The sequence below is a fragment of the Kitasatospora fiedleri genome, assembly GCF_948472415.1.
Lineage (GTDB): Bacteria > Actinomycetota > Actinomycetes > Streptomycetales > Streptomycetaceae > Kitasatospora > Kitasatospora fiedleri.
Map to the genome: position 1 here is coordinate 4,607,061 of NZ_OX419519.1, position 57,198 is coordinate 4,664,258.

The window sequence follows — 57,198 nt, forward strand, 5'->3', positions numbered from 1 at the left end:
GTGGTCGAGTACACGGCGAACGGGGTCCGGGTCCCCTCCCCGCTGCGCGAGCTGGCCTGCCCGGGCTGCGGCGGCGAACGGGTCCGGATCATGCGGGCCGGACGGGTGGCCGGCATGGCCGCCGTCACCAGGCGCGGCCCCGGCTACGCCCCGACCGCCGAACCGGAGGGCCCGCCCGAGCCCGCCCGGCTGCGGGCGCGCCGCCACTGGCTCGCCTGGCTGCGCCGCAGCACCGGCTGACCCCGGCCCCGCCCGGCCGCCCCGCCCGGTCCCCGCCCCGACCGCCCCGCCCGGGGCGGTCCGGCCCGGGACGGCGCGGCCACTAGGATTCCGAGCCATGGCGGCCTTGGCAGAGCACCCCGGTACCGGCGCGTACTACGTCACCACCCCGATCTACTACGTGAACGACCGGCCCCACCTGGGCCACGCGTACACCACCGTCGCGGGCGACGTGCTGACCCGCTGGCACCGCCAGCGCGGCGAGGACGTCTGGTACCTCACCGGCACCGACGAGCACGGCCAGAAGATCCTGCGCACCGCCGAGGCCCACGGCACCACCCCGCAGGAGTGGTGCGACCGGCTGGTCGAGGAGGAGTGGAAGCCGCTCTGGCAGCACCTGCGGATCGCCAACGACGACTTCATCCGCACCACCCAGGCCCGGCACACCGACCGCGTCCAGGAGTTCGTCCAGGACCTCCACGACAAGGGCGAGATCTACCGGGGCAGCTACACCGGCCCCTACTGCGTCGGCTGCGAGGAGTACAAGCTCCCCGGCGAACTGCTGCCCGGCGCCACCGAGGACGAGAAGCTCTGCCCCGTCCACAAGCGCCCGGTCGAGTGGCTGGAGGAGGAGAACTACTTCTTCCGGCTCTCCGCGTACGGCCCGAAGCTGCTGGAGTTCTACGCCGCCCACCCGGACTTCATCCAGCCCGCCGCCGCCCGCAACGAGGTGCTGCGCTTCGTCGAGCAGGACCTCAAGGACCTGTCGATCTCCCGCTCCACCTTCGACTGGGGCGTCCCGCTGCCCTGGGACGACAAGCACGTCCTGTACGTCTGGGTCGACGCCCTGCAGAACTACATCACCGCGGCCGGCTACGGCGCCGACCCCGAGCGCTTCGCCCGGCTCTGGCCCGCCTCCGTGCACCTGGTCGGCAAGGACATCCTGCGCTTCCACGCCGTCATCTGGCCCGCCATGCTGATGGCCGCCGGACTGCCGCTGCCGCGCCGGGTGGTCGCCAACGGCTGGCTGATGGTCGGCGGCGAGAAGATGTCCAAGTCCAACCTGACCGGCATCGCGCCCACCGACCTGACCTCGCACTTCGGCGTCGACGCCTACCGCTACTACTTCCTGCGGGCGATCCCGTTCGGCACCGACGGGTCCTTCTCCTGGGAGGACTTCACCGCCCGCTACACCTCCGAACTCGCCAACGACTTCGGCAACCTGGCCTCCCGGGTCACCGCGATGACCGTCAGGTACTTCGACGGCGCGCTCCCGGCCGCCACCGCGCACGGCCCCGCCGAACAGGCCGTCGCCGACGCGCTGGCGAAGGCCGCCGCCGAGGCCGACCGGAGGATCGGCGAGGAACTCGACTTCGCCGGCGGCATCGCCGCCGTCTTCGAGTTCGTCAAGCTGGTCAACGGCTACCTCACCGAACAGGAACCCTGGAAGGTCGCCAAGTCCCCCGACGGGCGGGACCGGCTCGCCACGATCCTGTACACCGCCGCCGAGGCGCTGCGGGCCACCGCCGTCCTGCTCAACCCGCTGATGCCGGACTCCGCCGCCAAACTCTGGGACTCGCTCGGCGCCGGGGCCGGGCTCGGCGCGCTCGCCGACCAGCCCATCGCCACCGTCGCCGACTGGGGCCGGCTGCCCGCCGGGGCCGCCGTCACCAAGGGCGAGATCCTGTTCCCCCGACTCGAAGAGAAAGCAGTCTCCTGATGGCCGGCAAGAAGGAACAGGACCGCACCCCGCCGCCGCTCCCCGAGCCGCTCGCGGTCCCCGTCGCCGACTCGCACACCCACCTCGACATGCAGTCCGGCACCCCGGCCGAGGGCCTGGCCCGGGCCGCCTCCGTCGGCGTCACCACCGTCGTCCAGGTCGGCTGCGACGTGCCCGGCTCGCGCTGGGCCGCCGACCTGGCCGCCGAGTACGAGCAGGTGCACGCCGCCGTCGCGCTGCACCCCAACGAGGCCCCGCGGATCTTCCTCGGCGACCCCGACGGCTGGTCCGGGCAGCGTCGCACGCCCGGCGGCCACAAGGCCCTGGAGGAGGCCCTCGCCGAGATCGACCGCCTCGCCGCCCTCCCGCAGGTCCTCGCCGTCGGCGAGACCGGACTCGACTACTTCCGCACCGGCCCCGAGGGCGTCGACCTGCAGAAGGAGTCCTTCCGCCGCCACATCGAGATCGCCAAGCGCCACGGCAAGGCGCTCGTCATCCACGACCGCGACGCCCACGAGGACGTCATCGCCCTCCTCCTCGAAGAGGGCGCCCCCGAACGCACCGTCTTCCACTGCTACTCCGGCGACGCCGCGATGGCCCGCACCTGCGCCGAGCACGGCTGGTACCTCTCCTTCGCCGGCCCCGTCACCTACAAGGCCAACCACCCCCTGCGCGAAGCCCTCGCCGCCACCCCCCTCGACCGCGTCCTGATCGAGACCGACGCCCCCTTCCTCACCCCCCACCCCTACCGCGGCCGCCCCAACGCCCCCTACCTCATCCCGGTCACCCTGCGCGCGATGGCGGCCCACCTGGCGCTGGCGGAGGACGTGTTGGCGACGGCGATCGCCGCCAACACGGCGCGGGCCTTCGGCTACTGAGAGTGCCTGCGGGCTACCCTGGCGGCGTGTGGAGCACATGGATGAACGCGCCCGCGCGCGGGTGGACCGGCGAAGAGATCGGTGACACCGAGTTCCCGTTCAACTGGGAGCTGGTGGACGGGGTGATCACCCCGGTGCCGCTGAACGACTGGTGGCACGACCGGGTGCGGGACTCCCTGGCCACGGCCGTTCGCCCCCGCGCGGTGCGGCCGCTGTCGGTGATCGGCCCCGTCACGCTGGCGCTCGACCCGGGCAACTGGGTCCGGCCCGACATGACGGTGTACGACGCGTCCGGCCTCGATGTCCGCACCGCGGACACCCTGCCGCTGCGGTCGGTGCTGCTCGCCGTCGAGGTGGTGGTTCCGGCCACCCGCTCCACCGACCGCTTCCGCAAACCGGCGCAGTACGCCGGGTCCGGCGTCCCGTCCTACTGGCGCGTCGAGCGCGGTGAGGACGACGTCCCCGTCGTGCACGAGTTCCGGCTCGACCGGGAGCAGGGGGTCTACCTCCCGGTCGCCGTGCACGAAGGGTCGCTCCGCACCGAGCTGCCGTTCCCCGTCGAGATCGATCTCAAGCAGTTGGTCGAGCTCTGACCCGTATCCTTGGCGGGTGAGCACCACCGAACCCACCTCCGACGGCCACCTGCTGGGCGCCGCCGACATCCGTGCGCTGGCCGAGGCGTTCGGCGTGAAGCCGACCAAGCAGCGCGGGCAGAACTTCGTCATCGACGGGAACACCGTGCGGCGGATCGTCCGGGCGGCGGGGGTGACGGACGAGGACGCGGTGGTCGAGGTCGGGCCGGGGCTCGGGTCGCTGACGCTGGCGCTGCTGGAGGTGGCGCGGCACGTCACGGCGGTGGAGATCGACCCGCTGCTGGCGCGGCACCTGCCGGACACCGTGCGGGGCCGGATGCCCGCGAAGGCGGACGCCTTCGACCTGGTGCTCAGCGACGCGATGGAGGTCACCGAGCTGCCCGGCCCGGCACCGACCGCGCTGGTGGCGAACCTGCCGTACAACGTCGCCGTGCCGGTGCTGCTGCACATGCTGGAGACCTTCCCCAGCATCGAGCGCACCCTGGTGATGGTGCAGAGCGAGGTCGCCGACCGGCTCGCCGCCAAGCCCGGCAACAAGGTCTACGGCGTGCCCTCGGTGAAGGCCAACTGGTACGCGGACGTCAAGCGCGCCGGGGCGATCGGCCGGAACGTGTTCTGGCCCGCGCCCAACGTCGACTCCGGCCTGGTCTCGCTGGTCCGGCGCGACCCGCCGGTCACCACCGCCACCCGCCGCGAGGTGTTCGCCGTGGTCGACGCCGCCTTCGCCCAGCGCCGCAAGACCCTGCGGGCCGCGCTCGCGGGCTGGGCGGGCTCGCCTGCCGCCGCCGAGGAGGCGCTGCGCGGCGCCGGGATCGACCACACGCTGCGCGGCGAGATGCTCACGGTGGAGCAGTTCGCCGCGATCGCCGAGCACAAGCCGAAGACCCAGCCCCAGGAGCAGTGATGGTCACGGTCCGCGTCCCCGCGAAGGTCAACGTCCAGCTCGGCGTCGGCGGGGTCCGCCCCGACGGCTACCACGACCTGGCGAACGTCTTCTTCGCCGTCGCCCTCGGCGACCAGGTCACCGCCACCCCCGGCGCGGGCGTCACGCTCAGCTGCGACGGCCCCGACGCGGACGCCGTCCCGCTCGACGAGGGCAACCTGGCCGCCCGCGCCGCCCGGCTGCTCGCCGCCCACCACGGCCTCGCCGACCCCGGCGTCCACCTGCACATCGACAAGGCCATCCCGGTCGCCGGCGGCATGGCCGGCGGCAGCGCGGACGGTGCCGCCGCGCTGCTCGCCTGCGACGCCCTGTGGGGCCTGGACACCCCGTTCGACACCCTGCTGGAGCTGGCCGCCGAACTCGGCTCCGACGTCCCGTTCGCGCTGCTCGGCGGCGTCGCCCTGGGCCGCGGCCGGGGCGAACTGCTGGAGCCGCTGCCGGTCTCCGGCACCTTCCACTGGGTGTTCGCGGTCGCCGACGGCGGCCTGTCCACCCCGGCCGTCTTCCGCGAGTGCGACCGCCTGCGCGAGGAGTCCGGCCGCGGCTCCTCGCTCGCCGACGTCCCCACCCCCGACGCCGACCCCACCCTGCTCGCCGCCCTCGCCGAGGGCGACCCCGTCGCGCTGGCCGCCGCCCTCGGCAACGACCTCCAGGCCGCCGCCGTCTCGCTGCGCCCCGCCCTCGCCGACACCCTGCACGCGGGCACCGAGGCCGGCGCCCTGGCCGCCCTGGTCTCCGGCTCCGGCCCGACCTGCGCCTTCCTCGCCAAGGACGCCGACTCCGCCGCCCACCTCGCCGCCGCCCTCCGCACCTCCGGCACCTGCCGCACCGCCCACGCCACCCACGGCCCGGTGCCGGGCGCGCAGGTGGTCAGCGCACCCAGGCCTTGAACGCCTCGGTGTCCAGGGTGATCCCGACCGGATCGGGCAGGATCGCGGGCTTGCCGAAGGGCCGCCGCACCAGGCTCACGTACCGGCCGTCCTCGGGCTCGCTGTGGACCAGCACCTCGCAGCTGTCCCGGTCGACCAGCAGGTAGACCGGGATGCCGGTCTCGGCATAGGCCCGGGGCTTCTCGTTCCGGTCGCGGCGGTCGGTGTCGCGGTCGTACGAGGTCACCTCGACCACCATGAGGACCAGGCCGGCGTCGGCCCACTCGCCCTGGCCGGCGAAGCTGCCCTTCGGGGCGAGTGCCCCGTCGGGCTTGGCGTTGCCCCTGCGGTAGGTCTCCACCCGCAGTCCGCGTTCGAGGTAGAGCCACAGGTCGGGCCGCTGCTGCATGCACTGTTCCATCACCCAGCGGATGATCTCGTCGTGGTCGCCGTCGGGCACCGCCTTGACTCCGATCCGTCCGTGGATGAACTCCATCCGGACCCCCTCGCGCTCGGCCGCCAGGGCGATGCGCTCGAACTCCTCGGCCAGCATCTGCGGCCGGTCCTCCACTGCCGTCATGACAACCTCCGGCTCACCGTCGTGGTCCTCGCACGGTACCGCGCCGCGGCGACGGCCCGGGAGACGACGGGCGCACGCCGTCCGCCGTGCGCGGGTGGTGGTCCACACCTCTGCTTGACCTGGAGCGCGCTCCGGGTTCCAGACTCTCTCCCGTGGCCCGCACCGGGCGGGCCACGGACAACGAGGGGAACCCGGATGCGCAAGCGCACCATCGGAACCGACCCGCGCACCCGCCGCGAGGTCAGCGTGCTCAGCCTCGGGGCGATGCTGTTCGGCACGCTCACCGACGAGGCCACCTCCTTCGCCGTGCTGGACCGGTACGTCGAGGCGGGCGGCACCTTCATCGACACCTCCAACAACTACGCGTACTGGCAGGACGGCAGCCAGGGCGGCGCCAGCGAGGAGCTGCTCGGCCGCTGGCGGGCCAGCCGCGGCATCACCGACGAGGTGGTCATCGCCACCAAGCTCGGCGCCCGCCCCAAGGCCCCCGGCACCGGGTTCGTCGAGAACGCGGAGGGGCTGTCCGCCGAGGTGGTCCGGGCCTCCGCCGAGGCCAGCCGCAAGCGCCTCGGCGTCGACCGGCTCGACCTGCTGTACGCGCACATCGAGGACACCGAGGTGCCGCTCGCCGAGACCGTGCAGGCGTTCGGCGAGCTGGTGGACGAGGGGACGGTCGGCCTGCTCGGCGTCTCCAACCACTGGTCGTGGCGGGTCGAGCGGGCCCGCAACCTCGCCGAGCGGGCCGGGCTCCCCGGCTACGAGGTGCTCCAGTACGGCCACAGCTACCTGCGCCGCCGCGCCGACGTGCCCGGCTTCCTCTCCGCCGACGGCGACCAGGCCGCCGTGCACGGCGACCTGATCTCCTACCTCAAGGAGAACCCGGAGCTGACCCTGGTCGCCTACTCCCCGCTGCTCGGCGGCGGCTACGTCCGCGCCGACAAGCCGCTCGGTCCGTCCTTCGACCACGCCGGCACCGCGCCCCGCCTGGCCGCGCTCGACGCCGTCGCCCGGGAGACCGGCGCCACCCGCAACCAGGTGGTGCTGGCCTGGCTGCTCGGCGGCGCGCTCCCGGTGATCCCGCTGGTCGGCGCCTCCTCGGTGGCCCAGCTGGACGAGAGCCTGGCGGCGCTCGACCTGGAGCTGACGGACGAGCAGCGCGCCCGGCTGGACTCCGCCCGCTGACGCCACCGGGACCACGTCCGGCGTCCCACTAGGCTGGGGAACGTTCCACCCCCCTTCCTCAGGAGTGCAGCTTCGTGGCCGTCAACCTCGCCACCATCGAGTCCGTCACCAAGGTGTACGGCACCAGGGCCCTGCTGGACGGGGTCAGCCTCGGCGTCAGCGAGGGCGACCGGATCGGTGTGGTGGGCCGCAACGGTGACGGCAAGACGACGCTGGTCCGGATGCTGGCGGGCCTGGAGGAGCCGGACGGCGGGCGGGTGACCTGGTCCGGCGGGCTGCAGATGGCGGTGCTGACGCAGCACGACTCGCTGGACCCGGCGGCCACCATCCGGCAGGAGGTGATCGCCGGCCGGGCCGACCACGAGTGGCTCGGCGACGCCCGCATCCGCGACATCGTCCAGGGCCTGTTCGGCGGCCTGGACCTGCCCGGCTTCGCCGACGGCCTGGACACCGTGATCGGCCCGCTCTCCGGCGGCGAGCGCCGCCGCATCGCGCTCGCCAAGCTGCTGCTCGGCGAACCCGACCTGGTCGTGCTGGACGAGCCCACCAACCACCTCGACGTGGAGGGCATCGCCTGGCTCGCCAAGCACCTCCAGAACCGCCGCTCGGCGCTGGTCTGCGTCACCCACGACCGGTGGTTCCTGGACCAGGTCTGCACCCGGATGTGGGACGTCCAGCGCGGTGAGGTCCGCGAGTACGAGGGCGGCTACTCGGACTACGTGTTCGCCCGCGCCGAGCGCTCCCGGATCGAGGCCACCGAGGAGCAGAAGCGGCAGAACCTGGCCCGCAAGGAGCTGGCCTGGCTGCGCCGCGGCGCCCCGCCCGCACCTCCAAGCCGCGCTACCGGATCGAGGCCGCGAACGCGCTGATCGCGGACGTGCCGGAGCCGCGCGACAAGTCCGAGCTGATGAAGTTCGCCAACGCCCGCCTCGGCCGCACCGTCTTCGAGCTGGAGGACGTCACCGTCAAGGCCGGTGAGAAGCTGCTGCTGGAGCACCTCACCTGGCAGCTCGGCCCCGGTGACCGGATCGGCCTGCTCGGCGTCAACGGCGCGGGCAAGACCTCGCTGCTGCGGGCCATGCAGGCCGCGTACGCCACCCAGGGCGACGTGCAGCCGGCCGGCGGCGTGGTCAAGGTCGGCAAGACCGTCCGGCTGGCGTACCTCTCCCAGGAGGTCGCCGAGCTGGACCCGGCCACCCGCGTCCTGCAGGCCGTCGAGCAGGTCCGCGGCCGGGTCGACCTCGGCAAGGGCCGGGAGATGAGCGCCGGGCAGCTGTGCGAGCAGTTCGGCTTCGGCAAGGACAAGCAGTGGACGCCGGTCGGCGACCTGTCCGGCGGCGAGCGCCGCCGCCTCCAGCTGCTGCGGCTGCTGATGGACGAGCCGAACGTGCTCTTCCTCGACGAGCCCACCAACGACCTCGACATCGAGACGCTCAACCAGCTGGAGGACGTGCTCGACGGCTGGCCCGGCTCGATGGTCGTCATCAGCCACGACCGGTTCTTCATCGAGCGCACCACCGACACCGCGTACGCCCTGCTCGGCGACCGCCGGATGCGGATGCTGCCCGGCGGCGTCGACGAGTACCTGGAGCGCCGCACCGCGATGGCGGAGGCCGCCGCCCAGGCCGCCGCCGCCCGGGTGCCGGCCGCCGCGGAGACCACCGGGCTGTCGGCAGGCGACCTGCGGGCCGCCAAGAAGGAGATGCAGAAGCTGGAGCGGCAGATCGCCAAGCTGGACCAGCAGGAGTCCAAGCTGCACACCCAACTGGCCGAGCACGCCGCCGACTTCTCCAAGGTCGCCGAGCTGGACGCGCAGCTGCGCAAGGTCCGCGAGGAGAAGGAGGAGCTGGAGATGTCCTGGCTGGAACTGGCCGACCAGGTCTGACCCGCCCGGGCCGGGGCCGCGGACGCCCGGGCCGGGGCCGCTGCCGCCCGGCGGGGGCTCGGACGCCTGACGAGGCCGTGGCCGCCCGGCGGGGGCTTCGGCTCGGCCGCTCGGTCGGGCCACGGCTGCCCGGCTCGGCTCGGCCGCTCGGCCTGGCCTCAGTCGCTCGGGCCCCGGCCGCCCGGCTCGGCTCTGGTGGCCCAGCTCGGGCCCTGGCCGGGCGACCAGGGCCCGGACCTCGGCTGTCCGGCGGACCGCAGCCGCTCCGCCCGGGCCTCAGCCGTCCAGCAGCTGGTCGAGTTCGTCGGCGGCCCGGGCCAGTGCGCTGCGGGACGGGTCGTGCGGGCCGGTCGGGCCGGCGATCCGGCCGGTCGGGGGGCGGTGGGTGCGGGCGGCGGCGGTGATCCGGTCCAGCGAGGCCAGCACCCGTTCGATCACCTCCGGCTCCGGCTGCCGGCCGCCGTAGCGCAGCTGGGCGGCGTACGCGGCCACCGCGCCGGACATCCGCTCCAGCGCGGCGGTGGTGGGCAGCCAGCGTTCGGCGAGCCGGCCGGCGGGCGGGGGTTCGGCCAGGCCGAGGTCCACCTGTCGGCGGGCGTCGGCCAGTGATCGGTACGCGGTGCGGCGCAGCCACACCTCGGCGACCGGCTGGGTGCGGCCGGCGACCACCGCGGCCAGGTAGCGGCGCAGGGTGGCGGCGGCGGTGACGACGCTGGGCTCGATCCGGTGCGGCGGCCGGTCGGGCCACAGCAGGTAGCCGAAGACCAGCACGATGCCGCTGGCCAGCGCGGTGTCCAGGACCCGCGGCCAGAACTCGGCGGCTCCGCTCTCGCCGCCGAGCTGCACCAGCAGCAGCGCGACCGGCGTCATCACGATGGTGTTCAGCCCGTAGTGCGCGGCCGTCGAGTACGGCAGCAGCGCCACGCAGAGCGAGATGGCCAGGCTCAGCGCCCAGGGGTCGGTGGTCAGCGCCAGCAGCACCGCGGTGACCGCGATGCCCAGCACGGTGCCCAGCGCCCGGCTCACCGCCCGCTGGAACACCGAGCCCAGGTCCGGCTTGAGGACGAACGCCACCGTCATCGGCACCCAGTAGCTGCGGCTCAGCGCCACCCCGTTGACCAGCGTCTCGGCGACCGCCACGCACAGCGCCACCCGCAGCCCGTAGCGCACCGAGCCCCGGGACAGCAGCCGGGCGCGCAGCCGCCACGGGTCGGGCGGCGGCGGGGCGGCGGTGTCCAGCGGCGCCCAGCGGCCCGCGACGGTGTCGGCGGCGGCCCGCAGCGCGGTGTCGAACGCCGTCCGGGACGGGGTGTCCGGCCGCCACTCGGGGTAGTCGGGCTCGGGGCCGCCGGTGATCCGCCCGGCCAGCCGGGCGGGCAGCTCCGCCACCTCCGGCGGCACCGGGCGCCAGGCCCACAGCAGCCCGGCCGCCGCCTCGGTGGCGCCCAGTGCCGCCTCGTACGAGCGGCGCAGCCAGTGCAGCCGCTCCGACTCGCGCCGGCCCGGGCGGGGCGGCGGCAGCAGGTCCTGCATCTGGTTGAGCCGGCCGGTGAGCAGGCGGCGGGCCGCCGCGCCGTCCGGGGTGCCGAGGGCGGCGAGCAGGCCGCCGAGCGCCAGGTAGACCTCGGCGAGCGCCCGGGTGCGCGGATCGGAGCGGACGTCGGTGCGGTAGCGCACCCCCATCAGCAGCACCAGCGCGGCCCCGCACGGCATCATCGCGGGCGCCGCCCACCACGGGTGCGGCAGCGCCATCCCGCCGCCCAGCGAGGCCGACACCAGCAGCAGCATCCCGGCCGCCGACCCGCGCGGCCCGGTCGCGGACAGCGCCCCGCCCGCGAAGCCCACCGCGGTCAGCGCCGCCCCGATCTCCAGCCCGCCCGCGCCCCGGTACTGCAACTCGGCGCCGATCAGCATCCCGGCCGTCGACGCCGTCAGCGCCAGTGCGATCCGCGGCGCCCGCAGCCGCAGCGGCTCCACCCGGTCGTTCATCGTCGCGTGCATCGCCCCCAGCGCGGCGAACACCCCCAGCGCCATCCGGTCGCACAGCAGCCCGGCCAGCAGCGGCACCGCCATCCCCACCGCGGCCCGCACCACCAGCGCCCGCGCCACCACCGGGCGGCTCGGCCGCAGGGCCAGCGCCCACCACGCGGAGGGGTCGCCGGAAGCACGGCTGCGGCCGGGGGCTGACACAGGATCACGCCTTCGCTGCACGGGAGTTCGCGGCTGCTGGGCGACATTGCACGGCAGATCGGGTCTTCTCGGGCAGTTTAGCCCTCCGACCTGGCCGAAGCGGATTTCCCAACCCGTCCGCGGAGCATGTAGTGTTTTCCTCGTCGCAAGGGGAACCGCGAGGGACCCGGAGCAACAAGCCCCTATAGCTCAGTCGGTAGAGCGTCTCCATGGTAAGGAGAAGGTCTGCGGTTCGATTCCGCATGGGGGCTCAGGACAGCGAGGCCCCGCCGTGAGGCGGGGCCTTTCGCGTTGTCCCGTTCGCGTTGTCCCGTTCCTGCCCCCCGCGCGGGTCGCCCCCGCCGCGTTGCCCGGGGCCGGTTCCGGAGGTGCTCTGGCGGGGCGGGCGATTGTGCGCTGTGATGGTGCGTCTGTCGGGCCCGGAGGGGGAGGCGCGGGATGAGCGCACGGCTCGTGGTGGCGGACGACCACCGGCTGATGGCCGAGGCGCTGGGGGCGGCCCTGCAGCAGCGCGGGCACCGGGTGCTGGGGATCGGGGCGCCGTGCGGGGCGGTGCTGGAACTGGTGGCGGGGCGGCGGCCGGAGGTGTGCCTGCTGGGAACGGCGGGCGGGCCGGACGACCCGTTCGGGCCGCTGCGGCGGCTGCGCCGGGAGCGGCCGGAGATCGCGGTGGTGGTGCTCGGCCCGCTCGGCGCGCCGGGGCGGGTCGCGGCGGCGTTCGCGGCGGGGGCGGCCGGGTACGTCCGCAGCGACGAGCGGATCGAGGTGGTGGACCGGGCGATCCTCCGGGTGCGGTCGGGGGAGGCGGCGGTCGGGGTCGACGTGCTGCGGGCGGCGTTCGAGCACCTGCTGTGGCCGGCGGCCGAGCCGGACGACGAGGCGCTGCGGCTGCTGCGGCTGCTGACCCGGCGGGAGGTGCAGGTGCTGGCCCGGATCGCGGACGGCGAGGACACGGCGGCGATCGCCGCGGCGATGCGGATCGCCCCGTCCACCGCCCGCACGCACGTCCAGCGGGTGCTGACCAAACTGGGTGCGCGGTCCCGGCTGGAGGCGGCCGCGCTGGCGGCCCGGACCGGACTGCTGGACCAACTGGCTTGACCTGCGAGTGAGTTCACCGCCCGGTCCGGCGCGGGGGCGGGGCGCCCGCCCGGCCGGCCCGGACGGGCGGTTCAGGCGGGTGCCCTATGCTCCGGTCGAGGAACACCCGAAATGTCGCGGAGGTCGGAGAACATGGGCAAGTACCTGGTCACGGGCGGAGCCGGTTACGTGGGGAGCGTGGTGGCGGCGCACCTGCTGGAGGCGGGCCACCGGGTGACGGTGCTGGACGACCTGTCGACCGGGTTCGCGGAAGGGGTGCCGGACGGGGCGGAGTTCGTGCGGGGCCGCATCCAGGAGGCGGCCGGGGTGCTGGACTCCTCCTTCGACGGCGTGCTGCACTTCGCGGCCTCCTCCCAGGTCGGCGAGTCGGTGGCGGACCCGGAGAAGTACTGGCGCAACAACGTGGCCGGTTCGCTGGAGCTGGTGGCGGCGATGCGCAAGGCCGGGGTGGGCACGCTGGTGTTCTCCTCCACCGCGGCGGTGTACGGGGAGCCCGAGGAGGTGCCGATCAAGGAGAGCGCGCGGACGGCGCCGACCAACACCTACGGGGCCACCAAGCTGGCGGTGGACCACCTGATCACCTCCGAGGCCACCGCGCACGGCCTGGCCGCGGTGAGCCTGCGCTACTTCAACGTGGCCGGGGCGTACGGGCGTTACGGGGAGCGGCACGAGCCGGAGTCGCACCTGATCCCGCTGGTGTTCCAGGCGGCGCTCGGGCAGCGCCCGGACATCGCGGTGTTCGGCGAGGACTACCCGACCCCGGACGGCACCTGCATCCGGGACTACATCCACATCGCCGACCTGGCCGAGGCGCACCTGCTGGCGCTGGACGCCGCCAAGCCCGGCGAGCACCTGGTGTGCAACCTGGGCAACGGCACCGGCTTCTCGGTGCGCGAGGTGATCGAGTCCGTCCGGCGCGTCACCGGCCGGGAGATCCCGGTCCGGATCGCCGACCGCCGCCCGGGCGACCCGGCCGTCCTGGTCGCCGCCGCCGACCGCGCCCGCGAGGCGCTCGGCTGGACCCCGAAGCGCCCCGACCTCGACCGGATCGTCGCCGACGCCTGGGAGTTCACCCTCGCCCACCGCGCCTGACCAGCCCGCTCCCCGGCCCGGCTCCCGCCCCCGGAGACCCTGTGTACAGGAACTTCACCAAACCCCCACGCCGCGGCGGCGCACGCCCGTAGGCTGAGTGAGGCACCGGTGGGGGTCGGGCCACGAGCAGGGGGCAAGGACGATGGGGCGTATGCGCGTCCTGGTGGTCGACGGCCACCGGATCTTCGCCGAGGCGCTCGCCACGGCACTGGCCGCCGAACCCGACGTGGACGTCGGGGCGGCGGGCAGCGCGGCGGCGGCCGAACGGGCGCTGGAGCGGGCGGTGGCCGAACACCGCCCGTACGACGTGGTGCTGGTCGACGTCGACCTGGGCGCCGTCCCGCCGCCGCCCCGCGCCCCGGCCGGGCCGCCGTCGCCGCACCCGCAGACCGCCCCGCCGCCCCGCGTGCAGGCCGCCGCGGCCGGGCCGCCCGCGCCCCGGCACGCCCCGGCCGGGCCGCAGCAGCCGCACCATCCGCAACAGCGTTCCGCCGCCGTCCGGTTGACGCCGCCGCAGGCCCCCGCCGTCCGGCCCGGCGAGGTCCGGCCGCTGACCGACGGGATCGCGCTGGTCGCCCGCGTCCGGCGGGCCCACCCGGAGGTGCGGGCCGTCCTGCTGGCCGCCGCGGACGACCCGCAGCGGGCCGCCCGGGCCCTCCAGGCCGGGGCCAACGGCTGGGTGGCGCGCGAGAGTTCGCTCAGCGCGCTGATGACCGTGGTGCGCGGCGTGCGCCGTGACGAGACGCACCTGCCGCCCGCGCTGCTCACCGGCGTGGTCCGCGAACTGACCTCGGCCCGCCGCGACCGCTCGGAGAGCGAGCGGCTGGTCGCCGCGCTCACCCCCCGCGAGGAGGAGGTGCTGCGCTGCATGGTCGCCGGGCTCGGCCGGCAGGCCGTCGCCGAGCGGCTGTTCCTCTCCCCGCACACCGTCCGCACCCACATGCAGAACGTCCTGGGCAAGCTGGGGGTGCACTCCACGCTCGCGGCGGTCGCGGTCGCCCGCCGGGCCGGGATCGCGCCCTCCGAACCGCCCGTCCCCGTCCCCCCGCCGACCGTCGCGGCCGCCACAGGCCCCGGCGCGGGCTGAACGAGCCCCCGCCTCCCCCGCACGTTCCGCTCCGTGATTCAGGGAAACCGGAGGTCAGATGTTGCCGCACCGCACTGCCGCACGCCCGCACGGGGCCCGTACCCGCCCACCGGACGGTTCCACCGGCCTGCGCACCCTGGTGGTCGGGGCCGGTTCCGCCGGCACCGCCCTGGTCCGCGACCTGGGCCGGACCCCCGAGTTCGGCCTCGACCCGGTCGGCGTCCTGGACGACGACCCGGCCAAGGCCGGCCGGGACGTCTCCGGCAGCCCCGTCCTGGGCCCGCTCGCCGACCTCACCGACCTGGCGCTGCGCCACCGCGCCCAGGTCGTCGTCCTCGCCATCCCGGGCCTGCCGCACCAGCGGGTGCGGACCCTGGCCACCGCCGCGGCCGCCGCCGGCGCGGCCGTCCGCTACCTGCCGTCCTTCCTGGCCGCGCTGCGCCGCGAGGTGGTCGGCTCCGACATGCGCACCCTGGACGTCAACCGGCTGATCGGGCGGCGCGAGGTGCACGTGGTCTCGCCGGACGTCCGCACCGTGATCGAGGGCCGCCGGGTCCTGGTGACCGGCGCCGGCGGCTCGATCGGCAGCGAACTGTGCCGCCAGGTCCAGGCGTTCGGGCCGGCCGCGCTCTACATGCTCGACCACGACGAGTCCAACCTGCACCGCCTCCAGCTCGACATCTGGGGCGAGGCGCTGCTCACCGACGACTCGCTGGTCATCGCCGACATCCGGGACCGCCCCCGGATCCAGCAGATCTTCCGCGACCTGCGCCCCGACGTGGTCTTCCACGCCGCCGCGCACAAGCACCTGCCGCTGCTGGAGCGCCACCCCAGCGAGGCCGTCAAGTCCAACGTCCTGGGCACCGACCACCTGGTCGAGGCCGCGCTGGCCACCGGCGTCGAACGGTTCGTGCTGGTCTCCACCGACAAGGCCGCCGACCCGACCTCGGTGCTGGGCGCGAGCAAGCGGCTGGCCGAACTCATCGTCCAGGCCAACGCCCGCGACGCCCGCAACCTCGGCACCGGCGTCTTCGCCGCCGTCCGCTTCGGCAACGTGCTCGGCTCGCGCGGCTCGCTGCTGTCCGTCCTGGAGGAACAGCTGCGCAGCGGCGGCCCGGTGACAGTCACCCACCCCGACGTCACCCGCTTCTTCATGACCATCGAGGAGGCGGTCGGCCTGGTCCTGGAGGCCGGGCGGATGGCCGAGGGCGGCGAGGTCTTCGTGCTCGACATGGGCGAGCCGGTCCGGATCGTCGATCTGGTCCACAACTTCGCCGAACAGGTCCAACTCGGCGCGGACGAGGTCGAGATCCGCTACACCGGCCTGCGGGCCGGGGAGAAGCTCAACGAGGCCCTGTTCTCCGACGCCGAGGAGCGCCTGCCCACCGTCCACCCGCGGATCTTCGCCACCGCCGCCGACCACGCCGCCGCCCCCGAGGACCTGGCCGGCGGGCTCACCGGCCTCTACGCGGCGGCCACCACCAACGACGACCCCGAAGTCCGCGACCGCCTGGCGGCCCTGCTCCCCGGCTACCAGACCGCCCCCGCCCGGGCCCCGGCCCTCGCCACCCCGTACCCGGACGGCTTCTGAGCCCGCGACACCGGCCCCGGCGGGGGCCGGGCTCAGCTGCTGCGGTCGAAGGGGGCGACCAGGTCGCGCAGCAGGGCGGCGAGTTCGGTCTGCTGGGCGGGGGCGAGCTGGGAGAGGATCTCGCGCTCGTGGGCGAGGAGGCCGGCCAGGGCCTGGTCGGCCTGGTCGCGGCCGGCCCCGGTGAGGCGGACCAGGACGCCGCGGCGGTCGTCCGGGTCGGGGAGGCGGACGACCAGGCCTTTGGCGGTGAGGCGGTCGATCCGGTTGGTCATGGTGCCGGAGGTGACCAGGGTCTGGGTGAGCAGCTGGCCGGGGGAGAGCTGGTAGGGGGAGCCGGCCCGGCGCAGGGCGGTGAGGACGTCGAACTCCCAGGGTTCGAGGCCGTGCTCGGCGAAGGCGGTGCGGCGGGCGCGGTCCAGGTGGCGGGCGAGGCGGCTCACCCGACTGAGGACCTCAAGCGGTTCCACGTCGAGGTCGGGGCGCTCTCGGCGCCATGCTGCGACCAGGCGGTCGACCTCGTCCTCCATGACGATCAGTGTATCGGGGGGTGTGTCGATGTGAAGTCTCTTGACATCAAGAGATAACAAAGGAAATCTCGGCGTGACAGAGATATCTTGACGTCGAGATACTTTCCGGAGCCGCGCCATGCCCGCCCACTGGGACGCCGACCAGTACCTGCACTACGCCGACCTGCGGGGCCGCCCGTTCGACGACCTGCTCGCCCGGGTCCCCGACCTGCCGCCCCGCCCCACCGTGCTGGACCTCGGCTGCGGCCCCGGCAACTCCACCGCCGCCCTGCGCCGCCGCTGGCCCGACGCCCGCCTGCTCGGCCTCGACACCTCGCCCGACCTGCTGGCCCGGGCCCGCGGCGCCGACGGCGAGCCCACCGCCGAGTACCGCGAGCAGGACGTCACCGCCTACGACCCGGCCCCCGAACGGCCCGACCTGATCGCCTCTAACGCCGCCCTGCACTGGATGGACACCGACACCGCCGACCACCTCGCCCTGCTGCCCCGCTGGGCGGCCGCGCTGCGCCCCGGCGGGGTGATCGCCTTCCAGCTGCCCGGCAACTTCGCCGCCCCCAGCCACACCCTGCTCGCCGAGCTGCGCCGTAGCCCGCGCTGGCGCGACCGCCTGGGCACCGCCCGCCCCGACGCCTCCTGCCACGCACCCGACCGCTACGCCCGGACGCTGCTGGCCGCGGGCTGCGCCGTGGACGTCTGGGAGAGCACGTACACGATGGTGCTCCAGGGCCCCGACCCGGTGCTGGAGTGGGTCAAGGGCTCCGCGCTGCGCCCGGTGCTGGACCGGCTGCCGGAGCCGGCCGAGCGGGCCGAGTTCCTGGCCGGGTACGGCGCGCTGCTGCGCGCGGCGTACCCGGCGACCGAGCACGGCACGCTGTTCCCGTTCCGCCGGGTCTTCGCGGTGGCCGTCAAGCGCTGAGGGGCCTCCGGACGGCCGCCCGGTCACTTCGCGCCGGGGAGCGCCGGGTGCCGGCCCAGCACCACCACGCCGACCACGACCGCGGCCAGCCCGGCGCTCTGCCAGGCCAGCGCCCCGGGGGTGAGCCGGAGCCGGTCGCCGAGGAAGCCGACCGCGCAGGCGATCCCGGCCAGCGGCTGGGCGGCGGTCAGCGCGGGCAGCGACATCCGCAGCGGGGCGGCCTCGAACGCGGACTGCACCAGCAGCAGCCCGACCACACCCAGGCCGAGCACGGTGTACGGCGGCCAGGACATCAGCGCGGCCGCCGCCCCGTCCTGGTCGATCCGGTCGAAGGTGGCCCGGGTGAGCGCGTCCTGGAGGCCGTAGAGCAGCCCGGCGGCCAGCGCCAGCAGGGTGGCCTCCTCGAACAGCGGCAGCCGGCGGGCCACCGCGACCAGCAGCAGGGCCAGGCCGGAGACGATGCCGATCACCAGCCAGTGGCGCAGCGGCCCGGCCGCCGGGCCGCCGCCCCGGGGCTGTCCGGCGGCGATGAACGCGGTGACGCCGAGGGCGATCAGGGCGACGCCGGCCCAGCCGGATCGGCCCAGCCGGGTGCCGGTGATCCGGCGGGCCAGCAGCATCGCCCAGACCAGGTTGGTGGCCAGCAGCGGTTCCACCAGGGTGACTTCGCCCTGGCTGAGGGCGAGCGCGGAGAGCACCTGGCCGCCGATCATGAAGGCGATGCCGAGCAGCCAGTCGGGCATCCGCACCAGGTCGAGCAGCAGCCGCCAGCGCAGCAGGTCCCCGCTGGGCGCGCGCTGGGCGGCGTGCTGCTGTAGGACGAATCCGGCGCCCAGCAGGCAGGCCGCGCCGAGGGCCAGCAGGAAGACCGCCACGGGACCGCCCCTGTCGTGCGTGTCGGCCCGGCGGCCCCGGTGGCGGGGCCGGGCCGGTCAGTTCTTGCGGTCGCCGACCAGCTTGGGGTGCCGCTCCAGGCCCTCCAGGCCGTGCCAGGCGAGGTTGACCAGGTGGGCGGCGACCTCCGCCTTGGCGGGCTTGCGCACTTCCAGCCACCACTGGCCGGTCAGCGCCACCATGCCGACCAGCATCTGCGAGTACATCGGCGCCAGCCTGGCGTCGAAGCCCCGGGACTTGAACTCCAGGCCCAGGATGTCCTCGACCTGGGTGGCGATGTCGCCGATCAGCGAGGCGAAGGAGCCGGTGGACTGGGCCACCGGCGAGTCCCGGACCAGGATCTTGAAACCGTCGGTGGAGGTGTCGATGTAGTCCATCAGCGCGAACGCGGCCTGCTCCAGCAGCTCGCGGGAGTGTCCGCCGGTCAGCGCGCCGGTGACCATGTCGAGCAGCAGCTGCATCTCGCGGTCGACCACCACCGCGTACAGGCCCTCCTTGCCGCCGAAGTGCTCGTACACGACGGGCTTGGAGACCCCGGCGCGCTCGGCGATCTCCTCGACCGAGGTGCCGTCGTAGCCGCGTTCGGCGAAGACCGTCCGGCCGATCTCCAGCAGCTGCTCGCGGCGCTGCTTGCCGGTCATCCGCACTCGGCCGGCGCTCTTGCCCCCGCCGCGGCGCGAGGGCTGCCGATGGCCGGCGCTGTCTCCGTTGGTCCCGTTCACCCCTCCATCATGCTGTAGGCGCTGACTCATGCGGCGCGGCGGGCGGCGATCCGCTCCGCGCCGGGCCAGCGGACGTCGTGCGCCCAGCCCGCCTGTTCGAACCAGCGGATGACCCGGGCCGAGGAGTCGACCTGGCCGCGGAGCACGCCGTGCCGGGCCGAGGTGGGGTCGGCGTGGTGCAGGTTGTGCCAGGACTCGCCGCAGGAGAGCACGGCCAGCCACCACACGTTGCCGGACCGGTCGCGGGACTTGAACGGGCGGGCGCCCACCGCGTGGCAGATCGAGTTGATCGACCAGGTGACGTGGTGCAGCAGCGCGACCCGGACCAGCGAGCCCCAGAAGAAGGCGGTCAGCGCGCCCTGCCAGCTCCAGGTGGCCAGGCCGCCGACCAGCGTGGGCAGGCCGAGCGAGAGCAGCGTCCACAGCCAGAACAGCCGGGAGATGCGCCTTATGGCCGGGTCGCGGACCAGGTCGGGCGCGTAGGTGAGCTGCGAGGTCTGCTCCTCGTCGAACATCCAGCCCATGTGCGCCCACCACAGGCCCTTGAGCAGCGCGGGCACGCTCTCGCCGTAGCGCCACGGCGAGTGCGGGTCGCCGTCCTTGTCGGAGTAGCGGTGGTGCTTGCGGTGGTCAGCTACCCAGCGCACCAGCGGGCCCTCGACGGCCAGCGAGCCGAGCACGGCCAGGCCCAGCCGCAGCGGGCGGTTGGCCTTGAACGCGCCGTGGGTGAAGTAGCGGTGGTAGCCGACGGTGATGCCGTGGCAGGTCAGGAAGTACATGGCGACGGCGATCCCGGCGTCCAGCCAGGACAGCCCCCAGCCCCAGGCCGCCGGGACGGCGGCCAGCAGGGCCAGGAAGGGCACCGCGATGAACAGGACCAGGGTGGCGCGCTCCAGCGCGCCCTGCTTCTCGCCGCCCCTGGTGGCGGACAACGCGGTGGCGGTTCGCTGTGCGTCCTCGGCGGCGCTCGGCGGCGCCTGCCCGGCCTGGATGGTCATGGCGCTTCCCTGGGGGAGAGGGGACCGGCGGAGTACCTACGTGACCGTAACTTACGGCATCGTAGGTACCGGGCCCGGGAAAACGGAAGGGCCCCGCGCGCACGTGTCGCACTGTTCGCCCGCCGGATTCCGGCCCGTCGGCAGCCCGTCGGCAGCGCGTCGGCGGTCCGCCGGCGGACCGCCGACGGGGCGCGACCTGCGCAGTCGGGGGGCGCGGACCGGGGCGCCTTCGGGGAAGGTGGTGGAGCTACGGGCCGTCAACCCGTAGGCTGTGCTGGGCGCGCGTCGCGCCCGTTCCGCCGTGGTGTAATGGCAGCACAGGGCCCTTTGGAGGCCTTTGTCTGGGTTCGAATCCTAGCGGCGGAGCCTCTTCCCGGCCGGGCGCCGTCCCGGTCCGACCGTTTCGGACGGTTTGTCTTCCTTTTCTCTCGGTATTGTTCGGTGCGCCCTCAATCCGCATCGACCGAGGAGTCTCCCCGCGTGAGTGCCAACCAGCCCGCCGCCGTCATCGTGCTCGCCGCCGGGGGCGGTACCCGAATGAAGTCCAGGGCGCTGCCGAAGGTGCTGCACGAGCTCTGCGGGCGCTCCCTGGTGGGCCACGCGGTCAGCGCCGCACAGGAGTTGACGCCCGGTCAGCTGGTCGTGGTGATCGGCCACCTGCGCGAGCTGGTCCAGGCCCACCTGGCCGAGCACCACCCGGCCGCCCGCCCGGTCGTCCAGACCGAGCAGAACGGCACCGGCCACGCGGTGCGCACCGCGCTGGAGGCGCTCGCCGCCGACGGCGTGCAGCTGGACGGCACCGTGCTGGTCACCACCGGCGACGCCCCGCTGCTGACCGGCACCACCCTGGCGGCGCTGGCCGCCGCCCACGCCGAGCAGGGCAACGGCGTCACCGTGCTGACCGCCCGCGTCCCCGACGCCACCGGCTACGGCCGAATCCTGCGCGGCCCGGACGGCGCGGTCGCCGCGATCGTCGAGCACAAGGACGCCACCGCCGAGCAGCTGGCCGTCGACGAGATCAACTCCGGGGTGTTCGCCTTCGACGCCAAGCTGCTGGCGCTCGCCCTGTCGCTGGTCGGCACCGACAACGCGCAGGGCGAGGAGTACCTGACCGACACCCTGGAGATCCTCCGCCGGGAGGGCCACCGGGTGGGCGCGGTGGTCGCCGCCGACCACCGGGAGATCGTCGGCATCAACGACCGGGTGCAGCTCGCCGCGGCCCGCCGGCTGCTCAACGACCGCCTGCTGGAGAACGCCATGCGGGCCGGCGTCACCGTGGTCGACCCGGCCTCCACCTGGTTCGACGTCCAGGTCACCTACGAGCCGGACGCGCTGGTGCACCCGAACACCCAGCTGCACGGCGCCAGCCACCTGGGCGAGGGCTGCGAGGTCGGCCCGAACACCACGCTGACCGACACCGCGGTCGGCGCGGGCGCCCGTGTGAGCAACACCACGGCCGACCGGGCCGAGATCGGCCCGGAGGCCGCGGTGGGCCCGTACGCGTACCTGCGGCCGGGCACCAGGCTGGCCCGGGGGGCGAAGGCCGGCACCTACGTCGAGATCAAGAACTCGGAGCTCGGCGAGGGGGCGAAGGTCCCGCACCTGTCGTACATCGGGGACGCGACGATCGGCGAGGGCACCAACGTCGGTGCGGCGTCCGTCACAGTCAACTACGACGGCGTGAACAAGCACCGGACGGTGATCGGGGCCCACTGCCGCACGGGTTCCGACAACATGTTCATCGCTCCGGTGACGGTCGGCGACGGCGCCTACACGGCCGCCGGATCGGTGATCACCAACGACGTCCCGGCCGGTTCGCTAGGCGTCGCGCGGGCCCAGCAGCGCAACATCGCGGGCTGGGTTGAGCGGAAGCGGCCCGGTTCGGCCTCGGCCCGCGCGGCGGCGGAGGCCGGTGGGGCGGAGTAGTCGGACGGGACGGCCGGGGATCTTGAGGAGTGGTCCCCGGCCGCCGGACCTTCCGCGGGGCGCGTAACCTGATGTACATACGTGCGCCATCGGGCCAGTTCGGCCGTGCCTCGGCGTACTCACCCAGAGTGGCAATACACGAGGAGACGGTGCAGTGAGCGGGATCACGACCTCCGGTGAGAAGAAGCTGAAACTCTTTTCCGGCCGTGCCCACCACGAACTTGCCGAGGAGGTCGCCAGCGAACTGGGCACCGAACTCGTCCCGACCAAGGCCCTGGACTTCGCCAACGGCGAGATCTACGTCCGCTTCCTGGAATCCGCCCGCGGTGCGGACTGCTTCGTGATCCAGAGCCACACGGCTCCGATCAACCAGTGGATCATGGAGCAGCTGATCATGATCGACGCGCTCAAGCGCGCGTCGGCCCGCAGCATCACCGCCATCCTCCCCTTCTACGGCTACGCCCGGCAGGACAAGAAGCACCTCGGCCGCGAGCCCATCTCGGCCCGCCTGGTCGCCGACCTGCTGCGCCAGGCCGGCGCCGACCGGCTGATGGCCGTGGACCTGCACACCGCGCAGATCCAGGGCTTCTTCGACGGCCCGGTGGACCACCTGTTCGCGCTGCCGATGCTCGCCGACTACGTGGGCGACCGCGTCCCGGACCGCTCCAAGCTGACCGTCGTCTCCCCGGACGCCGGCCGGGTGAAGGTCGCCGACCAGTGGTGCGACCGCCTCGGCGCCCCGCTGGCGATCATCCACAAGCGCCGCGACATGTCGCAGGCCAACACCATCCTGTCCGCCGAGGTGGTCGGTGACGTCAGGGACCGGGTCTGCGTCCTGGTCGACGACATGATCGACACCGCCGGCACCATCTGCGCCGCCGCCGACGCGCTGTTCGACGCCGGTGCCGCCGACGTCCTGGTGGCCGCCACCCACGGCGTGCTCTCCGGCCCGGCCGCGGACCGGCTGAAGAACTCCCGGGTCAGCGAGTTCGTGTTCACCAACACCCTGCCGACCCCCGCCCAGCTCCAGCTGGACAAGATCACCACGCTGTCGATCGCCCCGTCGATCGCCGCCGCGGTGCGCGAGGTGTTCGAGGACGGCTCGGTCACCAGCCTCTTCGAGGGCGTGCACTGACCCCTCGTCAGGCCCCCGGTCGGCCCCCGGCTCCGCCACGGAGCCGGGGGCCGATTTCACGTCCGCGCCACCACCCGGTTAGTCTTGGCAGACTGCTCGGCGAGGGATGCCCGGATTCAGGGCTCCGTGATCGACGCGCGTGGTCGATGCGCTTTGATCGAACCGCCGAGCTTCCCCCAAGTACTTGAGGGTGTGGCCCGGCGGTTCTGTCGTTCCTGCACCCCTTTGCCTTCCCGAGGAGCGCAGTCGTGTCCGAGATCCGCCTTGCCGCCGAAGCCCGCACCGAGTTCGGCAAGGGTGCCGCCCGCCGCGCCCGCCGCGCCGGTTTCGTCCCCGGTGTCGTGTACGGCCACGGCCACACCCCGGTGCACCTGAACCTGCCCGGCCACGACCTGATGATGGCCCTCAAGACCCCGAACGCCCTGCTGGTCGTCCCGATCGAGGGCAAGGACGAGTTCGTGCTGCCGAAGGCCATCCAGCGCGAGGCCATCAAGCGCACCATCGAGCACGTCGACCTGCTGCTGGTCAAGCGGGGCGAGAAGGTCACCGTCGAGATCCCGGTCCACACCGAGGGCGAGCTGGCCCCCGGCGGCAACCTGATCGAGAACGTGCTGAACGCCCTCCCGATCGAGGCCGAGGCCACCCACCTGCCCGAGTCGGTCACCGTCTCGATCGAGGGCCTGGAGGCCGGCGCCGCCGTCACCGCCGGTGACATCACCCTGCCCTCCGGCGTGACCCTGGCCGTCGAGGCCGACGCCGTCGTGCTCCAGGTCATCGGCGCCCAGGCCCCCGAGGCCACCGAGGAGGAGGAGGCCGAGACCGAGGCCGCCGCCGCCGACGAGGCCGTCGAGGCCTGATCACCGCGCCCTCGCTGCCCCGGCCGTCCCGCCCCGCGCGCGGACGGCCGGGGCAGCGGCGTGTCCGGGATGATGTGACGGTACGGAGAACACCCGCGTGAGGAGCGGCATGAGCGAGTACGACGGCCCCTGGCTGGTGGTGGGCCTCGGCAACCCGGGCAAGGAGTACGCCCGCAACCGGCACAACATCGGCTTCATGGTGGTCGAGCTGCTGGCCCGGCGGATGGGCGCGAAGTTCAAGGCCCACAAGAGCCGGGCCCAGGTCGCCGAGGGACGGCTGTCCGGCCGGCGGGTCGTGCTGGCCGAGCCGATGAGCTTCATGAACCTCTCGGGCGGGCCGGTCACCGCGCTGCGCGACTTCTACAAGGTCCCGACCTCGGCGATCGTCGCCGTCCACGACGAGCTCGACCTCGACTACGCGGCGCTGCGGCTGAAGACCGGCGGCGGCGACAACGGCCACAACGGCCTCAAGTCGCTCACCAAGTCGCTCGGCCCCGACTACCACCGGGTCCGCTGCGGGATCGGCCGCCCGCCCGGCCGGATGGAGGTGGCCGACTTCGTGCTCAAGGACTTCTCGGCCACCGAGCGCAAGGACCTCGACTGGTTCGTCGACCGGGCCGCCGACGCCGTCGAGGCGCTGCTCGCCGACGGCCTGGAGCGGGCCCAGCAGAACTACAACTCCTGACCCCCGCCGCCGGGTTGGCACTCAGTGCAGGCGCGGACCGGGATTCGACCACCCTCCGTACACAACGTTCATGCAACGCTTCCCCGTTGGAAGCTGACCTGGGGTCAGAAACGGTCGGGGATCGGATACCGTCGAAACCGGTGCCGCAAGGATTGAAGTGCCGTCTATGGGGGTATGGACCGTGATCCGGTCAGAGCGCGTGGGCAAGGTCGTCGGAGGCACCGTCCTGTGCCTGGCCGCCGGAGGATGGGTCGCCGGGCCCGCCGCGGCCGCCGAACCCACCTCCGTCCCGGAGCCCGCCGCGGCTCGGATCGCCCCGCCCACCGGCTCGGTCGGCTCGGCCGGCGGGTACGCGGTCGGCGGCGGCCTGGTGGTGGTGGCCGGCGGCGCGGCGGCCTGGCTGCGCAAGCGCAGGCGGGCCTGAACGCGGGCCTGAACGAAGGACGCGCGAACGGCGGCGGCCCGCCCCCTCGGTGGACGAGGGGGCGGGCCGCCGCGGTGCGCGGTGCGCGGATCAGCCGGTGTTGCGCAGGCCCGCCGCGATGCCGTTCACGGTGAGCAGCAGCGCGCGGGCGCGCAGCGGGTCCTCCGGCCGGCCGGCCGCGGCCTCCTCGCGCTGCCGGCGCAGCAGCGCGACCTGGAGGTAGGAGATCGGGTCGAGGTAGGCGTCGCGCACGGTGAAGGTCTGCTTGAGGACCTCGTTGTGCTCCAGCAGCTCCGACTCGCCGGTCAGCCGCAGCACCTCGCGCAGGGTGAGGTCGTGCTCGGCGACGATCTGGTCGAAGACGTGGTGCAGCTCGGCCGGGACCAGCTGCTCGACGTAGTGGCGGGCGATCCGCAGGTCCGTCTTGGCCAGCGTCATGGCGACGTTGGACAGGAAGTTCCGGAAGAAGTGCCAGTTGCCGTGCATCTCGTCCAGCACGTCCGTCAGCCCGGCCTCGCGGGCCGCCGCCAGGCCGGAGCCCACGCCGTACCAGCCGGGGACGATCTGCCGGGACTGCGTCCAGCCGAACACCCACGGGATGGCCCGCAGGCCGTCCAGGCCCGCGCCGCTGTCGGGGCGGCGGGACGGGCGGGAGCCCAGGTGCAGCGAGGCCAGCTGGTCGACCGGCGTCGCGGCGAAGAAGTACTTCGGCAGGTCCTCCTGCTCGACCAGCGCCCGGTACGCGGTGTGCGCGGCGGCCGAGACCTGGTCCATCGCGGCGTCCCAGCGGGCCAGCTCCTCCGGGGCCTGCCGGGGCGCGGTGTGCAGCGCGGACGCGGCCAGCGTGGCGGAGAGGGTCAGCTCCAGGTTCTCCCGGGCCAGCGAGGGCAGCAGGTACTTGTCGGAGATCACCTCGCCCTGCTCGGTGACCTTGATCTCGCCCTCCAGGGTGCCCCACGGCTGGGCCAGGATCGCCTCGTGCGAGGGGCCGCCGCCGCGGCCGACGGTGCCGCCGCGGCCGTGGAACAGCCGCAGCCGGATGCCGTAGCGGTGCGCGACGTCGCGCAGCCGGCGCTGGGCGCGGTGGATCTCCCACTGCGAGGTGGTGATGCCGCCGAACTTCGAGGAGTCCGAGTAGCCGAGCATGACCTCCTGGACGTCGCCGCGCAGCGACACCAGCAGCCGGTACGACGGGTCGGAGAGCATCTCGTCCAGGATGCGGTCGGCCTCCTGGAGCTCGTCGGTGGTCTCCAGCAGCGGCACGATGCCGATCTTGGCGATGCCCGCGTGCAGGTCGATCAGGCCGGCCTCGCGGGCCAGCACCGCCGCCGCGAACACGTCGTCCGCGCCCTGGCACATCGAGATGATGTACGACTCGACGATCTCGTCGCCGAACCGCTCGAAGCCCTCCCGGATGGTGGTGAACACGCCCAGCGTCTTGGCGCCCGCGGCGTCCAGCGGGGCCGGGGTCGGGGCCAGCGGACGGCGCGAGCGCATCTCCTTGGAGAGCAGGCGCTGGCGGTACTCGCGCGGCATGTCGGTGTAGCGCCACGCCTCCTCGCCGAGCCGGTCGAACAGCTGGCCCAGCGCGTGGTGGTGCGCCTCGGCGTGCTCGCGCACGTCCATGGTGGCCAGCTGGAGGCCGAACGCCTCGATGGTGCGGATCGCCCGGGCCAGGCGGCCGTCGGCGATCAGGCCGCCGCGGTGGGCGCGCAGCGAGTCCTGGATCAGGCGCAGGTCGGCCAGCAGGTCGCGGGTGCCGACGTAGTCCCGGCCCGGGGTGGGCGCGGTGCCCGCGGCCAGGCGGTCGCGGGTGTTCTCCAGCTTGATCCGGATGCAGGTGGCCTTGAGCCGGTACGGCTCCTCGGCGTTCATCCGCTTGTAGCGCGGGCTCAGCTCCGGCAGGTGCGCCAGGTCGGCGTCCAGCGAGGCCAGCAGCTCCTCGGAGGCCCCGGCCAGCCGGACCGAGGTGGAGAGCGAGGCGCGCAGGTCGTCGATGGCCGCCAGGGCGTCCTTGATGCCGTACTCGTGCTGGAGGTTGAGCACGTCCCAGGTGACCCGCGGGGTGACGTTCGGGTTGCCGTCGCGGTCGCCGCCGATCCAGGTGCCGAAGGTCAGCGGGCGCACGCCCTCGGGCAGCGTCAGGCCGACCCGGGCGAGCTCCTCGTGCAGCTCCTCCAGCACCTCCGGGACGGCGTCGCGGTACAGCTCGTCCAGGTAGTAGACGGCGTTGCGGGCCTCGTCGGTGGGCTCCGGGCGGGCGATCCGCAGCTCGTCGGTCTGCCAGAGCAGGTCGATCACCTCGGCCAGGCGGCGGTCGGCCTGGCGGCGGGCCGAGGTCTGCCGGGCGCTGTCGATCCGGCCGGTGGCGTCCTGCTCGCGGTGGATGCGCTCCAGCAGCTCGCCGACCCGGCGCAGCTTGTTCAGCACCGAGCGGCGGGCCGCCTCGGTCGGGTGCGCGGTGAACACCGGGCGCACCGCGAGGTTGGCCAGGGTGTCCGCCAGGTGCTTCGGGTCCGCCTCCTTCAGCTGGTCGGCGGTCTGCGACAGCAGCGAGCCCTCGCGGGCCCGGCGCGAGGCGAACTCCCGGCCGCGGTGCACCTGTTCGGTGACGTTCGCCAGGTGGAAGTAGGTCGAGAAGGCGCGCACCAGCTTCGCGGCGGTGTCCAGGTCGATCTCCGCCAGCAGCTGCGCGGTCGCCTCGCCGTCGGTGCGGCTCAGCAGGCGCACCTGCTCGACCAGGCCCAGGAGTTCGGGGCCCTCCTGGCGCACCAGGGTCTCGCCGAGCAGGTCGCCGAGGCGGCGGATGTCCGCCCGCAGCGCGGCGTTGTCCGCGTCGGCGATCGCGGACGGGCTGTCCGCCTGAGTGGGGACCGGAGCGGTCACGGCTGTCTCCCTGTGGTGGTGGGGTTCGGCAACGGCTCTGACATCACCGCGGTGCGGGTGACGGGTGCGGACCGCGCTGTCCGACGGGCAACAGCATAGGTGGCACGGGGTGCCAGAACGGAGAGGTGGCCGGATGGCGGACAGGTCGGACGGGGTCGGGTGCGCGCCCCCGGCCGGCGACCCCCACTGCGTATCGTGTCGGTCATGAGTGAGAAGCCGGCGGGGGACGGCCTGTGGTGGTGGACGCGCAGACGCGGCGCGGCGCTGGACCTGGCACTGGCCGCGGTGTCGGCGGTGGAGTGCGCCGCGGGGGCGTACGGGCTGGTCCGGGACCGGCTGGGCTGGGGCCCGCCCGCGACGGTGGTCTGCGTGGTGCTGGGGGCGCTCGCCGGGGCGTCGCTGGTGGTGCGGCGCCGGTGGCCGGTGGTGCCGGTGGTGGTGGCGCTGGTGTTCGTGCCGGGGTTCTTCGGGGTGGTGCTGCTGGCGGTGTCGCTGTACACGCTGGCGGCGACCTGGGAGTGGCCCTCGCGGCGGGCCCGGGTGGTGGTGCTGTCGGCGGTCGCGATGGTGGAGACCTTCGGCATGGTGCTGTTCGCCACCACGGCGCCCAGCAAGGCGCCGCCCGCCGAACCGCTGCCGCCGACCTGGGTGTTCGTGGTGATCTCGGCGTTCGTCGCGGTCGGCATGGCGGTGGCCCCGATGGTGACCGGCCTGTACGTGGGGGCGCGGCGGCGGCTGGTGGAGTCGCTCAAGGACCGGGCCCAGGGCCTGGAGACCGAGCTGACCCTGCTGGCCGAGCAGGCCCGGGAGCGGGCCTGGCGGGCCCGGGCCGAGGAGCGCACCCGGATCGCCCGGGAGATGCACGACGTGGTCGCGCACCGGGTCAGCCTGATGGTGGTGCACGCCGCCGCGGTGGAGCGGATCGTCCCCAAGGACCCGGCGAAGGCCCGGCAGTCGGCGAAGCTGATCGGCGAGACCGGCCGGCAGGCGCTGGACGAACTGCGGGAGATCCTGGGCGTGCTGCGGATGACCGAGCCGCAGGAGCAGGTCGAGGCGCCGGTCGGCGGGCTGGGCGAACTGCCGGAGCTGGTCGAGCAGTCCCGGGTGGCGGGCATGGCGGTGGCGCTGGCGGTCAGCGGCGAGCCCCGGGCGTACGTCGCCGAGGCCGAGCAGACCGCGTACCGGGTGGTGCAGGAGGGCCTGACCAACGCGCACAAGTACGCGGGTGGGGCGCGGGTCGCGGTGCTGCTGGCGTACGTGCCGAACGGGGTGCGGGTGTCGGTGGTGAACGACTGCCCGGGCACGGCGGCGCCGGTGGCGCTGCCCAGCGGCGGCAACGGGCTGGTCGGGATGCGCGAGCGGGTGGTGGCGCTCGGCGGCGCCTTCCACGCCGGGCCGGAGGACGGCGGCGGGTTCCGGGTGGAGGCGGTGCTGCCCTCGCGGCTGCGGCGCTCGGCCGGGTCGGCGGGCTGACGGGCTGACGGGCCGCTGCTCGGCGGGGCGTTGCGGGAGGGGCCGCCCGCTGCTCGGCCCGGCGCGGGCAGGCCCGCGCGGTCAGTCCTGGGCGGTGCGCAGCCGGTGCGGGGCGCGGCCGAGGACCAGGGTGCCGATCGCCCGGTCGACGCTGTCGCCGAGGAACCACTCGCCGGTGTGGTCGAGGCTGTAGACCCGGCCCTGCTCGTCGACGGCCAGCAGGGCCTGCCCGTACAGCTCCTCGCCGAGCGGGGCCAGCCGGGTGTCCAGGGCCCGGCCGAGGTCGGCGAGGGTGCGCGGGGCGTGCAGGCCGCAGCGCGGGTCGAGCAGGAACGGGGTGCGGGCCAGGGTGGCGCCCGCCCCCGGGACGTCGAAGGCCAGGCCGCCGAACTCGGCCCACGCCTCGATCGCGGCCGGGAACACCGCGTGCTGCGGCTCCAGCGGACCGCCGTACGCGACCAGGGCGTCGGCCCACAGCTCGGCCTGCCGGATCTCCCAGCGGCCGGGGTGCCAGCCGGCCTGCTTGAGCGCGGCGGCCACGTCGGCCGGGAAGCGGGGCTGGGTGCGGACGGGGCCGGCGTTCAGGGCGTGCTCCGGGAGTTCGGGGACGGGGGGTCGGGGACGGGGGAGTTCGGGACCGGGGGACGGGCGCTCAGCGGCCGGGCGGGCCGACCTCGACGCTGGCCACGTTCAGGTGCTCCAGCAGCGGGGCGCAGGAGCGGCACGGCGGCGCGTGCGTGCCGTGCGCCGGATCGCCCTCCTCGCGGATGCGCAGCGTGGTCATCCGGGCCCCCTTGAGCGCCTTGCGGGCCTCCTGCACCGTCATCGGCTTGCGCGCGGCCCGCTTCGAACGGGACGCGTCGACCTGCCCCAGGTACTGGGACAGCAGCGCCGCCTCCGGGCAGCGGCCGACGAAGCGCTCGCGCTTCTCCGCCGGCAGCGCCGCCAGGAACGCGCCGACCAGCGGGTGCAGTATCGGCGCCGGCTCCGACTTGTCCCCGGCCAGCGTGTGCACCGTGCCGCCGCGCAGCGACAGCGCGGCCGCCACCGCGGGCAGCAGGCTGTCGCGCTGGTGGCGCAACACGGGCGGCGGGCCCGACTGGTCCATGACTGCTCCTCGGCGTTGTGCGGCGCACGGCAGTTCTCCGCTGCCGGGGGTCTGCTGACGGACGGTGGATCACGCACGGTAGCGGGACCCACGGACAGTGAATCCTCACCCCAGAGCATCCAGCCTGCCAAACCGATGCGGCGCGCGCCGCGCCGGGGTGCGGACACGGGGCGCGCGGAGGTGTACGGAGGGCCGAACCGCCGCCCCCCGCGCCCCGGGCGGCCCGCAGCGGTTTTGCCGATTGTGCCCCGGCGGGCCGGGCCGGGCCGGTACGGTTCGAGCGACGCGGCGGCAAGGGGGGTCTTGCGATGGGGTCGAACGTCGTGGCGCACGAGGCGCCTGGGGAACACGTGCCCACACCGGGCAGCACCGAACAGCGCCCCGACCGGCCGATCGGCCTGGCCGTGGTCGGCGCCGGCTACTGGGGCCCGAACCTGGTCCGCAACGCCCAGCAGACCGCCGCTCTGCGGCTGCACTGGCTGTGCGACCTCGACGAACAGCGCTCCCGCAAGGTCCTGGGCGAGTACTCGACGGTCGCCGCCACCACCTCGTACGAGCAGGTGCTCGCCGACGAGCGGGTCCGGGCGGTGGCCATCGCCACCCCGGCCGGCGCCCACCACCGGCTGGCCCGGGCCGCGCTGGAGGCCGGCAAGCACGTCCTGGTGGAGAAGCCGATCACCACCACCGTCGAGGAGGCCGCCGACCTGGTCGCCCTCGCCGAGGAGCGCGGCCTGGTCCTGATGTGCGACCACACCTTCTGCTACACGCCGGTGGTGCGCCGCATCCGCGAACTCGTGCACGGCGGCGAGATCGGCGACGTCCAGTTCTTCGACTCGGTGCGGATCAACCTCGGCCTGGTCCAGCCCGACGTCGACGTGCTGTGGGACCTCGCCCCGCACGACCTGTCCATCCTCGACTTCGTGCTGCCCCCGGGCGTCGAACCCGTCGGCGTCAGCGCCCAGGCCGCCGACCCGATCGGCGCCGGCCGGGCCTGCGTCGCCTACCTGACGCTGCGGCTGTCCAACGGCGCGCTCGCCCACTGCCACGTCAACTGGCTCTCCCCGACCAAGGTCCGCACCACGCTGATCGGCGGCTCCCGCCGCACCCTGGTCTGGGACGACCTCAACCCGCAGGCCAGGCTCGCGATCCACGACCGCGGCGTCGATCTCACCCCGCCCGACGAACTCACCGACGCCATCCGGCACCGCGCCCTGATCTCCTACCGGGTCGGCGACGTGATCGCCCCCGCCCTGGTCGAACAGGAGGCGCTGCGCAACGTGATGGCCGAGTTCGCCGCCGCCATCACCGAGGGCCGTGCCCCGCTCACCGACGGCCGGGCCGGACTGCGCGTGCTGCGCCTGCTGCACGCCGCCTCCCGCAGCCTCGAACTCGGCGGCGCGACCGTCCCGGTGGACGCCTCCGCCGACGGCCCCGCCGCCGTCGACAGCGGGGCCGACGCCGCCGCGCTGCTCACCCGCCAGCTCTCCGCCCAGCAGAAGGCCGCCGCCCGATGAACGCCGCCGTCCCGCTCGAAGGCTCCCGCTGCCTGGTCACCGGCGGCGCCGGCACCATCGGCTCCACCGTCGTCGACCAGCTGGTCGAGGCCGGCGCCCGCGAGGTCGTCGTGCTCGACAACTTCGTCCGCGGCCGGACGGCCAACCTGGCCCGCGCCCGGGAACTCGCCGCCCCCGGCCAGCTGCGGGTCGTCGACGGCGACATCCGCGACCGCGCCCTGCTGCGCGAACTGCTCGCGCCCGGCACCGACGCGCTGTTCCACCTCGCCGCGATCCGGATCACCCAGTGCGCCGCCGAACCCCGGCTCGCCCTGGAGGTGATGGTCGACGGCACCTTCGACGTGGTCGAAGCCGCCGCCGAGACCGGCGTCGGCAAGGTGATCGCCTCCTCCACCGCCTCGGTGTACGGCCTCGCCGACGCCTTCCCGACGCCCGAGACCCAGCACCCGTACCACAACGACACCCTGTACGGCGCCGCCAAGGTCTTCAACGAGGGCCTGCTGCGCAGCTTCCACGCCATGCACGGCCTCGACTACGTCGCGCTGCGGTACTTCAACGTGTACGGCCCCCGGATGGACGTGCACGGCCGCTACACCGAGGTGTTCATCCGCTGGATGGAGCGGATCGCCGCCGGACGGCCCCCGCTGATCTTCGGCGACGGCGCCCAGACCATGGACTTCGTCTACACCGCGGACATCGCCCGGGCCAACCTGCTGGCCGCCGCCGCCCCGGTCACCGACCGGGTCTACAACATCGCCTCCGGCACCGAGGTCTCGCTGCGCGGCCTGGCCGACGCCCTGCTCGTCGCCATGGACTCCGGCCTGGACGTCGAGCACGGCCCCGCCCGGGACACCGCCGGCGGCGTGGTCCGGCGCCTCGCCGACATCTCCGCCGCCGAGCGCGACCTCGGCTGGAAGCCCGAACTCGGCCTCACCGACGGGCTGCGCGAGCTCGTCGCCTGGTGGCGCGAGCAGTAACCGCCCGAGCCCGGACGCGCCCGCGGGGGCGCGGGGAACCGCGCGGACCGGAGGGCTCCCGTCAGCAGGACCGCGCCGGGACGGGCCAGTCGCACCGGGGCGCGACCCGGCTGTGCGTGAACCGAGGAGGAGCACCCGATGACCATCCCCGTCATGATCCCGTGGCTCGGCGAGGAGGAGGCCGAGGCCGCCGCCGAGGCCGTCCGCTCCGGGTGGGTCGCGCAGGGCCCCCGGGTGGCCGCGTTCGAGAAGGCGTTCGCCGAGCACACCGGCGCGCCGCACGCCGTCGCGGTGTCCAACTGCACCACCGCCCTGCACCTGGCGATGATCGGCGCCGGGGTCGGCCCCGGCGACGAGGTCGTCGTCCCCTCGCTGTCGTTCGTCGCCACCGCCAACGCCGTCACCTACGTCGGGGCCGTACCGGTCTTCGCCGACGTCGACCCGGCCACCGCCAACCTCACCCCCGCCACCGTCGCGCCGCTGCTCACCGCGCGCACCCGGGCCGTGATCGCCGTCGACCAGGGCGGCGTCCCCGTCGACCTGGACGCGATCCGCGCCCTGGTCGAACCGCGCGGCATCGCCGTGGTCGAGGACGCCGCGTGCGCCGCCGGCTCCGTCTACCGGGGCCGCCCGGCCGGCGCGGGCGCCGCGATCTCCGCCTACTCCTTCCACCCGCGCAAGCTGCTCACCACCGGCGAGGGCGGCATGCTCACCCTCCAGGACGGCGAACTCGCCGCCCGGCTGCGGCGGCTGCGCGAGCACGGCATGAGCGTCTCGGCCGCCGACCGGCACGCCGGGGCGGGCGGCGCGGGCGTGGTGGAGACCTACGACGAGATCGGCTTCAACCACCGGATGACCGACGTCCAGGCCGCGATCGGCCTGGTCCAGCTCGGCAAGCTCCCCGCGATGGTCGCCCGGCGGCGCGAACTCGCCGACCACTACCGCGAGTTGCTCGGCCCCGAACTGGCCGCCCGGACGGTCGCCGACCCGCCGCACGGCACCGCGAACTTCCAGTCGCTCTGGCTGCTGCTCCCCGAGGACGCCCCCGACCGGGGCGAGGTGCTGACCCGGCTCGCCGCCGACGGCGTCTCGGCGCGGCGCGGCATCATGGCGGCGCACCTGGAGGCCCCGTACAAGGGGACGGCGCGGGTGCCGCTGCCCGCGACGGAGCTGATCACCGCGCGGTCGCTGATCCTGCCGCTCTACCACTCGCTCGGCCACGAGCAGGTCCAGCACGTCGTCTCGGCCCTCAAGGCGGCCCTGGGGCGTTGACGCGGGGGCGCCCGCACGTGCGACGTCCGCTCCCCGCCGCGACCCTTCCGTCGTCCGTCCCCCGCTCCGCGCAGTTCCCCGCGCCCCTGGTCCCGCCCACGAGAGGCTCCCACCGTGACCGACATCCCCCTGGTCGACCTGCACGCCGCGCACGCCGAGATCGCCGACGAGGTCCGCGCGGGCTTCGACGCGGTGCTGGCGAGCGGCGCCTACGTCAAGGGCCCCGACGTGGCCGCGTTCGAGCGGGAGTACGCGGCGTTCTGCGGCACGGCGCACGCGGTGGGGACGGCGAACGGCACCGACGCGATCGAACTGGCGCTGCGCGCACTGGAGCTGGAGCCCGGCGGCGGGGTGGTGCTGCCCGCGAACACCTTCGTGGCCAGCGCCGAGGCGGTGGTCCGGGCCGGGCTGCGGCCGGTCCTGGTGGACGTGGACGAGGAGCACCTGCTGATCGACGTCGAGCAGGCCGCCGCCCGGGCGGCGGACGCCGTCGCGCTGCTGCCCGTCCACCTGAACGGCCAACTCGCCCCGATGGAGGCGCTGCTGGCGGCGGCCGACGGCCTACCGGTGGTCGAGGACGGCGCCCAGTCGCAGGGCGCGACCCGGCACGGGCGGCCCGCCGGCAGCTGGGGGCGGATCTCGGCCACCAGCTTCTACCCCGGCAAGAACCTCGGCGCGTACGGCGACGCGGGCGCGGTGGTCACCGACGACGCCGAACTCGCCCGCGCGGTGCGGCTGCTCGGCGACCACGGCTCGGACCGCAAGTACGTCCACGAGCGGTTCGGCTTCAACTCCCGGATGGACACCCTGCAGGCCGTGGTGCTGCGCGCCAAGCTCCGCCGCCTGCCCGCCTGGAACGAGGCCCGCCGGGCCGCCGCCGAACGCTACGACAAGCTGCTCGGCGACCTGGACGGGATCACCCTGCCGCGCACCCTGCCCGGCAACGCGCACGTCTGGCACCTGTACGCGGTGCGGGTCGAGCGCGACCGGGACGGCGTGCTGGCCGCCCTCCAGGAGGCCGGGATCGGCGCCGGCGTGCACTACCCCGTCCCGGTCCACCTCCAGCCCGCGTTCCGCCACCTCGGCCATCCGGAAGGCGCCTTCCCGGTCACCGAGCGGGCCGCCGGGCACCTGCTCACCCTGCCGCTGTTCCCGCAGCTCACCGAGGTCCAGCAGACCCGGGTCGCCGAGACGCTGGCCGCCGCGCTGCGCCGCCGCTGACCTCCGGCGGGCACCCGGCCGGGCGGTGTCCGGCCGGGTACCACCGCGCCCCCGAACGCGGGCGGCCGTTGCCCTACGCTGGTCCCCGAGGACATCGGCTTCTGCCAGTGGGGGACCACAGATGACGACAGGTCGGCCCGGCACCGCCGCCGTGCCCAACGCGGCGTACGCGGGCCAGGTGGTGCAGTTCCCGGACCCGGTCCGGGCCGAGCGGCACCCCCGGGGCGTGCGCGTCGACGAGAACGGCCACCCGGACTTCTCGCCGTACGCGGCCGCCGCCGCCGAGGTCGCCGACCCGCCCGAGGGCTTCGGCGTCGACGAACTGCGCCTGACCGACTACGTGTCGGCCAACGCCGCGCTCTACACCCGGGGCCACGAGCTCTGGGCCGACCTGGACAGCGCCGTCGCCACCCCGCCCGGCTGGACCTGGCACCACGTCGTCGGCCGCGCCCCCGCGGGCTGGCGCCGGATGGAGCTCGTCCCGGTCGAGGTCAAGGCCCTGCTGCGGCACCACGGCGGCCTGGCCCGCTCCACCGCCGACCACACCCGCCGCGGCACCCGCCCGCTCCAGGACCGCCGCCCCGCGCACTTCTCGCTCGCCAAGGACGGCGGCGACCCGATCGCCGTCACCGAGGACCTGGTCCAGCGCGCCGAGCAGCGCCTCGGCCACCCGCTGCCGCCCGCCTACCGGGACTTCCTCAAGCTCACCGGCGGCCGCGGCCCGGTCGGCGTCGCCCTCGACGTCGACCTCGGCCTGCTGGTCGACCAGCCGTTCCTCACCCTCAGCGAGGAGTACGGCACCCACGACCTGGTGTACGCCAACAAGTGCCTGCGCGACCACCTCACCAAGGACCACCTCGCCGTCGCCTACCTCCAGGGCGGCCTGCTGACCGTCAGGGTCCGCGGCGAGGGCACCGGCTCGGTCGGCTTCCTGCCCTACGACGACGCCCGCGACGACGGCTCCGACGAGCCCGTCGAGCAGCGCGTGCAGCGCCTCCTGCTGCCCTGCGGCGACAGCTTCGACGCGTTCCTGCTGCGCCTCGCCGGCGGGCCCGCGGAGCTGGAGACCGTCGCCGAACTCATGGTGGACGGCGGCTTCGTGCGCGCCGTCCCGGTGAACTGACCGAACGACAGGGGTGGGACGAGACGTGGTGACCACGTACGCGCAGGCGCAGGAGACCGCCGAGGACTGGATCAACGCCGGGGTGCCGCGCTCGCGGCACCGCGAGGTGAAGGTCCGCGAGTTCGACCTCGGCTACGTCTGCTGGGCCGTCGACGGCAGCGAGCACAGCGGCGGCCCCGGCACCTCGCTGCGCCTGGTGATCGCCCGCGACAGCGGCGCCAGCACGCTCTGGCCGCCGCTGCCGGTCAACGAGGTGGTCCGGCAGTACGAGGAGCTGTACGGCACCGGCGCCGAGCCCAACCCGGCCGGGGCCGCCAAGCCGGTGCGCGGCGCGGTCGAGGCCACCTCCTTCCTGCTCAGCCCCCCGCAGTGGCTCCAGGAGGCCGGGGCCGCCGCGATCGCCGCCGAGGCCGACCGACTGGCCGCCCCCGCGCCCGCGCCCGCCCCCGCGCCGGCCCCGCCGATCCCGCCGCAGGCCGCCGCGCCCGCGCCGCAGGCCGTCCCGCAGGCCGCGTCGCTGTCGGAACCCGGCGAGGAGGGCCCCAGCTACTTCACCGGCACGCCCACCCCCGTGCCCGGCACGCCCGTCCCGCCGCCGCCCGGTTCCGAGGCCGCCACCGTGCTCGCCCCCGGCCGGGCCTTCCCGGGCGGTGCACCCGCCGCGCCGGTGCCGCCCGGGGCGACGCCGCCGCCCGGCGCCGAGGGCGCCACCGTGCTCGCCCCCGGCCACGCCTTCCCGGGCGCCGCGCCCGTCCCGCCCGGGGCGACGCCGCCGTACCCCGGCGCGCCCGTCCCGCCCGCCGCCCCGCCGTACCCGGCCGGCGGCCCGGGCACCCCGGCGCCCGGCACGCCCGTGCCGCCGCCGCCCGGTGGTGCCGTCCCGCCGCCGCCCGGTGCGCCCGCGCCCTCCGCGAACCCGATCGACCACGCGGCCACCATGCTCGCCACCGACGGCCCGCCCGGCCTGATGGGCCTGCCCGGCGCCCCCGGCCCGGGCACCCCGCTGCCCGGCCCCGGCGTCCAGCTGGGCCGCGGCGGCCCCGGCGCACCGCCGCCGCCCCCGCCGAACGAGCTGCTGCCGTCCACCGGCGGGCCCGCCCCGCGCCCCGGTGGCCGCGGCGGCCCCGGCGCACCCCCGCCGCCCCCGCCCAGCGACCTGCTGTCCGCCGCCGCCGGCGGCCCCGCCCAGCACCCCGGCGGCCCGGGCACCCCGCCGCCCGCCCACGCCGCGCACGCCGCCCCCGCGCCGGAGGCCGCCGCGGTCGCCTACCAGGCCACCCAGCTGGCCCCGGCGATCGAGCTGCCGCCGGGCGCGACCCCGCCGTTCCCGCTGTCCGGCCAGCCGCCGCAGCAGCCGCCGTTCCCCGGGGCGCCGCAGGGCGCGCCGCCGTTCCAGGCACCCCCGCCGCCGTTCCCGGGCGGCCCGCAGGGCCACGGCCTGCCGCCCGGCGCGCCCGGCCAGGCACCGCCGTCGGCCGGGCCGGTGCCGCCGCCGTCCGGCCTGCCCACGGTCGGCCCCGGCACCACCGCCGTGGTCAACTACCGGGCCCCCGACGGCTCCGAGCTCAGCCTGGTGATGACCTCCGAGCTGGGCACCCCGCACCCGGAGTGGCGGGCCCTCCAGGAGCTGCGCCGCCTCGGCGTGCCCGCCGACCAGGTGCTGGAGGTGCACACCGAGCTGGAGCTGTGCGACCTGCCCGGCGGCTACTGCTCCCGGATGGTGCGGGCGTCCTGGCCGAACGCCCGGATCAGCCACACCGCCCCGTACGGCCGCGACGCCGCCGCCCGGCAGGCCGGGATGAACGTGCTGCAGGAGCACGTCGAGCAGCTGCACCAGCTGGTGTCCGCCCCGCACCGCCCGCGCACCGTCCGGGCGCCGCTGCCCGCGCCCGGGGCCGTCCCGCAGCTGCCGCCCCGCCGCCGCAGCAGCTCGCGGCGGAGTTCGGCGCGATGTTCGGCCCGTCGATGTTCCGGTTCGAGCAGCGCGCGGTGGCCCGCCAGGGGGTGCCGGAGCAGGTCGCCCAGGTCCTGATGTGGGTCGGCCTGCCCCGCGAGTTCGCGCCGTTCTTCTGGGCCCAGGCCCAGGAGGGCCGCCCCATCCCGACGCTGGCCGAGCTCGCCGCCGAGCGCGGTCTGCCGCCCGGCCCGGACTTCGGCGGCTACCTGGTGCTCGGCAACGACTACGGCCGCCAGCTGTGCGTCCAGTACGGCACCGCCGCGGTGGTCGCCGTCGACGTCGAGAACCCGGCCGAGCCGCCGCGCTTCGTCAACTCCGGGGTCCCCGAGTTCGCGGCCTGCCTGGCCGCGCTGGCCCGGATGTGGCACCTGCGCCACGGCCTCAACCCCGAGCAGGCCGGCCGCTGGACCACCGACTTCCAGGCCCAGCTGCTGGCGGTCGACCCGGCCGCCGTGCACACCCCCGAGAGCTGGTGGGCGGTCCTGGTCGAACAGCTCTGGGACGGCCTGCTCTGACGCCTCCCCGCGCGGCCGGTTCGCCCGGCCGCGCGGCGGCCCCTGTTTGGTTTGCGTTCGTATCTGCGCAAAATAGGTCAATGGGACGGTTCGCCCGCCCCACCAGAACCACGCACCCGGCGGGGCCGCGCAGCCCGCGAGCACGAGGAGAACAGCCGAAATGAGCGACGCCGTGTCCCAGTACGGCTTCACCCCGTCCAGGCGCGGCTACGCGCCCGACCAGGTCGACGCGGCGGTCACCGCGCTCAGCCGTGCCCGAGACGAGGCGTGGGAGCGGCTCAGCGTCCTGGGCGGCGGGCTGCGCGAGATGGAGAAGCGCCTGGCCGACATCCAGCAGGACGCCGAGGAGGCCCCCGACCCCGACTTCGGGGAGCTCAGCGACCAGGCCGCGGCCCTGCTCGGCATCGCCCTCAACGAGGCCGACGCCATCCACGCCAAGGCCGAGCGGGCCGGGGAGGACGCCCGGGACGCCGCCCACGAGGCCGGTGAGGCCGCCGCCCGGGCGGCCAAGGAGTACGCCGCCAAGCTGCGCGAGGAGACCGACCAGTTCGTCCGCCGCACCGACGAGCGCAGCCGCGCCGAGGCCGAGCGCATCCGGGCCGAGGCGGACGCCGAGGCCCGCGCCCTGGTGCACGCCGCGACCGGCCACGCCGCCCGGGTCCGGGTCGCCGCCGCGAACGCCTCCGAGCAGTCCGAGGCCACCCTCGCCGAGCGCCGCCGCAAGGCCGACGAGGACTTCACCGCCGCCGAGGCCGCCGCCGACGCCGCCGTGGCCAAGGTCACCGCCGCGGCCGACGCCCGGGTCAAGGAGGCCGAGCAGCACCGCGAGGCGATGCTGGCGGAGGCCCGCCGCCTCGACACCGAGGCCCAGGCCAAGGCGGACGCCGCGCTCGGTGCCGCGCGGGAGAAGGCCGCCCGGATCAAGGCCGCCAGCGAGCGCGAGCAGGCCGACTTCACCAAGCGCCTCGACAAGGTCCAGACCCACCTCGACCACATCAAGGGCACCCTCGCCTCCCTCACCGGCGCCGCCGTCGGCGCGATCGAGGACCCGGAGGACGCGGCGGAGGCCGTCGCGGCCAAGAGGGCCGACCTCACCAAGCCCCCGGTCGCCGACCAGCCCACCACCGTCCTGGGCCCGGTCAGGACCGCGGCCGAGCCCCGGCAGGACGACCCCCGCAAGCCCTACACCCCGACGGTCCCCGCCGAGATCCCGGCCCCGCCGGCCAAGCCCGCGAGCTTCGCCAAGGACCCGGTCCCGCCGAAGCCCGCCACCGCGCCCGAGCAGCCCGCCACCGCGCCCGACAAGCCCGCGCCCGAGGCCGCCGCCGAGCAGCGCATCGTCCCCAAGATCGTCATCGTCGACGACGGCATCGACCACGACACCCGCCCCGACCGCAACCGCATCCAGCGCCGGGGCTGAGCCGGACCCCGGCCCGGGTCCCGGCTACAGCACCTCGACCGCCGCCCCCGTCAGGCGGCGGCGGCAGTCGAGGACGTAGCGGGCGTGGGTGGTGACGGCCGCGTAGTCGAACTCGTCGTGGTCGGCGAGCAGCAGGACGGCGTCGGCGGCGGCCAGCTCCTCGGGGGTGGCCTCGACGCGGTGGACGGCGGCCAGCGGGCCGCCCTCGTGGGCGGGGGTGCGCTGGCCGGGGACGTGCGGCTCGGCGACGTGGACGCCCGCGACGACGTGCGGGTCGGCGGCCCGGACCTCGGCGCCCTGCCGGGTGAGCAGGTCGACGATCCGGGCCGCCGGGGTCTCCCGGGCGTCGCCGGTGTTGGCCTTGTAGGCGAGGCCCAGGATCAGCACCCGCGAGCCGTTCACGCTGCGGCGGCGCTGGTTGAGCGCCTCGGTGAGCCGCCGCACCACGTAGTCGGGCATGTGGCTGTTGACGTCGTTGGCGAGCTCCACGAACCGGAAGGACTGGCCGAGGGCGCGCTCGACCCGCCAGGACAGGTACGAGGGGTCGATCGGCAGGCAGTGCCCGCCGACCCCCGGGCCCGGGGTGAAGCGCAGGAAGCCGAAGGGCTTGGTGGAGGCCGCGTCGATGGCCTCCCAGACGTCGATGCCGAGGTCGTGGGCGAACATCGCCAGCTCGTTGACCAGCGCGATGTTCACGTGCCGGAAGGTGTTCTCCAGCAGCTTGGTGAGCTCGGCCTCCTTGCAGGAGGAGACCGGCACCGTCCGCTCGACCAGCTGCCCGTAGAAGGCGGCGACGGCGGCCAGGCCCTCGGGGGTGGTGCCGGAGACCACCTTGGGGGTGTTCTCCAGCTTCCACACCGGGTTGCCCGGGTCGATCCGCTCCGGGCTGTAGCCGAGGTGGAAGTCGGCCCCGGCCCGCAGCCCGGAGCCGGCCTCCAGCAGCGGGGCGAGCAGCTCCTCCGTGGTGCCGGGGTAGGTGGTGGACTCCAGCACCACCGTCGCCCCGGGCTTCAGGTGCCGCCCCAGCAGCCGCGCCGAGGTCTCGATGTACGACAGGTCGGGGACGCCGTCGCGCAGCGGCGTCGGCACGGTGATCACCGCGACGTCGAAGTCCGCGACGTCGGCGGGCGCGGCGGTGGGCAGGTACGCCCCGGAGTCGAGCAGCGGGCGCAGCCGCTCCCCGGGGATGTCCTCGACGTACGACTCGCCGACCGCGAGCCGCTTGATCCGGCGTTCGTCCACGTCGTACCCGACGACCCGGTGGCCCACCTCGGCGGCGCGCACCGCGAGTGGGAGTCCGACATAGCCCTGACCTGCGATGACCACGCGCATGACGAAGCAAACCCCCTGGAAATGACCGGCGTCCCCACACCTTCTTCACACGAGGGTACGGAGCGCCGCACCTCGCGCGGGCGGCTTCGCCGGAAGTGGTGCGGGCGGGGCGCGCGGGGCCCGGAACGCCAGGACGCCGAGACCCGCGGCGCCGCCCGGGAGCGGGCGCCGCGGTCCTCGGCGTGAGTGGCACGGGCGCCCCCACCCAGGGCCGCCCGGCCTTCGCACTCCCGACCCCCATCGAGGTGCGATCGCGCTTCCACAGCCATCCCCCACGGTTGGATGCGGCCTGCGCTGACATCCATGGTGCGCGGTGACCATGGACGCACAGTGACAGCAGTGTGTCGGCCGCATGATCTCTGGACGAGCCGGACCGGATACCGGTGAGTCGCCCCGCCGCCGCCGTCGGGACGCCGCGCCGCGTGCGCGGCGGCGGCGCGGCGTAGGCTGGACACCCCCCGGGCGCACCGCGTTCCGGGCCTGTCGCGCTGCCCGGCCGTCTCCTGTGCCGGGCCACTCCCCGTCGTGGAGAAACTGACGTATGAGCCTGTCCGGACTGCTGGATGTCGTCGTACGGGACGCCGCCCTCGCCGAGGCGATCGAGGCGGCGGCCACGGGGCACAGGCAGCACCTCGACCTGGTCGGGCCGCCCGCCGCCCGGCCGTTCGCGATCGCGGCGCTGGCCCGGTCGCTGGCCGCCCGCGCCGGCGGGAGCGGCCGGCCGGTGCTGGCCGTGACCGCCACCGGCCGGGAGGCCGAGGACCTCGCGGCCTCGCTGCGCTCGCTGCTGCCGCCCGACGCGGTCGCCGACTTCCCGGCCTGGGAGACGCTGCCGCACGAGCGGCTCTCCCCGCGCTCGGACACCGTCGGCCGCCGCCTCGCCGTGCTGCGCCGGATCGTCCACCCGCGCGCCGACGACCCGGCGGCCGGGCCGGTGCAGGTGGTGGTGGCGCCGGTGCGCAGCGTGCTCCAGCCGCAGGTCAAGGGGCTGGCCGAGCTGGAGCCGGTGGCGCTGCGGCGCGGCGAGCAGCACGACCTGGACGAGGTGGCCCGCGGGCTGGCGGCCGCCGCCTACGCCCGGGTCGAACTGGTCGAGAAGCGCGGCGAGTTCGCGGTGCGCGGCGGCATCCTGGACGTCTTCCCACCGACCGAGGAGCACCCGCTGCGGGTGGAGTTCTGGGGCGACGACGTCGAGGAGATCCGCTACTTCAAGGTCGCCGACCAGCGGTCCCTGGAGGTCGCCGAGCACGGCCTGTGGGCGCCGCCCTGCCGGGAGCTGCTGCTGACCGACCAGGTGCGCGCGCGGGCCGCCGACCTGGCCGCCGCCCACCCCGAGCTGGGCGAGATCCTGGACAAGATCGCGCAGGGCATCGCGGTCGAGGGCATGGAGTCGCTGGCCCCGGTGCTGGTGGACGACATGGAGCTGCTGCTGGACGTGCTGCCGGCCGGCTCGATCGCCGTGGTCTGCGACCCGGAGCGGGTCCGCACCCGGGCCGCCGACCTGGTCGCCACCAGCCAGGAGTTCCTGGCCGCGTCCTGGGTGGCCGCCGCGGCGGGCGCCGACCGCCCGATCGACCTGGAGGCGATCGACGTCTCGGCCGCCTCGCTCCGGTCGCTGGCGGACGTCCGCGAGCACGCCGCCGGGATCGGCCTGCCGTGGTGGTCGGTCAGCCCGTTCGCGACCAGTGACTCCACGGTCTCCGACATGCTCGAATTCGATGCGGACACCCTCACCCTGGGCATGCACGCCGTCGAGGCGTACCGCGGCGACACCGCGCGGGCGATCGCCGACGCCAAGGACCGCCTCGCCGACGACTGGCGGGTGGTGATGGTCACCGAGGGCCACGGCCCGGCCTCCCGGCTGGCCGAGGTGCTCGGCAACGAGGGCATCGCGGCCCGCCTGGTCGCCGACCTCGCCGAGGCCCCGACCCGGGACGTGGTGTACGTCTCCTGCGGCTCGATCGAGCACGGCTTCGTCGACGAGGAGCTGAAGCTCACCGTCATCACCGAGACCGACCTCTCCGGCCAGCGGTCCTCCACCAAGGACATGCGCCGGATGCCGTCCCGCCGCCGCAACGCGATCGACCCGCTGGCGCTGGCGGCCGGCGACTACGTGGTGCACGAGCAGCACGGCGTCGGCCGGTACGTGGAGATGGTGCAGCGCACCGTCCAGGGCGCGACCCGCGAGTACCTGGTGCTGGAGTACGCGCCCGCCAAGCGCGGTCACCCCGGCGACCGGCTGTTCGTGCCGACCGACCAGCTCGACCAGGTCACCAAGTACGTCGGCGGCGAGGCCCCGACGCTGCACCGCCTGGGCGGCGCGGACTGGGCGAAGACCAAGCAGCGGGCCAAGAAGGCGGTCAAGGAGATCGCCGCCGACCTGATCAAGCTGTACTCGGCCCGGATGGCGGCCCCCGGCCACGCCTTCGGCCCGGACACGCCCTGGCAGCGCGAACTGGAGGACGCCTTCCCGTACGCGGAGACGCCCGACCAGCTGACCACCATCGGCGAGGTCAAGGCCGACATGGAGAAGTCCGTCCCGATGGACCGGCTGATCTGCGGCGACGTCGGCTACGGCAAGACCGAGATCGCGGTGCGCGCCGCCTTCAAGGCCGTCCAGGACGGCAAGCAGGTCGCCGTGCTGGTGCCGACCACGCTGCTGGTGCAGCAGCACTTCTCGACCTTCGCGGAGCGGTACGCCAACTTCCCGGTCACCGTGAAGGCGCTGTCCCGGTTCCAGACCGACACCGAGGCGAAGGCCGTGCTGGAGGGCCTGTTCGAGGGCTCGGTGGACGTGGTGATCGGCACCCACCGGCTGTTCTCCTCGGAGACCAGGTTCAAGGACCTGGGCCTGGTCATCGTCGACGAGGAGCAGCGCTTCGGCGTCGAGCACAAGGAGCAGCTGAAGAAGCTGCGGGCCAACGTCGACGTGCTGACCATGTCCGCCACCCCGATCCCGCGCACCCTGGAGATGGCGGTCACCGGCATCCGCGAGATGTCCACCATCACCACCCCGCCGGAGGAGCGGCACCCGGTGCTGACCTTCGTCGGCCCGTACGACGAGAAGCAGATCGCCGCCGCGATCCGGCGCGAACTCCTGCGCGAGGGCCAGGTGTTCTACATCCACAACCGGGTCGAGTCGATCGACAAGGCGGCCGCCCGGCTGAAGGACCTGGTGCCGGAGGCCCGGGTGGCCACCGCGCACGGACAGATGGGGGAGAACCAGCTGGAGAAGGTCGTCGTCGACTTCTGGGAGAAGGAGTTCGACGTCCTGGTCTCCACCACCATCGTGGAGTCCGGCATCGACATCTCCAACGCCAACACCCTGATCGTGGAGCGCGGCGACACCTTCGGCCTCTCCCAGCTGCACCAGCTGCGCGGCCGGGTCGGCCGCGGCCGCGAGCGCGGCTACGCCTACATGCTGTACCCGCCGGAGAAGCCGCTCACCGAGACCGCGCACGAGCGCCTCGCCACCATCGCCCAGCACACCGAGATGGGCGCGGGCATGTACGTCGCGATGAAGGACCTGGAGATCCGCGGCGCGGGCAACCTGCTCGGCGGCGAGCAGTCCGGGCACATCGCGGGCGTCGGCTTCGACCTCTACATGCGGATGGTCGGCGAGGCGGTGGCCGAGTTCCGCGACGCGCTGGAGGCGGGCGGCGGCGAGCCGGAGGAGGAGCCGCTGGAGGTGAAGATCGAACTCCCGGTGGACGCGCACGTCCCGCACGACTACGCGCCGGGGGAGCGGCTGCGCCTCCAGGCGTACCGCTCGATCGCGGCGGTCAACTCGGAGGACGACATCGCGCAGGTCCGCGAGGAGCTGACCGACCGCTACGGCAAGCTGCCCGAACCGGTGGAGAACCTGCTGCTGGTGGCCGGACTGCGGCTGTTCGCCCGGCGCTGCGGCATCGGCGACATCACCCTCCAGGGCACCTTCGTCCGCTTCGGCCCGGTCGACCTGCGGGAGTCCCAGCAACTGCGGCTCAACCGGCTCTACCCGCGCACCCAGATCAAGTCCGCCGCCCGGCAACTGCTGGTGCCGCGCCCCGGCAGCGGCGGCCGGATCGGCGGCAAGCCGCTGGTCGGGCGGGAACTGCTCTCCTGGTGCGCCGAGTTCCTGAGCACCATGTTCGAGGACCTCAAGCGCTGACGCGGCGATCGCGCAGCGCCCGCGGGGGCGCCGGAGGACGGCCGGACGGCGTCCCCCGGCGCCCCCGGCCCGTACCGGGCGCGAGCGAGCGCCGCGCCCGGCGGGTGCGGGGGTCTGGCCCCCGGGGGCGGGGCTCAATATTCTTCGTCCCAGCCACGTACGCAGAGCACCACCGGACCGCGCTCCACCGCCCAGGAGGCCCCAGTGATCCGCACCAGCTCCCCCCGCCGACTGCGGGCCGCCCTCGGCGTCGCGGTCGCCGCCGCCGCGCTCACCGCCTGCGGCGGGGCACCGGCGCACCAGGGGGCCGCCGCCGTGGTCGGCGGCGACCGGATCAGCATCGCCCAGGTCGAGGCCCGGGTCGCCGCCGTCCGGGACGGCGCCGCGCAGGACGGGGCCGCCACCGAGGAGCAGCCCGGCCTGGCCCGGCACGCCGTCTCCGACCTGGTGCTCGGCAAGGTGGTCGCCCGGGCCCTGGCGGACCGCCGGCTCGACGTCAGCCAGAGCGAGGTGGACCGCGCCCGGGCCGCGGACGCCCGGACCGTCGGCAGCGAGGACAAGCTCGCCGAACTGCTGCGCGCCAAGCAGGGCGTCCCGGCCGGCGACATCGACGGCTTCTACCGCCAGCAGATCGGCCTGATGAAGCTGGCCGACGGCCAGGACCCGAACGGCGCCGAGGGCGACGCCGCGATCCGCAAGGCGCTGGTCGACGCGGGCACCGCCCTGCACATCGAGGTCAACCCGCGCTACGGCAGTTGGGACACCGCCCGGATCGGCCTCACCGACAGCACCGAGGACTGGCTGCCGAAGACCGTCCGGACGCTCTGACCGCAGCGCCGGTACGGCACACCGGCCCGTCCCACTCCGGCCCGCCCCGGCCCGCCCCGCCCCGGCCCGCCCCGGCCCGCCCCGGCCTGCGCCGGACGGGTGAGCGGGCCCCGCGCCACCGCCGTGTCCCCCGGGCGGGCCCGGCCGGGCCGGTGAGGCTGTGGAGCAGCCCTGCCCCTCCGTCGCACCGGTTGCGAGGTCCGTCCGTGCTCCAGCGCCGTTCCCCCCTGCCGAGGAGGCTGCGTGCGCTGTGCGCGGTCCTGCCCGCCGCCGCCGGACTGCTCCTGCCGCTCGCCGCGTCCTCCGCCGCGTCCGCCGCGTCCGCCGTGCCGCACGGGCCGCGCCCGGCGGTGGTCCGGCCGGCGCACCCGGGCCCGGCGACCGCCGCCCGGCCGGTGGCGGCCGCCGACCCGGCCCCGGCCCCGGGCGCGCCGGAGGGCAGCCGCCTCCCCGGGACCGGCAGCGCCGGCGCCCTCCCGCTGATCGGCCTGGCCGCCCTCGGCTGCGTCCTGGCCGGCCTGCTGGTGCTGCTCTCCAAGGCCCGCCGCCGGCACTGACCCCGCCCCGGGCGGGCACGTCCCGCGCGGCCGGTGCCTCCCGGTAGGTTCGACCCCGTGGAGACTCCGAAGCTGATCCTGCTGACCACCACCCACCGCGTCGCCCCCGGCCTGCTGTCCTGGCCCGCCTGGGAGGCGCTCCGGTCCGCGCCGAAGGTGCTGGCCGGGGTCGCGGACCACCCGCAGCTGGCCGCGCTGCGGGCGGCGGGCGTCGAGCCGGAGGTGATCGAGCGGCCCTCGGCCCCGGCGCTGGCCCGGCGGCTGCTGGCCGAGGCCCCGGCGCTCTGGCTGGAGAGCCCGGACGGCGACCCGGGGCTGACGGACGCGCTGGCCCGGATCGCGGTGGAGGAGGCCGGGGAGCACCCGGAGATCGAACTGCTGCCGGGCTCGTACGACCTGCCGGGCGCCCGGCTGCTGGACCTGGCCTCCGTGATGGACCGGCTGCGCTCGCCCGGCGGCTGCCCGTGGGACGCCGAGCAGACCCACCGGAGCCTGGTGAAGTACCTGGTGGAGGAGGCGTTCGAGCTGGTCGAGGCGATCGAGGAGGGCGACCGGGAGACCCTGCGCGAGGAGCTCGGCGACGTGCTGCTCCAGGTGTTCTTCCACGCCCGGATCGCCGAGGAGGACGCCGAGGACCCGTTCTCGATCGACGACGTCGCGGGCGACCTCGTCGAGAAGCTGATGTACCGCCACCCGCACGTGTTCGGCGACGTGAGCGTGTCCGGCTCCGCCGAGACCGAGGCCAACTGGGAGCAGCTGAAGGCGGCCGAGAAGCAGCGGGAGTCGGTGCTGGACGGCGTCCCGGCGGGCCTGCCCGCGCTGGCGTACGCGGCGAAGCTGGTGTCCCGGGTGCGCCGGGCGCACTTCACCGCCGTGCCGGACGCGCCGTACGAGCTGCCCGCCGAGCTGACCGCGGAGTCGGCGGGCGAGCTGCTGCTGGCGGTCGCGCAGCGCGGCTACGACCGGGGGGTGGACGTGGACGCGGCGCTGCGGGCGGCGGCCCGCCGCTACCGCGCGGCGGTCCGCTCCGCCGAGGGCCTGCCCGGGAAGTAAGAAGGGGAGCGCGCTAGCCGGCCAGCGGGACGTCCGCGACGGGCCGGCGCTGGGCCGGGATCACCTCGCCGATGGCCTCGCCGACCAGGGCGAGCAGTTCGGCCAGCGGGTCGAGGTGGACGGGCAGTTCGGCGAGCTGGACGATCCGCTCGCCGTCCGGCCCGGCCACCGCGAACAGGTCGATCGGGCCGAGGTGCTTGACGGCGGTGTCGACCAGCGCGGCGATGTCCGCCGGGTGGTGGACGTCGCCGGAGACGCCGACCACCGGGCAGCCGGGGCGGTCGAGTTCGGCGGCCAGGTCCTCGGCGACGCCGGGGCGCACATCGGCGATGAGCAGACCGGCGGCGCCGGCGGCGGAGAACCTGCGGGCCAGGTCGGCCCCCGAGCCTCCGTCGAGCACCGCGATGACCACCACTGCACCGGCTACTCGCATGGTCAGCTCCCCTTTCAGAGCGAACCCGTGGCCGGCCCGCACGCCGCCCACTGTGGTTATCGGAGGATCGTAGGCTCGCCCCGACGCTCCGCAACAGGGAATACCCACCAGGTGACCAGACTCACGCGGTGGCGCTTCCAGATACGGTCAAGACATGCCAGATCAGCCCCACGCCGCCCACCCGCAACTCTTCACCTGGGAGTTCGCGGCCGACCCCTACCCGGCGTACGCCTGGCTGCAGGAGCACGCGCCGGTGCACCGCACCACCCTCCCGAGCGGGGTCGACGCCTGGCTGGTCACCCGCTACGCGGACGCCCGGCAGGCGCTGGCGGACGCCCGGCTCTCCAAGAACCCGGCGCACCACAGCGAACAGGCCCACCGCAGCGGCCGGGTCGGCATCCCCGGCGAACGGCAGGCCGACCTGATGACCCACCTGCTGAACATCGACCCGCCCGACCACACCCGGCTGCGCCGGCTGGTCTCCAAGGCGTTCACCCCGCGCCGGGTGGCCGAGTTCGAGCCGCGGGTGCAGCAGCTCACCGACCGGCTGATCGACTCCTTCGCGGCCCGCGGCGAGGCCGACCTGATCCACGAGTTCGCCTTCCCGCTCCCCATCTACGCGATCTGCGACCTGCTCGGCGTCCCCGAGGAGGACCAGGACGACCTGCGCGACTGGGCCGGCATGATGATCCGTCACACCGGGGGAAGAGGGGAGGGGTGGGCCGCGCGGTCAAGCAGATCCGCGGCTACCTGGCCGACCTGATCCACCGCAAGCGGGCCGACCTCGGCGAGGACCTGATCTCCGGCCTGATCCGGGCCGGCGACCACGGCGAGCACCTGACCGAGAACGAGGCCGCGGCGATGGCCTTCATCCTGCTGTTCGCCGGCTTCGAGACCACCATCAACCTCATCGGCAACGGGATGTACGCGCTGCTGCGCGACCCGGGACAGCGCACCCTGCTGCAGGACTCGCTGGCCCGCGGCGAGTCCGGCCTGCTGGAGACCGGGATCGAGGAACTCCTGCGCTACGACGGCCCGGTGGAGTTGGCGACCTGGCGCTTCGCCACCGCGCCGCTGACCATCGGCGGGGTGGACGTCCCGGTCGGCGACCCGGTGCTGGTGGTGCTGGCCGCGGCCGACCGCGACCCGGCCCGGTTCGCCGCCGAGAACACCCTCGACCTGGCCCGCCAGGACAATCCGCACCTGGGTTTCGGTCACGGCATCCACTACTGCATCGGCGCCCCGCTGGCCCGGCTTGAGGGGCAGCGCGCGATCGGCAGCCTGCTGACCAGGCTCCCGGACGTCCGGCTGGCCGCCGATCCGGCCGAGCTGCGCTGGCGGGGCGGGCTGATCATGCGCGGTCTGCGCGACCTCCCGGTCTCCTTCACGCCCCGCTGACGCCGTTTCAGCACCCGTGACACGCCGCCGCGCTGGGCCGACGACGCGCCGGGGCGGGGGCGCGCGTCGCACTCCCGTCCGAGACGAATCTGGACATACCTGGATCGTTCGTCAACGAAGTGGGAATTTCCGTGATTTCGGCGTGATCATGGTGATATGAGCTTGTGATTGCTCGTCAGCTTTGCCTACTCTCCGACATGCCCGCAGCTGCGGGCCCCGATCGCGGCACGCCGAGTCCTGTCCGCCGCGTCCTCGGGCCACCGACCAGGTACCGGACAGGAGTGGGGGAACCAGTGTGAACGCCGTAGTCCCAACGGCTTGGGGTGAAGCCGCCGAGCAGCGGGCGCAAGCGCGCCCGGACCGTCCGGCGGCCGGGCCAGCCTCCCGGTCCGAACCCGACAGCTCACCTCGCAGGCGTGCGGAGAGGATGTCCCGTGCTGTTCACCCACGCTGTTCGTCACCCCCGTAGTACCAAGGCCGAGAAGGTCGTCGCCGCCGCCGGCGTGGCCTCGGTCGGCCTGGCACTCCCCCTGCTGGCCGCCGCCGGAGCGGTCGCGGCACCCGTCGACACCTGGGACCGCGTGGCCCAGTGCGAGAGCGGCGGGAACTGGGGCATCAACACCGGGAACGGGTTCTTCGGCGGCCTGCAGTTCACCTCCTCCACCTGGCGCGCCTACGGCGGCGGCCAGTACGCGGCCCGCGCCGACCAGGCCAGCCGCTCCCAGCAGATCGCGGTGGCCGAGCGGGTGCTGGCCTCCCAGGGCCCCGGCGCCTGGCCGGTCTGCTCCAAGCGGGCCGGGCTGGTCAAGGGCGGCGCACCCGCCGAGGTGTCCGCCGACACCGCCTCGCGCTCCGAGGAGCGCCCGGCCGCACCCCGGCGGCCGCAGGACTCGCCGCCGAACCGGCCGGCCGAGACCGCCGCCGACCTCCAGGACGCGCCCCAGGCCACCCAGCCGGCCCCGCAGGGCACCGCCGGCGGCTACACCGTCCAGGGCGGCGACACGCTCTCCACCATCGCCGCCGCGCAGCACGTGGCCGGCGGCTGGGAGTGGATCTACCAGGCGAACCGGCAGCTGATCGGCGCCGACCCCGACCTGATCCTGCCCGGACAGGTACTCGCCCTCTGACACCGGGGCCCGCATCGGGCCCGGCACCCGGTCCGGCACCCGGTCCGGCATCCGGGACGCGAGGCCCGCGGACCTGACGAGGTCCCGCCGCCGCCCTGACGAGGGCCGCGTCCCCTGATGCCTCGTCCGCTCCCGGCGCGCGCCGAGCAGTTCGCGCCACCGGGAGCGGCGGATCGGCCGTCAAACAGGTGAACTACCGGTGAGTAGCCGGGCCACACCGTGAGACGGGGCCCGGCCCGGCGTGGCCGCGGCGCGCTGTGCGGCTAGGCTCTGGTCGTAACGACCACACATCCGCTTCCGCTAGGAGATGCCTCGTGCCGTCCATTGATGTCGTCGTAGCCCGTGAGATCCTCGACTCCCGCGGCAACCCCACGGTCGAGGTCGAGGTCGGTCTCGACGACGGCAGCACCGGTCGTGCGGCTGTCCCGTCGGGTGCCTCCACCGGTGCCTTCGAGGCGCTGGAGCTCCGCGACGGCGACAAGAACCGCTACTTCGGCAAGGGCGTCGAGAAGGCCGTCCTCGCCGTGATCGAGCAGATCGGCCCCGAGCTGGTCGGCTACGACGCCACCGAGCAGCGCCTGATCGACCAGGCCATGCTCGACCTGGACGCCACCCCGGACAAGTCCTCACTCGGCGCCAACGCGATCCTCGGCGTCTCGCTCGCCGTGGCGCACGCCGCCTCCGAGGCCAGCGACCTGCCGCTGTTCCGCTACCTGGGCGGCCCGAACGCCCACGTGCTGCCCGTCCCGATGATGAACATCCTCAACGGCGGCTCGCACGCGGACTCCAACGTCGACATCCAGGAGTTCATGATCGCCCCGATCGGCGCGGAGTCCTTCTCCGAGGCCGTCCGCTGGGGCGTCGAGGTCTACCACACCCTCAAGGGCGTGCTGAAGGAGCGCGGGCTCTCCACCGGCCTGGGCGACGAGGGCGGCTTCGCCCCGAACCTGGACTCCAACCGCGAGGCCCTCGACCTCATCACCGAGGCCATCAAGAAGGCCGGCTACACCCCGGGCAAGGACGTCGCGCTCGCCCTGGACGTCGCCGCCTCCGAGTTCTACAAGGACGGCGCCTACCAGTTCGAGGGCAAGGCGCTCTCCGCCGACGACCTGATCTCGTACTACGCCGAGCTGGTCGCCGACTACCCGCTGGTCTCCATCGAGGACCCGCTGGACGAGTCGGACTGGGACGGCTGGAAGGCCATCACCGACGCGCTGGGCGACAAGGTCCAGCTGGTCGGCGACGACCTGTTCGTCACCAACCCGGAGCGCCTGCGCAAGGGCATCGAGACCGGCACCGCCAACGCCCTGCTGGTCAAGGTCAACCAGATCGGCTCGCTCACCGAGACCCTGGACGCCGTCGAGCTGGCCCAGCGCAACGGCTACCGCTGCATGATGTCGCACCGCTCCGGCGAGACCGAGGACGTCACCATCGCCGACCTCGCCGTCGCCACCAACTGCGGCCAGATCAAGACCGGCGCCCCGGCCCGCTCCGAGCGCGTCGCCAAGTACAACCAGCTGCTGCGCATCGAGGAGATCCTCGACGACGCCGCCGAGTACGCGGGCCGCTCCTCCTTCCCGCGGTTCCGCTCCGCGGACAAGTAAGCACAGTCGCTCCGCGGACAAGTAAGCACAGCAAGGGCTGAACCCCGCGACGGGCGGACGCCTGTTGTGACCGGTGCCCCGGCTCCCACCGCGTAGGGTGGGGGCCGGGGCACCGGCGTGCGCAGGAGGGGTGAGCAGATGGCCAAGTGGAGGATTCCCGGGTTGGCGGCGCGACCGCGCTTCACCAGCCGGGCCACCGTGCTGGTGCTCGTGCTCTGCTCGCTGGTGGCGATACTGGCCTACCCCGCCCGGCAGTACATCGCCCAGCGCGGCGAGATCGCCGACCAGCGGGCCAAGGCCGAGCACGCCCGTCGGCAGGTCGACGAGCTGCGCCGGGAGAAGGCCCGCTGGCAGGACCCGGAGTACGTCAAGGCGCAGGCCCGCGAGCGGCTGCACTACGCGCTGCCCGGCGAGACCCCGTTCGTCTCGGTCTCCCCGCCGCCCGCGCCCGGCGCCAAGCCCTCCTCGACGGACGCCGCGGCCGGCCGCCCGAAGGCCGTCAAACCCTGGTACGCCGCGCTCTGGGACTCGGTGGACGCCGCCGACGCCGCGGCGCCTGCACCGCAGCCGGCCCCCTGACGCCCCCGCCCGCCTCGCCACCCCCTGCCGCCCTCTGACCACCCCGCCCCCTCGGACGAACAGACTCCTGACCTGATGAGCAACCAGAACCCTCCCGTGTCCGACGCCCCCGAGGTGTCCGACCGCGACGTCGCCGCCATCGCCGCCCAGCTCGGCCGGGTCCCGCGCGGGCTGCGCGGCGTCGCCCACCGCTGCCCGTGCGGCAACCCGGACGTGGTGGAGACCGCGCCCCGGCTGCCCGACGGCACGCCGTTCCCGACGTTCTACTACCTGACCTGCCCCCGGGCCGCCTCGCTGATCGGCACCCTGGAGGCGGACGGCGTGATGAAGGAGCAGACCGCCCGGCTCGCCGAGGACCCGGAGCTGGCCGCCGCCTACCGCGCGGCGCACGAGGACTACATCGCCCGCCGGGACGCCGTCGAGGTGCTGGAGGGCTTCCCCAGCGCCGGCGGCATGCCCGACCGGGTCAAGTGCCTGCACGTGCTGGTCGGGCACTCGCTGGCCGCCGGGGAGGGCGTCAACCCGCTCGGCGACGAGGCGATCGGGATGCTGGAACAGTGGTGGGCCAAGGGCCCGTGCGTCAGCGACGCCGAGGTCGAGGCGGCCGGCGAGCGGGTCGCCCGCAACCGGGCCAAGGCCAGGGACCACGACGCGGTGATCGCCGCCAAGGAGGCACTGAGTGCCGAGCGGGCGGCCCGCAAGGCCGCCGGGGCCGGGCCGGAGGACGAGTCGTGAGCCCGATCCGGGTCGCCGCGATCGACTGCGGCACCAACTCGATCCGCCTGCTGATCGCCGACCTCGACCCGGAGACCGGCGCGATCACCGACCTGGACCGGCGGATGCTGATCGTCCGGCTCGGCCAGGACGTCGACCGCACCGGCCGGCTGCACCCCGAGGCGCTGGCCCGCACCTTCGCGGCCTGCCGCGAGTACGCCGAGGTCATCGCCGCGCACGGGGTCGCCCCGGAGCGGATCAGGATGGTCGCCACCTCCGCCTCCCGGGACGCCGAGAACGCCGCCGAGTTCACCGCCGGGGTCAAGGAGATCCTGGGCGTCGAGCCGAGCGTGGTCAGCGGCGACGAGGAGGCCCGGCTCTCCTTCACCGGCGCCACCCGCGAACTGCTCGGCGGCCCGCACCGGCCGCCCTACCTGGTGTTCGACCTGGGCGGCGGCTCCACCGAGTTCGTGCTCGGCGAGCAGGACGTGCGGGCCGGGTACTCGGCGGACATCGGCTGCGTCCGGATGACGGAGCGTCACTTCGCGGGCGGGCAGCCCACCGAGGCGCAGATCGAGGCCGCCCGGGCCGACATCCGGGCCGCGCTGGACACCGTCGCCGAGGCCGTCCCGCTGGACTCCGGCGCCACCCTGGTCGGCCTGGCCGGCACCGTCACCACCGTGGCCGGGATCGCCCTGGAACTGCCCGGCTACGACTCCGAGCGAATCCACCACGCGGTGCTGGACGTCGCCCGGGTGCGGGAGACCGCCCGGTGGCTGCTGCACTCCTCGCACGCCGAGCGGGCCGCCGTCCCGGTCATGCACCCCGGCCGGGTGGACGTGATCGCGGCGGGCGCGCTGGTCCTGCTGGAGATCATGGAGCGCACCGGGGCCGCCGAACTGCTGGTCTCCGAGCACGACATCCTCGACGGGATCGCCTGGTCGATCGCCTGACCCCGTCCGCCCGCCCCGGGGGGCCGTCCCGGCAGGCCCCCGCAAGGGCCTTCCGGGTCCCTCCCGGGGCCCTCCGGGGGGTTCCCGGGGGGCCTGCGGCGTGTCGCCCGAAGAAGCTTCGTGAATTTCTTCACATGCCAATCCAGCCTTTCGTCGCACCTGGGTGTCCGCTCCGTCCGAAATGTGGGACCGAAGGTGCCGTCGGCAGCTCGCGCATGGGATCGCAGGCAACCTGCCGTTCATCCCGGAGAAATCGAAACCCCGCTCGGGAACCCGCACGGCACAAGGATCGTTGCTGCTCAGCGCGGCACTGAGTGCCGGGCCGGTCGCGGAGGGCGGTCGGCGGGCCCGGAACGGGCCGCCGGGGGCCGAAATGCGGGCGCGTAGTGTAGCACGAGGTGTCCAGGAGCTTGTGACGGGCCTCACGAATGCTCCGTCAGGCGGGGGTGGATACTTTCGGATATGAGCACCACGGAGCGTCCTCGCATCCTCATTGTCGGCGGTGGTTACGTCGGCCTGTATGCCGCGATGCGCATCCTCAAAAAGATGCGCTACGGCGAAGCGACCGTCACGGTCGTCGACCCGCGGTCGTACATGACGTACCTGCCCTTCCTTCCCGAGGCGGCCGGCGGCAACGTCGCGCCCCGCAACCTCGTCGCGCCGCTGCGCAGCGCCCTCAAGAAGGCGGAGGTGCTCACCGGTCACGTGACCGAGGTGGACCACGCCCGCAAGGTCGCCACCATCCAGCCCGCGGCGGGCGACTCCTACGAACTGCCCTTCGAGTACCTGGTCGTCGCGACCGGCTCGGTCTCCCGGACCTTCCCGATCCCGGGTCTGGCGGAGCACGGCATCGGCATGAAGACGGTCGAGGAGGCGATCAGCCTCCGCAACCACGTCATGGCGCAGCTCGACAAGGCCGAGTCCACCACGGACGAGGACGTCCGGCGCAAGGCCCTGACCTTCGTGGTCATCGGCGGTGGCTTCGCCGGCATCGAGACCGTCGCCGAGATCGAGGACATGGCGCGCGACGCCGCCAAGATCTACAAGACCGTCAGCCGGGACGACATGCGCTTCGTCGTGGTGGAGGCGGCCAACCGCATCCTCCCCGAGATGGGCCCCGACCTGGGTCTGTGGACCAAGGGCCGGCTGGAGGAGCGCAACATCGAGGTCTACATCGAGACCTCGATGGACTCCTGCGTCGACCAGCACGTGGTGCTGAAGAACGGCATGGAGTTCGACGCCTCCACCATCGTGTGGACCGCCGGCGTCAAGCCCAACCCGGTCGTCAACCGCTTCGGCCTCCCGCTCGGCCCGCGCGGCCACGTGGACACCGCGGCGACCCTCCAGGTCCAGGGCTTCGACTACGTCTGGGCGGCCGGCGACAATGCGCAGGTCCCCGACCTGGCCGCCGGTGAGGGCGCCTGGTGCCCGCCGAACGCGCAGCACGCGGTCCGCCAGGCCGCCGTCCTCGGTGACAACGTCATCGCGGGCATGCGCGGCTTCCCGCAGGCCGAGTACAAGCACAAGAACCTCGGCGCGGTGGCCGGCCTCGGCCTGCACAAGGGCGTGGCGATCCTGTTCGGCAAGGTCAAGCTCAAGGGCCGCCTGGCCTGGTGGTTCCACCGCGGCTACCACGGCGCGATGGTCCCGACCATGAACCGCAAGATCCGGGTCTTCACCGACTGGACCCTGGCGATGTTCCTCAAGCGCGAGACGGTCGGCCTCTCCGAGATGGAGAAGCCCTTCGACGCCTTCCAGGAGGCGACCGCCCCCGCGCCGAAGCCCGCCGCCGCGGCCGAGCCCGCCAAGGAGCTCGCCGCGAGCAAGTAAGCGACCAGACCCGACACAGGTCGGGTTCGAGTCGGAGGCCCTCCGCCCGGCAGCGCCGCCGGACCACGACCTCCGTGGTGCTCAGCCGGCCCCGCCACCGGGCGGAGTAAGCACATAGGTGACGCGAAGGCCCCCACCCTCCACCGGGTGGGGGCCTTCGGGC

47 protein-coding genes, 2 tRNA genes, 2 pseudogenes and 1 riboswitch (1 of these 52 cut by a window edge) are annotated in these 57,198 nt (G+C 74.5%); of the genes and pseudogenes, 40 read left to right on the forward strand and 11 right to left on the reverse strand.

What is annotated here, in order from left to right:
- From QMQ26_RS21320 to QMQ26_RS21345, 6 genes are all read left to right on the forward strand, one after another.
- Positions 1-240 carry the 3' portion of a hypothetical protein gene (locus QMQ26_RS21320; protein ID WP_100836638.1) on the forward strand. 180 nt of this gene lie to the left of the window's left edge, so the window shows 240 of its 420 coding nt (coding positions 181-420); its start codon lies beyond the left edge, outside the window; the stop codon is at positions 238-240.
- A 97-nt stretch (positions 241-337) separates the two neighbouring features.
- Positions 338-1,939: a methionine--tRNA ligase gene (metG, locus tag QMQ26_RS21325; RefSeq protein WP_282202364.1), complete on the forward strand. Its 1,602-nt coding sequence runs from the start codon at positions 338-340 to the stop codon at positions 1,937-1,939.
- The gene (locus QMQ26_RS21330; RefSeq protein ID WP_100836636.1) at positions 1,939-2,817 is read left to right on the forward strand and encodes a TatD family hydrolase; all 879 of its coding nucleotides are present in this window, start codon (positions 1,939-1,941) and stop codon (positions 2,815-2,817) included. The genes metG and QMQ26_RS21330 overlap by 1 nt, the downstream gene beginning before the upstream one ends.
- Positions 2,818-2,858: 41 nt before the next feature.
- Complete coding sequence (locus QMQ26_RS21335; protein ID WP_282202365.1) at positions 2,859-3,410, forward strand: Uma2 family endonuclease; 552 nt, start codon at positions 2,859-2,861, stop codon at positions 3,408-3,410.
- 16 nt (positions 3,411-3,426) lie between these two features.
- The gene (gene rsmA / locus QMQ26_RS21340; protein WP_282202366.1) at positions 3,427-4,314 is read left to right on the forward strand and encodes a 16S rRNA (adenine(1518)-N(6)/adenine(1519)-N(6))-dimethyltransferase RsmA; all 888 of its coding nucleotides are present in this window, start codon (positions 3,427-3,429) and stop codon (positions 4,312-4,314) included.
- A complete protein-coding gene (locus QMQ26_RS21345; protein ID WP_282202367.1) occupies positions 4,314-5,243 on the forward strand; it encodes a 4-(cytidine 5'-diphospho)-2-C-methyl-D-erythritol kinase in 930 nt (309 codons plus the stop codon). The genes rsmA and QMQ26_RS21345 overlap by 1 nt, the downstream gene beginning before the upstream one ends.
- Here the strand turns inward: QMQ26_RS21345 and QMQ26_RS21350 are convergent.
- Positions 5,224-5,802 (reverse strand): Uma2 family endonuclease, encoded by a 579-nt coding sequence (locus QMQ26_RS21350; RefSeq protein WP_282202368.1) that lies wholly within the window; start codon positions 5,800-5,802, stop codon positions 5,224-5,226. The two genes, QMQ26_RS21345 and QMQ26_RS21350, sit on opposite strands and share 20 nt — an antisense overlap.
- Positions 5,803-5,997: 195 nt before the next feature.
- On the opposite strand from QMQ26_RS21350, the gene QMQ26_RS21355 reads away from it, so the two are divergent.
- On the forward strand, positions 5,998-6,984 hold the full coding sequence (locus QMQ26_RS21355; protein WP_282202369.1) for an aldo/keto reductase: 987 nt from the start codon (positions 5,998-6,000) through the stop codon (positions 6,982-6,984).
- Between the two features lie 74 nt (positions 6,985-7,058).
- Positions 7,059-8,869, forward strand: a pseudogene (locus QMQ26_RS21360) (ABC-F family ATP-binding cassette domain-containing protein).
- A 276-nt stretch (positions 8,870-9,145) separates the two neighbouring features.
- Here QMQ26_RS21360 and QMQ26_RS21365 read toward each other — a convergent pair.
- On the reverse strand, positions 9,146-11,059 hold the full coding sequence (locus QMQ26_RS21365) for an FUSC family protein (RefSeq protein WP_159073082.1): 1,914 nt from the start codon (positions 11,057-11,059) through the stop codon (positions 9,146-9,148).
- A gap of 178 nt (positions 11,060-11,237) precedes the next feature.
- On the opposite strand from QMQ26_RS21365, the gene QMQ26_RS21370 reads away from it, so the two are divergent.
- The 5 genes from QMQ26_RS21370 to QMQ26_RS21390 all read left to right on the forward strand — a co-directional run bounded on the left by QMQ26_RS21370 (position 11,238) and on the right by QMQ26_RS21390 (position 15,927).
- A tRNA-Thr gene (locus QMQ26_RS21370) sits at positions 11,238-11,310 on the forward strand.
- Positions 11,311-11,497: 187 nt separating this feature from the next.
- Positions 11,498-12,157, forward strand: coding sequence for a LuxR C-terminal-related transcriptional regulator (locus QMQ26_RS21375; protein WP_282202370.1), 660 nt, complete (start codon positions 11,498-11,500; stop codon positions 12,155-12,157).
- Between the two features lie 111 nt (positions 12,158-12,268).
- Positions 12,269-13,249: a UDP-glucose 4-epimerase GalE gene (gene galE / locus QMQ26_RS21380; RefSeq protein ID WP_100836627.1), complete on the forward strand. Its 981-nt coding sequence runs from the start codon at positions 12,269-12,271 to the stop codon at positions 13,247-13,249.
- A gap of 142 nt (positions 13,250-13,391) precedes the next feature.
- Positions 13,392-14,336: a LuxR C-terminal-related transcriptional regulator gene (locus QMQ26_RS21385; protein WP_282202371.1), complete on the forward strand. Its 945-nt coding sequence runs from the start codon at positions 13,392-13,394 to the stop codon at positions 14,334-14,336.
- A gap of 58 nt (positions 14,337-14,394) precedes the next feature.
- Entirely contained in the window at positions 14,395-15,927 is a 1,533-nt protein-coding gene (locus QMQ26_RS21390) for a polysaccharide biosynthesis protein (protein ID WP_282202372.1), read from the forward strand.
- 32 nt (positions 15,928-15,959) lie between these two features.
- On the opposite strand, the gene QMQ26_RS21395 is transcribed toward QMQ26_RS21390, so the two are convergent.
- On the reverse strand, positions 15,960-16,454 hold the full coding sequence (locus tag QMQ26_RS21395; protein ID WP_100836624.1) for a MarR family winged helix-turn-helix transcriptional regulator: 495 nt from the start codon (positions 16,452-16,454) through the stop codon (positions 15,960-15,962).
- 118 nt (positions 16,455-16,572) lie between these two features.
- On the opposite strand from QMQ26_RS21395, the gene QMQ26_RS21400 reads away from it, so the two are divergent.
- Complete coding sequence (locus QMQ26_RS21400) at positions 16,573-17,370, forward strand: methyltransferase domain-containing protein (protein WP_282202373.1); 798 nt, start codon at positions 16,573-16,575, stop codon at positions 17,368-17,370.
- Between the two features lie 23 nt (positions 17,371-17,393).
- Here the strand turns inward: QMQ26_RS21400 and QMQ26_RS21405 are convergent, their stop codons facing one another.
- Genes QMQ26_RS21405 through QMQ26_RS21415 form a run of 3 tightly spaced genes read right to left on the reverse strand, consistent with a single transcriptional unit; the run spans position 17,394 to position 19,984 of the window.
- Positions 17,394-18,245, reverse strand: a complete 852-nt coding sequence (locus QMQ26_RS21405; protein WP_100836622.1) for a DMT family transporter — start codon at positions 18,243-18,245, stop codon at positions 17,394-17,396.
- Positions 18,246-18,302: 57 nt separating this feature from the next.
- Positions 18,303-19,016 (reverse strand): TetR family transcriptional regulator, encoded by a 714-nt coding sequence (locus QMQ26_RS21410; RefSeq protein ID WP_404813930.1) that lies wholly within the window; start codon positions 19,014-19,016, stop codon positions 18,303-18,305.
- Positions 19,013-19,984 (reverse strand): acyl-CoA desaturase, encoded by a 972-nt coding sequence (locus QMQ26_RS21415; protein WP_282202374.1) that lies wholly within the window; start codon positions 19,982-19,984, stop codon positions 19,013-19,015. Before QMQ26_RS21415 ends, QMQ26_RS21410 begins: the two co-directional genes overlap by 4 nt.
- Positions 19,985-20,279: 295 nt before the next feature.
- Between QMQ26_RS21415 and QMQ26_RS21420 the strand changes: the two genes are divergently transcribed.
- The 6 genes from QMQ26_RS21420 (at position 20,280) to QMQ26_RS21445 (ending at position 25,011) form a co-directional block, all read left to right on the forward strand.
- Positions 20,280-20,350, forward strand: a tRNA-Gln gene (locus QMQ26_RS21420).
- Between the two features lie 114 nt (positions 20,351-20,464).
- Positions 20,465-21,910, forward strand: coding sequence for a bifunctional UDP-N-acetylglucosamine diphosphorylase/glucosamine-1-phosphate N-acetyltransferase GlmU (gene glmU / locus QMQ26_RS21425; RefSeq protein WP_282202375.1), 1,446 nt, complete (start codon positions 20,465-20,467; stop codon positions 21,908-21,910).
- A gap of 154 nt (positions 21,911-22,064) precedes the next feature.
- On the forward strand, positions 22,065-23,045 hold the full coding sequence (locus QMQ26_RS21430; RefSeq protein WP_100836618.1) for a ribose-phosphate diphosphokinase: 981 nt from the start codon (positions 22,065-22,067) through the stop codon (positions 23,043-23,045).
- A 248-nt stretch (positions 23,046-23,293) separates the two neighbouring features.
- Entirely contained in the window at positions 23,294-23,902 is a 609-nt protein-coding gene (locus QMQ26_RS21435; RefSeq protein WP_282202376.1) for a 50S ribosomal protein L25/general stress protein Ctc, read from the forward strand.
- A 109-nt stretch (positions 23,903-24,011) separates the two neighbouring features.
- A complete protein-coding gene (gene pth, locus QMQ26_RS21440; protein WP_100836616.1) occupies positions 24,012-24,587 on the forward strand; it encodes an aminoacyl-tRNA hydrolase in 576 nt (191 codons plus the stop codon).
- Positions 24,588-24,786: 199 nt separating this feature from the next.
- Positions 24,787-25,011: a hypothetical protein gene (locus QMQ26_RS21445; protein ID WP_282202377.1), complete on the forward strand. Its 225-nt coding sequence runs from the start codon at positions 24,787-24,789 to the stop codon at positions 25,009-25,011.
- A gap of 90 nt (positions 25,012-25,101) precedes the next feature.
- On the opposite strand, the gene ppc is transcribed toward QMQ26_RS21445, so the two are convergent.
- A complete protein-coding gene (gene ppc, locus QMQ26_RS21450) occupies positions 25,102-27,897 on the reverse strand; it encodes a phosphoenolpyruvate carboxylase (protein WP_199846987.1) in 2,796 nt (931 codons plus the stop codon).
- A 204-nt stretch (positions 27,898-28,101) separates the two neighbouring features.
- On the opposite strand from ppc, the gene QMQ26_RS21455 reads away from it, so the two are divergent.
- The gene (locus tag QMQ26_RS21455; protein WP_282202378.1) at positions 28,102-29,370 is read left to right on the forward strand and encodes a sensor histidine kinase; all 1,269 of its coding nucleotides are present in this window, start codon (positions 28,102-28,104) and stop codon (positions 29,368-29,370) included.
- Between the two features lie 81 nt (positions 29,371-29,451).
- Here the strand turns inward: QMQ26_RS21455 and QMQ26_RS21460 are convergent, their stop codons facing one another.
- Positions 29,452-29,910 carry an SUKH-3 domain-containing protein gene (locus tag QMQ26_RS21460; RefSeq protein ID WP_233533793.1) on the reverse strand — a complete coding sequence of 153 codons (459 nt, stop codon included), beginning with the start codon at positions 29,908-29,910 and terminating at the stop codon, positions 29,452-29,454.
- Positions 29,911-30,022: 112 nt separating this feature from the next.
- Positions 30,023-30,478, reverse strand: coding sequence for a YwqJ-related putative deaminase (locus QMQ26_RS21465; protein WP_282202379.1), 456 nt, complete (start codon positions 30,476-30,478; stop codon positions 30,023-30,025).
- A gap of 350 nt (positions 30,479-30,828) precedes the next feature.
- On the opposite strand from QMQ26_RS21465, the gene QMQ26_RS21470 reads away from it, so the two are divergent.
- The 8 genes from QMQ26_RS21470 (at position 30,829) to QMQ26_RS21500 (ending at position 40,477) form a co-directional block, all read left to right on the forward strand.
- The gene (locus QMQ26_RS21470; protein ID WP_100836611.1) at positions 30,829-31,992 is read left to right on the forward strand and encodes a Gfo/Idh/MocA family protein; all 1,164 of its coding nucleotides are present in this window, start codon (positions 30,829-30,831) and stop codon (positions 31,990-31,992) included.
- Complete coding sequence (locus QMQ26_RS21475; protein ID WP_282202380.1) at positions 31,989-32,969, forward strand: NAD-dependent epimerase/dehydratase family protein; 981 nt, start codon at positions 31,989-31,991, stop codon at positions 32,967-32,969. The genes QMQ26_RS21470 and QMQ26_RS21475 overlap by 4 nt, the downstream gene beginning before the upstream one ends.
- A 138-nt stretch (positions 32,970-33,107) precedes the next feature.
- Positions 33,108-34,241: a DegT/DnrJ/EryC1/StrS family aminotransferase gene (locus tag QMQ26_RS21480; protein ID WP_282202381.1), complete on the forward strand. Its 1,134-nt coding sequence runs from the start codon at positions 33,108-33,110 to the stop codon at positions 34,239-34,241.
- A gap of 114 nt (positions 34,242-34,355) precedes the next feature.
- Positions 34,356-35,462 (forward strand): DegT/DnrJ/EryC1/StrS family aminotransferase, encoded by a 1,107-nt coding sequence (locus tag QMQ26_RS21485; RefSeq protein ID WP_100836608.1) that lies wholly within the window; start codon positions 34,356-34,358, stop codon positions 35,460-35,462.
- Positions 35,463-35,583: 121 nt separating this feature from the next.
- The gene (locus QMQ26_RS21490) at positions 35,584-36,585 is read left to right on the forward strand and encodes an SMI1/KNR4 family protein (RefSeq protein WP_282202382.1); all 1,002 of its coding nucleotides are present in this window, start codon (positions 35,584-35,586) and stop codon (positions 36,583-36,585) included.
- Positions 36,586-36,613: 28 nt separating this feature from the next.
- Positions 36,614-38,617, forward strand: coding sequence for a nucleic acid/nucleotide deaminase domain-containing protein (locus tag QMQ26_RS21495; RefSeq protein WP_318552001.1), 2,004 nt, complete (start codon positions 36,614-36,616; stop codon positions 38,615-38,617).
- A complete protein-coding gene (locus QMQ26_RS37490) occupies positions 38,551-39,057 on the forward strand; it encodes an SUKH-4 family immunity protein (protein WP_318552002.1) in 507 nt (168 codons plus the stop codon). The genes QMQ26_RS21495 and QMQ26_RS37490 overlap by 67 nt, the downstream gene beginning before the upstream one ends.
- Positions 39,058-39,217: 160 nt before the next feature.
- Positions 39,218-40,477 carry a hypothetical protein gene (locus tag QMQ26_RS21500; protein WP_282202383.1) on the forward strand — a complete coding sequence of 420 codons (1,260 nt, stop codon included), beginning with the start codon at positions 39,218-39,220 and terminating at the stop codon, positions 40,475-40,477.
- 24 nt (positions 40,478-40,501) lie between these two features.
- On the opposite strand, the gene QMQ26_RS21505 is transcribed toward QMQ26_RS21500, so the two are convergent.
- The gene (locus QMQ26_RS21505; protein ID WP_282202384.1) at positions 40,502-41,809 is read right to left on the reverse strand and encodes a nucleotide sugar dehydrogenase; all 1,308 of its coding nucleotides are present in this window, start codon (positions 41,807-41,809) and stop codon (positions 40,502-40,504) included.
- Positions 41,810-42,350: 541 nt separating this feature from the next.
- Here QMQ26_RS21505 and mfd point away from each other — a divergent pair.
- The 4 genes from mfd to QMQ26_RS21525 all read left to right on the forward strand — a co-directional run bounded on the left by mfd (position 42,351) and on the right by QMQ26_RS21525 (position 48,397).
- On the forward strand, positions 42,351-45,959 hold the full coding sequence (mfd, locus tag QMQ26_RS21510; RefSeq protein WP_282202385.1) for a transcription-repair coupling factor: 3,609 nt from the start codon (positions 42,351-42,353) through the stop codon (positions 45,957-45,959).
- Between the two features lie 204 nt (positions 45,960-46,163).
- On the forward strand, positions 46,164-46,787 hold the full coding sequence (locus QMQ26_RS21515; protein WP_282202386.1) for a SurA N-terminal domain-containing protein: 624 nt from the start codon (positions 46,164-46,166) through the stop codon (positions 46,785-46,787).
- Between the two features lie 206 nt (positions 46,788-46,993).
- Positions 46,994-47,344 (forward strand): hypothetical protein, encoded by a 351-nt coding sequence (locus tag QMQ26_RS21520; RefSeq protein WP_282202387.1) that lies wholly within the window; start codon positions 46,994-46,996, stop codon positions 47,342-47,344.
- 57 nt (positions 47,345-47,401) lie between these two features.
- Entirely contained in the window at positions 47,402-48,397 is a 996-nt protein-coding gene (locus QMQ26_RS21525) for a MazG family protein (RefSeq protein ID WP_282202388.1), read from the forward strand.
- 13 nt (positions 48,398-48,410) lie between these two features.
- On the opposite strand, the gene QMQ26_RS21530 is transcribed toward QMQ26_RS21525, so the two are convergent.
- Positions 48,411-48,830, reverse strand: a complete 420-nt coding sequence (locus tag QMQ26_RS21530; protein ID WP_100836599.1) for an SDR family NAD(P)-dependent oxidoreductase — start codon at positions 48,828-48,830, stop codon at positions 48,411-48,413.
- A gap of 154 nt (positions 48,831-48,984) precedes the next feature.
- Here QMQ26_RS21530 and QMQ26_RS21535 point away from each other — a divergent pair.
- The 7 genes and pseudogenes from QMQ26_RS21535 to QMQ26_RS21565 all read left to right on the forward strand — a co-directional run bounded on the left by QMQ26_RS21535 (position 48,985) and on the right by QMQ26_RS21565 (position 57,035).
- A pseudogene (locus tag QMQ26_RS21535) lies at positions 48,985-50,228 on the forward strand (cytochrome P450 family protein).
- A gap of 232 nt (positions 50,229-50,460) precedes the next feature.
- A riboswitch (cyclic di-AMP (ydaO/yuaA leader) is annotated at positions 50,461-50,659 on the forward strand.
- Positions 50,660-50,662: 3 nt separating this feature from the next.
- Positions 50,663-51,355, forward strand: coding sequence for a transglycosylase family protein (locus QMQ26_RS21540; RefSeq protein WP_282202389.1), 693 nt, complete (start codon positions 50,663-50,665; stop codon positions 51,353-51,355).
- A 314-nt stretch (positions 51,356-51,669) separates the two neighbouring features.
- A complete protein-coding gene (gene eno, locus QMQ26_RS21545; protein ID WP_282202390.1) occupies positions 51,670-52,959 on the forward strand; it encodes a phosphopyruvate hydratase in 1,290 nt (429 codons plus the stop codon).
- Between the two features lie 138 nt (positions 52,960-53,097).
- Positions 53,098-53,538 carry an FtsB family cell division protein gene (locus QMQ26_RS21550; RefSeq protein WP_100836595.1) on the forward strand — a complete coding sequence of 147 codons (441 nt, stop codon included), beginning with the start codon at positions 53,098-53,100 and terminating at the stop codon, positions 53,536-53,538.
- A gap of 75 nt (positions 53,539-53,613) precedes the next feature.
- Positions 53,614-54,273 (forward strand): DUF501 domain-containing protein, encoded by a 660-nt coding sequence (locus QMQ26_RS21555; protein WP_282202391.1) that lies wholly within the window; start codon positions 53,614-53,616, stop codon positions 54,271-54,273.
- A complete protein-coding gene (locus QMQ26_RS21560; RefSeq protein ID WP_100836593.1) occupies positions 54,270-55,205 on the forward strand; it encodes a Ppx/GppA phosphatase family protein in 936 nt (311 codons plus the stop codon). Before QMQ26_RS21555 ends, QMQ26_RS21560 begins: the two co-directional genes overlap by 4 nt.
- A gap of 462 nt (positions 55,206-55,667) precedes the next feature.
- The gene (locus QMQ26_RS21565; RefSeq protein ID WP_100836592.1) at positions 55,668-57,035 is read left to right on the forward strand and encodes an NAD(P)/FAD-dependent oxidoreductase; all 1,368 of its coding nucleotides are present in this window, start codon (positions 55,668-55,670) and stop codon (positions 57,033-57,035) included.
- Positions 57,036-57,198 lie beyond the last annotated feature (163 nt).

What these genes read in the sequence shown, in the direction of transcription:
- QMQ26_RS21455 (WP_282202378.1), top strand. Translation starts at nt 28,102, where the DNA reads ATGAGTGAGAAGCCGGCGGGGGACGGCCTGTGGTGGTGGACGCGCAGA.
- QMQ26_RS21475 (WP_282202380.1), top strand. Translation starts at nt 31,989, where the DNA reads ATGAACGCCGCCGTCCCGCTCGAAGGCTCCCGCTGCCTGGTCACCGGC.
- QMQ26_RS21415 (WP_282202374.1), bottom strand. Translation starts at nt 19,984, where the DNA reads ATGACCATCCAGGCCGGGCAGGCGCCGCCGAGCGCCGCCGAGGACGCA.
- galE (WP_100836627.1), top strand. Translation starts at nt 12,269, where the DNA reads ATGTCGCGGAGGTCGGAGAACATGGGCAAGTACCTGGTCACGGGCGGA.
- QMQ26_RS21490 (WP_282202382.1), top strand. Translation starts at nt 35,584, where the DNA reads ATGACGACAGGTCGGCCCGGCACCGCCGCCGTGCCCAACGCGGCGTAC.
- QMQ26_RS21395 (WP_100836624.1), bottom strand. Translation starts at nt 16,454, where the DNA reads ATGGAGGACGAGGTCGACCGCCTGGTCGCAGCATGGCGCCGAGAGCGC.
- mfd (WP_282202385.1), top strand. Translation starts at nt 42,351, where the DNA reads ATGAGCCTGTCCGGACTGCTGGATGTCGTCGTACGGGACGCCGCCCTC.
- QMQ26_RS21345 (WP_282202367.1), top strand. Translation starts at nt 4,314, where the DNA reads ATGGTCACGGTCCGCGTCCCCGCGAAGGTCAACGTCCAGCTCGGCGTC.
- pth (WP_100836616.1), top strand. Translation starts at nt 24,012, where the DNA reads ATGAGCGAGTACGACGGCCCCTGGCTGGTGGTGGGCCTCGGCAACCCG.
- QMQ26_RS21550 (WP_100836595.1), top strand. Translation starts at nt 53,098, where the DNA reads ATGGCCAAGTGGAGGATTCCCGGGTTGGCGGCGCGACCGCGCTTCACC.
- QMQ26_RS21385 (WP_282202371.1), top strand. Translation starts at nt 13,392, where the DNA reads ATGGGGCGTATGCGCGTCCTGGTGGTCGACGGCCACCGGATCTTCGCC.
- QMQ26_RS21375 (WP_282202370.1), top strand. Translation starts at nt 11,498, where the DNA reads ATGAGCGCACGGCTCGTGGTGGCGGACGACCACCGGCTGATGGCCGAG.
- QMQ26_RS21555 (WP_282202391.1), top strand. Translation starts at nt 53,614, where the DNA reads ATGAGCAACCAGAACCCTCCCGTGTCCGACGCCCCCGAGGTGTCCGAC.
- QMQ26_RS21335 (WP_282202365.1), top strand. Translation starts at nt 2,859, where the DNA reads ATGAACGCGCCCGCGCGCGGGTGGACCGGCGAAGAGATCGGTGACACC.
- QMQ26_RS21500 (WP_282202383.1), top strand. Translation starts at nt 39,218, where the DNA reads ATGAGCGACGCCGTGTCCCAGTACGGCTTCACCCCGTCCAGGCGCGGC.
- QMQ26_RS21355 (WP_282202369.1), top strand. Translation starts at nt 5,998, where the DNA reads ATGCGCAAGCGCACCATCGGAACCGACCCGCGCACCCGCCGCGAGGTC.
- QMQ26_RS21350 (WP_282202368.1), bottom strand. Translation starts at nt 5,802, where the DNA reads ATGACGGCAGTGGAGGACCGGCCGCAGATGCTGGCCGAGGAGTTCGAG.
- QMQ26_RS21480 (WP_282202381.1), top strand. Translation starts at nt 33,108, where the DNA reads ATGACCATCCCCGTCATGATCCCGTGGCTCGGCGAGGAGGAGGCCGAG.
- QMQ26_RS21465 (WP_282202379.1), bottom strand. Translation starts at nt 30,478, where the DNA reads ATGGACCAGTCGGGCCCGCCGCCCGTGTTGCGCCACCAGCGCGACAGC.
- metG (WP_282202364.1), top strand. Translation starts at nt 338, where the DNA reads ATGGCGGCCTTGGCAGAGCACCCCGGTACCGGCGCGTACTACGTCACC.
- QMQ26_RS21530 (WP_100836599.1), bottom strand. Translation starts at nt 48,830, where the DNA reads ATGCGAGTAGCCGGTGCAGTGGTGGTCATCGCGGTGCTCGACGGAGGC.
- QMQ26_RS21505 (WP_282202384.1), bottom strand. Translation starts at nt 41,809, where the DNA reads ATGCGCGTGGTCATCGCAGGTCAGGGCTATGTCGGACTCCCACTCGCG.
- QMQ26_RS21565 (WP_100836592.1), top strand. Translation starts at nt 55,668, where the DNA reads ATGAGCACCACGGAGCGTCCTCGCATCCTCATTGTCGGCGGTGGTTAC.
- QMQ26_RS21410 (WP_404813930.1), bottom strand. Translation starts at nt 19,016, where the DNA reads ATGAGTCAGCGCCTACAGCATGATGGAGGGGTGAACGGGACCAACGGA.
- QMQ26_RS21400 (WP_282202373.1), top strand. Translation starts at nt 16,573, where the DNA reads ATGCCCGCCCACTGGGACGCCGACCAGTACCTGCACTACGCCGACCTG.
- QMQ26_RS21330 (WP_100836636.1), top strand. Translation starts at nt 1,939, where the DNA reads ATGGCCGGCAAGAAGGAACAGGACCGCACCCCGCCGCCGCTCCCCGAG.
- QMQ26_RS21390 (WP_282202372.1), top strand. Translation starts at nt 14,395, where the DNA reads ATGTTGCCGCACCGCACTGCCGCACGCCCGCACGGGGCCCGTACCCGC.
- QMQ26_RS37490 (WP_318552002.1), top strand. Translation starts at nt 38,551, where the DNA reads ATGTTCCGGTTCGAGCAGCGCGCGGTGGCCCGCCAGGGGGTGCCGGAG.